The sequence below is a fragment of the Actinoplanes sp. NPDC051851 genome (genome assembly GCF_040681165.1).
Classification (GTDB): domain Bacteria; phylum Actinomycetota; class Actinomycetes; order Mycobacteriales; family Micromonosporaceae; genus Actinoplanes.
On sequence record NZ_JBFAYF010000015.1, the window covers coordinates 111940 to 156873 of the forward strand.

37 protein-coding genes (1 of these 37 only partly in view) are annotated in these 44934 nt (G+C 72.1%); 16 read left to right on the forward strand and 21 right to left on the reverse strand.

The annotated features are described in order from the left end of the window. Positions 1–343 carry the start of a xylose isomerase gene (xylA, locus tag AB0M08_RS17315; protein ID WP_364493652.1) on the reverse strand. 842 nt of this gene lie to the left of the window's left edge, so 343 of the gene's 1185 nt are visible here — the first part of the coding sequence; it begins with the start codon at positions 341–343; its stop codon lies beyond the left edge, outside the window. Positions 344–444: 101 nt separating this feature from the next. On the opposite strand from xylA, the gene AB0M08_RS17320 reads away from it, so the two are divergent. Beyond that, entirely contained in the window at positions 445–1575 is a 1131-nt protein-coding gene (locus tag AB0M08_RS17320) for an ROK family protein (protein ID WP_364493654.1), read from the forward strand. Between the two features lie 121 nt (positions 1576–1696). Here AB0M08_RS17320 and AB0M08_RS17325 read toward each other — a convergent pair whose 3' ends face one another. Both AB0M08_RS17325 and AB0M08_RS17330 read right to left on the reverse strand, forming a co-directional pair. Beyond that, positions 1697–3469, reverse strand: a complete 1773-nt coding sequence (locus AB0M08_RS17325; RefSeq protein ID WP_364493656.1) for a substrate-binding and VWA domain-containing protein — start codon at positions 3467–3469, stop codon at positions 1697–1699. Between the two features lie 179 nt (positions 3470–3648). Continuing rightward, positions 3649–4710 carry a lactonase family protein gene (locus AB0M08_RS17330; RefSeq protein WP_364493658.1) on the reverse strand — a complete coding sequence of 354 codons (1062 nt, stop codon included), beginning with the start codon at positions 4708–4710 and terminating at the stop codon, positions 3649–3651. 186 nt (positions 4711–4896) lie between these two features. Here AB0M08_RS17330 and AB0M08_RS17335 point away from each other — a divergent pair, with 186 nt between their 5' ends. After that, a complete protein-coding gene (locus tag AB0M08_RS17335; protein WP_364493660.1) occupies positions 4897–5949 on the forward strand; it encodes a LacI family DNA-binding transcriptional regulator in 1053 nt (350 codons plus the stop codon). Between the two features lie 77 nt (positions 5950–6026). Here the strand turns inward: AB0M08_RS17335 and AB0M08_RS17340 are convergent, their stop codons facing one another. From AB0M08_RS17340 to AB0M08_RS17355, 4 genes are read right to left on the reverse strand one after another with little or no spacing between them, the layout of a single operon-like run. After that, positions 6027–6620 (reverse strand): ATP/GTP-binding protein, encoded by a 594-nt coding sequence (locus AB0M08_RS17340; RefSeq protein WP_364493662.1) that lies wholly within the window; start codon positions 6618–6620, stop codon positions 6027–6029. Further along, complete coding sequence (locus tag AB0M08_RS17345; protein ID WP_364493664.1) at positions 6601–6984, reverse strand: DUF742 domain-containing protein; 384 nt, start codon at positions 6982–6984, stop codon at positions 6601–6603. Before AB0M08_RS17345 ends, AB0M08_RS17340 begins: the two co-directional genes overlap by 20 nt. Beyond that, positions 6974–7390: a roadblock/LC7 domain-containing protein gene (locus AB0M08_RS17350; protein WP_364493666.1), complete on the reverse strand. Its 417-nt coding sequence runs from the start codon at positions 7388–7390 to the stop codon at positions 6974–6976. Before AB0M08_RS17350 ends, AB0M08_RS17345 begins: the two co-directional genes overlap by 11 nt. Beyond that, on the reverse strand, positions 7391–10270 hold the full coding sequence (locus AB0M08_RS17355) for a nitrate- and nitrite sensing domain-containing protein (RefSeq protein WP_364493668.1): 2880 nt from the start codon (positions 10268–10270) through the stop codon (positions 7391–7393). A gap of 394 nt (positions 10271–10664) precedes the next feature. On the opposite strand from AB0M08_RS17355, the gene AB0M08_RS17360 reads away from it, so the two are divergent. The 3 genes from AB0M08_RS17360 to AB0M08_RS17370 all read left to right on the forward strand — a co-directional run bounded on the left by AB0M08_RS17360 (position 10665) and on the right by AB0M08_RS17370 (position 12892). Next, positions 10665–11387: a hypothetical protein gene (locus AB0M08_RS17360; RefSeq protein WP_364493670.1), complete on the forward strand. Its 723-nt coding sequence runs from the start codon at positions 10665–10667 to the stop codon at positions 11385–11387. A gap of 11 nt (positions 11388–11398) precedes the next feature. Next, a complete protein-coding gene (locus AB0M08_RS17365; protein ID WP_364493672.1) occupies positions 11399–12358 on the forward strand; it encodes a hypothetical protein in 960 nt (319 codons plus the stop codon). A 237-nt stretch (positions 12359–12595) separates the two neighbouring features. Beyond that, a complete protein-coding gene (locus tag AB0M08_RS17370) occupies positions 12596–12892 on the forward strand; it encodes a hypothetical protein (protein ID WP_364493674.1) in 297 nt (98 codons plus the stop codon). A 379-nt stretch (positions 12893–13271) separates the two neighbouring features. Here the strand turns inward: AB0M08_RS17370 and AB0M08_RS17375 are convergent, their stop codons facing one another. After that, positions 13272–15440, reverse strand: a complete 2169-nt coding sequence (locus AB0M08_RS17375) for a M48 family metalloprotease (protein ID WP_364493676.1) — start codon at positions 15438–15440, stop codon at positions 13272–13274. A gap of 167 nt (positions 15441–15607) precedes the next feature. Beyond that, complete coding sequence (locus AB0M08_RS17380) at positions 15608–17026, reverse strand: family 20 glycosylhydrolase (protein WP_364493678.1); 1419 nt, start codon at positions 17024–17026, stop codon at positions 15608–15610. A 25-nt stretch (positions 17027–17051) separates the two neighbouring features. Here AB0M08_RS17380 and AB0M08_RS17385 point away from each other — a divergent pair, with 25 nt between their 5' ends. After that, the gene (locus AB0M08_RS17385; RefSeq protein ID WP_364493680.1) at positions 17052–17588 is read left to right on the forward strand and encodes a GNAT family N-acetyltransferase; all 537 of its coding nucleotides are present in this window, start codon (positions 17052–17054) and stop codon (positions 17586–17588) included. A gap of 49 nt (positions 17589–17637) precedes the next feature. Here the strand turns inward: AB0M08_RS17385 and AB0M08_RS17390 are convergent, their stop codons facing one another. The 3 genes from AB0M08_RS17390 to AB0M08_RS17400 all read right to left on the reverse strand — a co-directional run bounded on the left by AB0M08_RS17390 (position 17638) and on the right by AB0M08_RS17400 (position 20185). Continuing rightward, entirely contained in the window at positions 17638–18183 is a 546-nt protein-coding gene (locus AB0M08_RS17390) for an NADAR family protein (RefSeq protein ID WP_364493746.1), read from the reverse strand. Between the two features lie 72 nt (positions 18184–18255). Further along, positions 18256–19095, reverse strand: coding sequence for an LLM class flavin-dependent oxidoreductase (locus AB0M08_RS17395; RefSeq protein WP_364493682.1), 840 nt, complete (start codon positions 19093–19095; stop codon positions 18256–18258). Positions 19096–19234: 139 nt separating this feature from the next. After that, positions 19235–20185 (reverse strand): YafY family protein, encoded by a 951-nt coding sequence (locus tag AB0M08_RS17400; RefSeq protein ID WP_364493684.1) that lies wholly within the window; start codon positions 20183–20185, stop codon positions 19235–19237. A 163-nt stretch (positions 20186–20348) separates the two neighbouring features. Here AB0M08_RS17400 and AB0M08_RS17405 point away from each other — a divergent pair, with 163 nt between their 5' ends. Next, positions 20349–21533 carry a magnesium and cobalt transport protein CorA gene (locus AB0M08_RS17405; protein ID WP_364493686.1) on the forward strand — a complete coding sequence of 395 codons (1185 nt, stop codon included), beginning with the start codon at positions 20349–20351 and terminating at the stop codon, positions 21531–21533. Between the two features lie 220 nt (positions 21534–21753). After that, a complete protein-coding gene (locus AB0M08_RS17410; RefSeq protein WP_364493688.1) occupies positions 21754–24315 on the forward strand; it encodes a lipopolysaccharide biosynthesis protein in 2562 nt (853 codons plus the stop codon). A gap of 48 nt (positions 24316–24363) precedes the next feature. On the opposite strand, the gene AB0M08_RS17415 is transcribed toward AB0M08_RS17410, so the two are convergent. Then, the gene (locus tag AB0M08_RS17415) at positions 24364–25170 is read right to left on the reverse strand and encodes a hypothetical protein (RefSeq protein WP_364493690.1); all 807 of its coding nucleotides are present in this window, start codon (positions 25168–25170) and stop codon (positions 24364–24366) included. 207 nt (positions 25171–25377) lie between these two features. Between AB0M08_RS17415 and AB0M08_RS17420 the strand changes: the two genes are divergently transcribed. Next, positions 25378–25719 carry a PRC-barrel domain-containing protein gene (locus AB0M08_RS17420; protein ID WP_364493692.1) on the forward strand — a complete coding sequence of 114 codons (342 nt, stop codon included), beginning with the start codon at positions 25378–25380 and terminating at the stop codon, positions 25717–25719. An 8-nt stretch (positions 25720–25727) separates the two neighbouring features. Here AB0M08_RS17420 and AB0M08_RS17425 read toward each other — a convergent pair whose 3' ends face one another. From AB0M08_RS17425 to AB0M08_RS17435, 3 genes are all read right to left on the reverse strand, one after another. Continuing rightward, positions 25728–26606, reverse strand: a complete 879-nt coding sequence (locus AB0M08_RS17425; RefSeq protein ID WP_364493694.1) for an MHYT domain-containing protein — start codon at positions 26604–26606, stop codon at positions 25728–25730. A gap of 300 nt (positions 26607–26906) precedes the next feature. Beyond that, the gene (locus AB0M08_RS17430) at positions 26907–27791 is read right to left on the reverse strand and encodes a response regulator (RefSeq protein ID WP_364493696.1); all 885 of its coding nucleotides are present in this window, start codon (positions 27789–27791) and stop codon (positions 26907–26909) included. Between the two features lie 112 nt (positions 27792–27903). Next, entirely contained in the window at positions 27904–28425 is a 522-nt protein-coding gene (locus tag AB0M08_RS17435) for a PadR family transcriptional regulator (protein WP_364493698.1), read from the reverse strand. 56 nt (positions 28426–28481) lie between these two features. On the opposite strand from AB0M08_RS17435, the gene AB0M08_RS17440 reads away from it, so the two are divergent. Together AB0M08_RS17440 and AB0M08_RS17445 are read left to right on the forward strand one after the other, a co-directional pair. Further along, positions 28482–29708, forward strand: coding sequence for an FAD-binding protein (locus AB0M08_RS17440; protein WP_364493700.1), 1227 nt, complete (start codon positions 28482–28484; stop codon positions 29706–29708). Positions 29709–29755: 47 nt separating this feature from the next. Continuing rightward, complete coding sequence (locus AB0M08_RS17445; RefSeq protein WP_364493702.1) at positions 29756–30448, forward strand: maleylpyruvate isomerase N-terminal domain-containing protein; 693 nt, start codon at positions 29756–29758, stop codon at positions 30446–30448. A gap of 17 nt (positions 30449–30465) precedes the next feature. Here the strand turns inward: AB0M08_RS17445 and AB0M08_RS17450 are convergent, their stop codons facing one another. Beyond that, positions 30466–30888, reverse strand: a complete 423-nt coding sequence (locus AB0M08_RS17450; protein WP_364493704.1) for a rhodanese-like domain-containing protein — start codon at positions 30886–30888, stop codon at positions 30466–30468. A 70-nt stretch (positions 30889–30958) separates the two neighbouring features. On the opposite strand from AB0M08_RS17450, the gene ftrA reads away from it, so the two are divergent. Then, positions 30959–31942 carry a transcriptional regulator FtrA gene (gene ftrA, locus AB0M08_RS17455; protein ID WP_364493706.1) on the forward strand — a complete coding sequence of 328 codons (984 nt, stop codon included), beginning with the start codon at positions 30959–30961 and terminating at the stop codon, positions 31940–31942. Here the strand turns inward: ftrA and AB0M08_RS17460 are convergent. Together AB0M08_RS17460 and AB0M08_RS17465 are read right to left on the reverse strand one after the other, a co-directional pair. Continuing rightward, a complete protein-coding gene (locus tag AB0M08_RS17460) occupies positions 31918–32454 on the reverse strand; it encodes a hypothetical protein (RefSeq protein ID WP_364493709.1) in 537 nt (178 codons plus the stop codon). The genes ftrA and AB0M08_RS17460 overlap by 25 nt on opposite strands. Before the next feature lie 10 nt (positions 32455–32464). Next, on the reverse strand, positions 32465–34453 hold the full coding sequence (locus tag AB0M08_RS17465) for a beta-galactosidase (protein ID WP_364493712.1): 1989 nt from the start codon (positions 34451–34453) through the stop codon (positions 32465–32467). A gap of 46 nt (positions 34454–34499) precedes the next feature. On the opposite strand from AB0M08_RS17465, the gene AB0M08_RS17470 reads away from it, so the two are divergent. Next, the gene (locus tag AB0M08_RS17470; RefSeq protein WP_364493715.1) at positions 34500–36620 is read left to right on the forward strand and encodes a glycoside hydrolase N-terminal domain-containing protein; all 2121 of its coding nucleotides are present in this window, start codon (positions 34500–34502) and stop codon (positions 36618–36620) included. On the opposite strand, the gene AB0M08_RS17475 is transcribed toward AB0M08_RS17470, so the two are convergent. Beyond that, positions 36613–39345, reverse strand: coding sequence for a glycoside hydrolase family 3 C-terminal domain-containing protein (locus AB0M08_RS17475; protein WP_364493749.1), 2733 nt, complete (start codon positions 39343–39345; stop codon positions 36613–36615). The genes AB0M08_RS17470 and AB0M08_RS17475 overlap by 8 nt on opposite strands. A gap of 228 nt (positions 39346–39573) precedes the next feature. Continuing rightward, positions 39574–40764, reverse strand: a complete 1191-nt coding sequence (locus AB0M08_RS17480) for an ROK family protein (RefSeq protein WP_364493718.1) — start codon at positions 40762–40764, stop codon at positions 39574–39576. A 232-nt stretch (positions 40765–40996) separates the two neighbouring features. On the opposite strand from AB0M08_RS17480, the gene AB0M08_RS17485 reads away from it, so the two are divergent. The 3 genes from AB0M08_RS17485 to AB0M08_RS17495 are packed head-to-tail and all read left to right on the forward strand — an operon-like array spanning position 40997 to position 44495. Next, positions 40997–42580 (forward strand): extracellular solute-binding protein, encoded by a 1584-nt coding sequence (locus AB0M08_RS17485; protein WP_364493721.1) that lies wholly within the window; start codon positions 40997–40999, stop codon positions 42578–42580. Beyond that, on the forward strand, positions 42577–43566 hold the full coding sequence (locus tag AB0M08_RS17490; protein ID WP_364493724.1) for an ABC transporter permease subunit: 990 nt from the start codon (positions 42577–42579) through the stop codon (positions 43564–43566). Before AB0M08_RS17485 ends, AB0M08_RS17490 begins: the two co-directional genes overlap by 4 nt. Next, positions 43563–44495, forward strand: a complete 933-nt coding sequence (locus tag AB0M08_RS17495) for a carbohydrate ABC transporter permease (protein ID WP_364493726.1) — start codon at positions 43563–43565, stop codon at positions 44493–44495. Before AB0M08_RS17490 ends, AB0M08_RS17495 begins: the two co-directional genes overlap by 4 nt. The last annotated feature ends 439 nt before the right edge of the window (positions 44496–44934 follow it).

The following is a 44934-nucleotide window of genomic DNA, read 5'->3' on the forward strand; positions in this document are numbered from 1 at the left end:
CGTACCGGCGGACGTCGCGGTCGTTGCTGGTGAAGCCGCCGTCCTTGAAGACCGGGTGGGTGAAGAGGTTGGTGGTCACCATCGGGACGATCAGGCCGGTCTCGTCGAGCGCCTTCTTGAACCCGGCGACGATGCCGTCGCGGGTCTGCGCGTCGGCGCCGAAGGGCACCAGGTCGTCGTCGTGGAACGTGATGCCGTACGCGCCGACCTCGGCGAGCTTGTGCACCGCCTCGATCGGGTCGAGCGCCGGACGGGTGGCGTCGCCGAACGGGTCGCGCGCCTGCCATCCGACGGTCCAGAGACCGAAGGAGAACTTGTCGTCACGGGTGGGCTGGAGCGACACGGGATACCTCCACGATGCGTAGCGAGGACGAAACGAAGCGAAACACCGCTGATTTGTTTATTGGTTGAATTATTTGGAGGGCGTGTGGCATTGTCAAGGGCGTGACGGCCCGGCTGACCTCGAAGTCCACCGCACCCGTCCGGCAGTCGAGTGTGCGGGCCCATAATCTCGCGCTGGTCCTCTCCACCGTGGCGAACAGCGCGGATCGGCCGTCCCGGGCCGCCGTCGCGGCCGCCACCGGGCTGACCCGGGCCACCGTCTCCGCGCTCGTCGACGACCTGGTCGCCGGCGGCCTGCTCACCGAGCTCGACCCGGCGCCCCGGACCGGCGCGGGCCGCCCGGCGATCGGCCTGGCGCTCACCTCGGCGGGCCCGGCAGGTCTAGGACTGGAGATCAACGTCGACTACCGGGCCGCCTGCGTGGTCGACCTGACCGGCGCGGTCCGCCGGCGCCTGGTCGAGCACGCCGACCAGCGCCCGCTCACCGCCGGCGAGGCGCTCGCCGCCCTCGGCCGGCTGGCCGCCCGGGCCCGGCTGGACGCCGAGGCCGACGGGCTGACCGTGGCCGGCGCCGCGCTGGCCGTGCCCGGCCTGGTCACCGACGGCCTGGTCCGGGTCGCGCCGAACCTGGGCTGGCAGGACGTGGACGCGCCGGGGCTGCTGCGGGCGGTGCCCGAGCTGGCCGGCCTGCCGGTCACCGTCGACAACGAGGCGAACCTCGCGGCCCTGGGCGAGCTGCGGGTCACCGGCGGCGATCCCACCTTCCTGTACATCTCCGGCGAGATCGGCATCGGCGCCGGACTGGTCCTCGACGGCGACCTGTACCGCGGGGTCCGCGGGTGGAGCGGCGAGATCGGGCACCTGACGGTCTTCCCGGACGGGCGCCCGTGCCGGTGCGGCGCGCACGGCTGCCTGGAGCAGTACGCCGGCCAGGAGGCTCTCGCCGCCGACGAGCCGCTCGCCGCGAAGGCGCTCGGTATCGCGCTGGCCGCCGTGGTCAACCTGCTGGACGTGCCGGTGATCGTGCTGGGCGGGGCGTTCGCGCCGCACTTCGAGCGACTGCGGGCCGGGATCGAGGCGGAGCTACGGCGCCGGGTGCTGACCGCGGGGCTGGCACCGGTCAGGCTGCGGGCCGCGGCGCTCGGCGCGGACGCGGCGGTCCGTGGGGCGGCGGACGCGGCGATCCGGGAGGTACGCGACGATCCCGCCGCGTGGCTGCGCCGGGCCGGATGACCGATGGCACCGCCCCCGAGCACCTTTTGAGCGGGCACGGGGCGGGGAGCGCGTACTGGAGGAATTAAAAGCGGCGACCACCGACCGTGAGGTCGGCAGCCGCCGCGAGTGGGCAGCGAGGTCAGCTGACCCCGGTGCGGGAGCCGATCGCCTGGAGGAAGATGTCGCCCATCTTCGCGGGGTCCTCGGCGATGAAGACGCCACTGCCGGTGACCGCCTTGGAGATCGCACCGAGCTCGTTCTTGTCGACGTCGTCACCGATGCCGATCAGCACGAGCCGGACGAACTTCTTCGGGTCCTGCTCCTTCTTGAGCGCCGCGAGCAGCTCATCCTGCTTGAGGCCGTCCGGGTTGTCGTTCTGCCCGTCGGTGAAGAGGATGACCGAGTTGACCTTGCCGGCCTTCCAGTTCGCCTTGGCCGAGCGGTACGCGGCGAGCACCGTGTCGTAGAGACCGGTGTTGCCCTCGTCCTTCGGCGTCAGCTCGGCGATCGAGCTCGACACGTAGTCCCGGCCGGTGGAGAGCGGTGTGATCTTGCGAAGCTCCACGTACGGCTTGGAGCCGTCCATGTCCGTGGAGAACTTCCACACACCGACCGCCCACTGGTTGCTGAACATCGCCAGACCCGCCGCGGCGGCCCGCTGGGTCACCACGGCACGCGTCAGGTTGCCGGCGGTCGGCACCTTGGTCTTCATCGATCCGGAGACGTCGAAGACGGCGAGCACCCGGCCCGGCTGGGTGGCGGCGTTCCAGCTGCCCACGACCTGGCTGACCGAGTCGGCGGTCAGCCCGGCGGCCGCGGCGGTGCCACCGGTGTTCTCGGTGGACTCGCTGATCGCCGGCGAGGCCTTGGGCGCACCGAGCGGAGCGGAGAAGCCGGAGCCGTACGTGCCGTCCGGGGAGCGGAGGCCCGCGTTGGCGATCTCGTTCTTGAACGAGGCCGAGGTCAGCTGCGCCAGCAGGCCCTGCGCCGCGGAGAGCTTCTCCCCGTCGACGACCTGCGGGAGCACCGAGTACGGGTAGTCCAGCGGCACCGGGCTCGGGTCCAGATAGAGCGCGCTGAGCTGGACCTGGGGACGCTGAGCGTTGTACTCGATCACGTCCTCCTCGGAGAGCGGCGCGGCGCCGAGCGCCTCGGCGATGTCGCCCTCGTCGGTGGAGCGCGGGAACTTCTGCAGCAGTTCCTCGCGGAGCGCCGAGGAGTTCTCGGCGAGCACGGTCAGCGCCTGCACCCGGGACTTGAGGGCCTCCTCGCCCTCGCCCGCGGCCGATGCGATCGCCATCAGGGCGGTCAGGCCGGAGGCGTCCCGGGCCGGGTTGACGATGCCGAAGTTGGGCGCGTCGGCGCTGCCGAACTGCTTCAGCAGCGTGGTGAGCGCGAGCGCCTTGCCCTCCCAGCCGGCCTGCTTGGCGACAGGCTCGGGCATGGCGATCACCAGGGGGCTCTGCGCCACCGAGGTGATCTTGCTGGGCGTGAAGCCGGAGGCCTCGTTCTGCAGGCGCAGCAGCCACGTGGAGGAGTCCGGGAGCCAGACGTCCGGCACCTGGACCGTCTCCGGCGCGGTACCGAGCCCGGAGAGGCTGACACCGTGCTCACGGGAGATCGCACCGGCGACGTCCGCCGGGTTCTGCTCACTCACCGCGACAGTTACGCAGGTGCCATTGACATTGGCGCCGCTCTTGGACCACGCCTCTGCGGTCTCGGATACGGCGGGCGCTATTTCGGGGGCAGCGGCGACAGACAGCTTGATGGAACCCGTACACCCGGAATCAGCCAGTTGCTGGTAACCGAGCCACGTTCCCGCTATTACCACGACGATCGCCATCGCTCCTCCGACGACGCTCGCCCCCTTTAGGTTGAAGTTTCTACGATGGCGGCCAGACACGCGCTCCATAGTGCGCAAGCCCAGAGCTAAATGCCATATACGTTCGGTCGAAAATTACTCAGATTGGCGTTTCCCGATCTAATCGACACTCAGCGTGATGGCGTCATCTCGTTGCGTAGACGGTTCACGCTCCCACGCGCCGGTTTTCATCAGATTGATCACAACCGTGAACCGGTGACCGATGTCGCCTATGGCCTGATCATCGCGGGGTGCCATCGGAGAAGACAGGTGGGGCTCGGCTCCCCGCTCGGCTCACCTTGCGAAGCGGGAATTCCGGTGTCCGGATCGATACGGAAAACCGTCACGTTGTGTGAACGCTGATTGGCTACGTAGAGGTGATCCCCGAGCAGCGTCATGTGCCGTGGCCAAGATCCATTAGTGGGAACTTCAGCGACGACCGTCGCTGTCTCGCCGTCCCACGCGAACGTCGTGACGGTGTCCGGGCCGCGGTTCGCCAGATAGACGAAACGCCCGTCCCGGCCCATCGTGATCTCCGACGGATAGACCGGCCCGGCGCCGGTGCTCGCGGCCGTCTCGCCGCGCTGCTCCAGCACGGGCCCGCCGGCCGGGCGGTACCAGCTCAGGCTCCCGGTCAGCTCGCCGGCGAGCAGCAGGGCACCGTCCGCCGAGCGGACCAGGTGCCGCGGCCCGGTCCCGGGCTTCGCCTCCACCGCCGGCTCGGTCAGCCCCAGCCGCCCCGTGTTCGGGTCCAGCCGGGCCCGCCAGACCCGGTCCGAGCCGAGGTCGGAGATGAGCACGTCGGGGCCGTTCCGGTCGGGGACCACCATGTGCGCGTGTGGGGACGCCTGCCGCTCCGCGTCCGGCCCGGAGCCGGCCAGGGTGAGCAGGTCACTGCGCTCCCCGGGTACGCCCGCGGCGTCCAGCGGGAAGACCGCGACCGACCCGCTCGCGTAGTTCGCCACCACGAGGTGCCGCCCGTCCGCGGTGACCGCGAGATGACACGGGTCGCCGCCGCCGGTCGGGTGGACCGCGAGCGGGATCAGCGAGCAGTCCGGCGCGACCGAGAACGCGGTGACCGTGCCCTCCGGGTCGATCTCGTTGACCGCGTAGAGCACCGGGAGGGTGGGGTGCTGCGCGAGGAAGGACGGTGACGGGGTCCGCGCGGCGAGGCCGAGCCGGGTGAGATCCCCGGTCGCGGGGTCCCGGCGCAGCAGCGTGATGCCGTCCCCCTCGCCCCCCTTGTCTCCGGTGTAGCAACCGACGAAGACGTACTCAGCGTTCGCACCCATGCCCCGATCCCATCACACCCCGGCCGGAAAACCTGGCACGCGGCCCTTCTTGACCGGTACAGAAGACCGGATCTACTGTACCGGTACAGAGATGGTGTGCTCTCCCTCCGGTAAGAGCGGGTGCGACGCGTCTCCGGCCACCGTCCGGTTGGAGACGCGCCGCCCGTCCGGCATACCGTGGTCGCCATGCCCCGGGTGACGTTGCAGACGATCGCGGACCGGGTCGGTGTCAGCCGGATGACCGTGTCGAACGCGTTCTCCCGCCCCGACCAGCTCTCCCCCACCCTGCGCCGCCGGATCCTGGACGCCGCCCAGGAGCTCGGCTACGCCGGCCCCGACCCGACCGCGCGGGCCCTCGCCAAGGGCACCACCGGCACGATCGGCATCCTGCTCACCGACTCGCTGCGGTACGCCTTCACCGACCTGGTCGCCGGTGACTTCCTCGCCGCCATCGCCGAGGAGCTCGCCCCGACCGGCCTCTCCATCACGCTGCTCACGTCGACCGGTTCCGGTGACCTGATCCCGGCCCGGGACGTGGCGATGGACGGCGCGCTGATCTACTCCTGCGATCCCACCTCGCCCGCGGTCGCCTGGCTCCAGCGCCGCAGGCTCCCCCTGGTCTTCGTCGACCAGGACCCGATCGCCGGCTACCCCAGCGTCAACGTCGCGGACCGGGAGGGCGCCAGGGCCACCGCTCAGCATCTCCTCGATCAAGGTCACGAGCGTTTCGCGTACGCGATAGCGGGCTCCCACGGACCACACGGCCTGGTCACCGACCCCTCGGCACTCCTGGAGGGCTACGCGTCCACCCAGCGCCGCCTCGGCTGGGCGGACGTACTGGCCCCGGCCGGCATCCACCCGCCGACCATCCGCGAGCCGTTCGAGCGGGTCGACGCGATCCGCGCCGACGCCCGGGAGCTGCTCGCCACCCCGGACCGCCCGACCGCCGTCCTGTGCTTCTCCGACGTGACCGCCGTCGGCGTCTACCAGGCCGCCGAGGACCTGGGCCTGCGCATCCCGGACGACCTGTCGGTGACCGGTTTCGACGACGGCCCGGTGGCGAGCCAGCTCCGCCCCTGCCTGACCACGGTCCGCCAGGACGTGGAGGCGAAGGGCCGGGCGGCCGCCACCGCGCTCCGATCGGCCCTCCAGGGCGGCCAGACCACGGCGACGCGCACCCTGCTGCCGACCACCCTGGTGATCCGGGAGAGTACGGGCCCGGCGCCCGGGCCCGTGTAACGGCGGCCGGTTCCGTCCACCGGCGCCCGGGCCCGTCCAGGCCGCGCCTGGCACTCGGCCGGATTCCGAAACGCCGGCTAACGGCGGCCGGCGGAGGCCAGCTGGCGGCGGGCCACGTACTCGACCAGTTCGATCAGGACGTTGCGCGCGGCCTTCTGGTCGCGGGCGTCGAAGAGCACCACCGGGACGCCCGGGTCCAGGTCGAGGGCGCGGGAGACCGCCTCCGGGCCGAACCGGTGGTCGGTGTCGAAGCAGTTCACCGCGACCACGAACGGGGTGCCCCGCTGCTCGAAGTAGTCGATCGACGGGAAGCAGTCGGCCAGCCGGCGGGTGTCGGCCAGCACGACGGCACCCAGCGCCCCCTGGGACAACTCGTCCCAGAGGAACCAGAAACGGTCCTGTCCGGGCGTACCGAAGAGGTAGAGCTGGAGGTCGTCGGTGATGGTGATGCGACCGAAGTCCATGGTCACCGTGGTGGTGGTCTTCGCCTCCACCCCGGACAGATCGTCGGCACCCTCGGCACCGGTGAGGATCTCCTCGGTCTGCAGCGGGCGGATCTCACTCACCGAGCCGACCATCGTGGTCTTGCCCACGCCGAAGCCCCCCGCGATCAGGATCTTGAGCGCGACGGGGATGCGCGATCCGCTGTGTTCAGAGCGCACGGAGCCCATTGACAACCGCCTTGAGAACGTCGACGTCGTGCGGCTGCTCGGCCGCGGGAGGTTCGTAGAGCGAGATGAGACCCGCTGAGCGTAGATCACCGAGCAACACCCGGACCACGCCGATCGATAGGTCGAGCTGAGAAGCCAGCTCGACCACCGAGATCGGCTCCCAGGCCGCCTCGACGATGGCGTGGTGCTCCGGCTGGAGATGGACGCCGGGCGTGAGGTCGGGCACGGTGGCGACCACGAAGGCGACCAGGTCGAAGTCGCCCGAGGCCGCCACCCGGCCCTGAGTCATCGCGTACGGCCGGACGACGGGACCCGCGTCCTGGTCCATCCAGTCGTGGTGCACGCGGCGAGGCTCAGAGGGCATCGGTGCCCGTAAGCCGCTCCGGGGCGCTCATCGTCTGCCCGACGCGGGTGACCAGCATCGCCATCTCGTAGGCGATCAGGCCCAGATCGGCGTCGGCCGAGGCGAGAACGGCCAGGCAGGCCCCGGATCCGGCGGCGGTGACGAAGAGGAAGGCCTCCTCCATCTCCACCACCGTCTGGCGTACCTGGCCGGCCCGGAAGTGCCGGCTCGCGCCCTTGGCCAGGCTCTGGAAACCGGCCGCCATCGCGGAGAGGTGCTCGGCGTCCTCCCGGTTCATCCCGGCGGAGGCTCCCAGCATCAGGCCGTCCGCGGAGAGCACCACGGCCTGCTGAGCGGTCGGCACCCGTTCGACGAGGTCGTCGAGGAGCCAGGTGAGGTTCGCGGTCTGCTGCTTCGTCTGTGCCACTTAAGCGTCCTTCTCCGGCCTGATCACACTGTCCCCCGGGCTGGCGGCGCGGTCCCCCGACGTCCCCACCTCAACCCCTGATGCTGTCCCCTCCCCGGTGCCCGCGAGGTCCGCGAGAACCGGGATGACGACGGTAGCCGCATCGGCGAACAAAACGTCGCTCGCCTCAGCAACGTTCAATCCGGTCGCCGGCTTCTCCGTCTCCGTCGTCGTCACCTGCTGCACAGGTGCGATCCGCTCGATCTGCTGCGTCTCGTCGGCATCCCGCGCCGCCTCGACCCGGCCGGGCTCGACCCGGCCGGCCTTGGCCGCGTCGACACGGCCCCGGGTGGTGCCGCGCTGCAGCGCGTTCATCAGCGTACGAGCCTGGTCGGGCGTACGCCGTGGCGCCGTGGACTCGCGCTCCGCCACCGGACGGCGCAGCTGCGGCGCCAGGTTAGCCTGGCGCACCCGCCGCGGCAGGTTCTCGGTGTCGTCGTCCGCGCCCGAGATGTCCATTGTAGACGAGGTTGTCACGGGCGGAACGCCCGCCGTCGCCGCCGCCGGAATCTGCGGTGCCGCGGGAGCCGGCACGGGCGAGGCGGCCGGCGCGGGCACGGGCGGCGCGGCCGGCGCGGGGACCGGCGGTGCCGAGTTGCGCGGCACCGAACGGGCCCCGAGCGCGCCCAGCGCGTCGGCCAGGTCGGCGGGCGACACGTCGCTGGGCGAGGGCGGCACCTGCGGGACCCGCTGCGGCCGGCGCCGCTGGACCAGGCCCTCGGCGCTGAGCTCGGCGGCGACCGTGCTGTGCGCCGGTCCGAGCAGGTCGGCGGCCGAGTGCGGCACCGCGTCCGGCCGGCCGTCGATGGCCCGCCGGGCGGGTGCCGCGGCGACCTCCTGCAACTGCTCGTCGCCGGACCACTGCAGGGCGGCCAGCGAGCTGCGCCCCGGCTCCTCCGAGCCGGAGCCGACCAGCGGTGCCTCCAGGGAACGGCTGCCCAGACCGGCCTGCCGGCTCTCCGGGAGTGCGGTCACCAGGTCACCGGGGATCAGCACCACCGCGGTCACACCGCCGTACGCCGAGGCCCGCAGCGAGACCCGGATGTGGTGCCGGTGCGCGAGCTGGGCCACCACGAAGAGGCCCAGCCGGGCGCTGTCCGCCGGGTCGAACTCGGGCGGCTCGGCCAGCCGCCGGTTCGCCTGCTGGATACCCTCCGGGGTCATGCCCAGGCCCCGGTCCTCGATCTCGATCGCGTAGCCGTTCGGCAGCGTCTGACCGGAGACCTGGACCCGGGTGTGCGGCGGGGAGAACGAGGCGGCGTTCTCGATCAGCTCGGCGAGCAGGTGGATCACGTCACCGACCGAGCGGCCGAGCAGCGCGGACGAGGCCACCGAGCGGATGTCCACCCGCTTGTAGTCCTCCACCTCACTGATCGCGCCGCGGACCACGTCGATCACCGGCACCGGGTTGCGCCAGCCCCGGCCGGGCGCCGCGCCGGCCAGGATGACCAGGTCCTCGGCGTGCCGCCGCATCCGGGTGGCGAGGTGGTCGACCCGGTACAGGTCCTCCAGCTCCTCGGGCTCGGTCTCCCGGCGCTCCATCCGGTCCAGCAGCGAGAGCTGGCGGTGCAGCAGGGTCTGGCTGCGGCGGGCGATGTTGAGGAAGACCTCGTTGATGCCGCGCCGGACGTTCGCCTCCTCGACCGCGGACTGCACGGCCGTACGCTGCACGTCGTTGAAGGCGTTGGCCAGCTCGCCGATCTCGTCCCGGCCGTACTCCAGCGGGGGCGTCTCGACGTCGACGTCGACCGGTTCGCCGTGCTGCAGCCGGCGGACCACCGTGGGCAGTCTCTCCGCGGCCAGCTCCAGGGCCTCGCGCCGCAGCTTGATCAGGCGGCCGACCATGGAGCGGCCGACCCGGACCGAGACCCAGATCGCGAGCACGAAGGCGACCAGGCCGATCAGCGCGGAGAGGCCCAGCCAGAGCAGCACGTTGACGGCGAGCGGGGTGGCGTCGGAGGCGACCTCGTCGACCGTACGCAGTTCGAACGCGCGCAGCTGGGTGGAGACCTCGTCGTAGAGCGGCTGCCAGTCGGCCCCGCTGATCGGCGGCGGGCCACCGGCGTAGCTCTCGCCGATCAGCAGGTTCTGCTTGATGTCCAGCTCGATGAAGGCCGGGCTGGTGATCAGCCGGGAGTAGTCGCCGCGGGCCTCGATCGGCATGTCCGCGACGCCGGAGGCGATCAGGTACCGCGAGGTGCTGATGTTCTCGATCAGCACGCCCCGGTCGATGGCGTGGATGTTGCCCGAGGCGTTCGCGCCGGCCAGGATCGCGTCCGCCCGGCTCAGGTACTCCTGGCCGCGGTATCCGGTGATCAGGCCGCGGACCTCACGGTCGACCCGCTCGTGGAAGAAGACCGCGGCGGTGGAGGAGACGTCGAACTCGGCGTCGATCGCGTAGTTGTACGGCCGGATCGCGGTGAGCGCGTCCAGGTCGCGGAGGTCCACCCGTTCCCGGATGGCCATCACCTCGTCGAGCTTCTCGGAGAGCGCGGCGGTCCGCTGGGTCAGGTCGTCGCTCATGTCGTCGACCGAGGCGATCGCCGACTCGAACTCGGCGATGGACTGGTCCGTGGCGGCGCGCTGGGCCTTGAGGTCGGTGGCCGGAGTGGACTTGGCGGAGACGTACACGGCGGAGAAGTGCCGCTCCCGCTGGAGCTGGGCGATGAGGCGCAGACCGGGATCACCGAGCGCGTGCACGGCAGCACGCGCGGAGAGCAGGTCCAGCGCGGGACCGAGGGTGGCCGCCGTGGCGAAGACCCAGAGCGCGACGACCGCGGTGAGCGGCACCGCGACCATCGCGATGATCTTCGATCGGATCGACCAGTTGCGGCTTCTCATCAAGCTCCGCCCGAGGGGTCCGGTTGGAAAACGTCGGCGCGCGCCCGGCCCGGGGCCGCCGATCAGAAGTGGACGACCGGCTCCGGGCAGCGCGCGCTTCGGCAGAATACGTAAAGACGTCCGTCACAGCTAGCTCCCGCGGCAACCGAAAGCTTCGCTTCCATGACGTTTGTCCCGTCGAGACGCGCGTCTATCCAGGTCCGAAGATCGTCGGGGTTCCGACAAAAGACTGTCGCGGCACCGCCTCCACGGCCACTCCGGCCCGGGTCACCGGGCGTCTCCTCCGTTCCCCGAAGCCACCAGCGGAAACTTCCGCTTTTCCACATGTTTCGCCGAAAGCGATTGATGGGCGGGTCTGCCTGGGAATACCGATCCAGGAAGAAGGAGGAACCTGATGTCCGCCACCGCCACCATCGTCCTGATCGTCGTCATCCTGGTCGTCCTGGCCGCGATCGCCCTCGGCGCCCGGGCTGCACGGCGCCGCAGGCTGCAACAGACCTTCGGCCCCGAGTACGACCGGGTGGTCGCCGACACCGGCAACCGCACCGAGGCGGAGCGGGAGCTGCTCGAGCGCACCAAGCGGCACGCCCGGCTGGAGCTCAAGCCCCTCTCCGCCGAGTCCCGCAGCCGGTACACCGCCGCCTGGGAAGAGGTCCAGATCCAGTTCGTGGACGACCCGAAGGCCGCGGTCGAGACCGCCGACGAGCTGGTCACCCGGCTGATCACCGAGCGGGGCTACCCGACCGGCGACTACGACGAGCGGCTCGCCGACCTCTCCGTCGAGCACGCGGCCACTCTGGAGCATTACCGGAAGGCCCACGAGATCAGCCGGCGCAGTAAGAATGACGAGACCGGCACGGAGGATCTGCGCCAGGCGCTGGTCCACTACCGCGCGCTCTTCGCCGACCTGCTCGGCGAGGACCCGGTCCCGAACCGGAGCGCCACCGACAGCACCGCCACCGGCACGACCGGCACCGGCACCACCGTCCCGGCCCAGCGACCGGCCACCGAGGACGCCGGCACCACCAGCACGACCGGCACGACCAGCGCCACCAGCACCGATCCCGCCCCGACCCCCGGCGTCGCCCCCGCCCGGCCCGACGCCACCAGCCGCTGAGGAGCTCCACGATGCGCTTCATCTCCAACGAGGCCCCGGACAACGTCGACGACCGGGACGACCGCCCCGGCACCGTACAGTCCGAACCGGTCGCCGTACCGCAGCAGCGGGCCGGCTCGCCCTGGCACGACGGCCCGGCCGACGAGCCCGCACCGTTCGGCGCCACCGCCCCGGCGCCGCGGAACGACGAGGACACCGAGGGCGACACCGAGGAGATCCGGACCTCGGCGGAGAACCGCGACGACCTGGCCTGGACCCCCGCGGCCCGGCGGGACGACGACACGAGCCCGCTCGACGACCCGGACCCGCGCGACGACGCGGACCAGGACGAAACTGCTCAGGACGATACAGAACGGCACGAGGCGGGCCTGTACCACGCGGACGAGGACCGGCGGGACGAGGACGTCGACGTGCCGCTGGAGGACCGGACCGCCGACGACGACAAGGACGACGTGGCCGTGGTGGACGCGAAGACCGAGGACGAGGACGCGGCGGAGCGCGCCGAGGCGGAGCGCGCCGAGGCGGACGCGGAGGCCGACGCGGCAGAGAGCGACGAGGTCGCCGCGGTGGACGAGACCCCGGCCGAGACCGACGAGGACGCCGCGGAGGAGGCCACGGAGGCCGGCGGGCTCGACGCCGCCGCCGAGCCCGCCCCGGCCGAGCCGGTGGTCGCCGCCGTCGCGGTTCCCGCCGCCGGGGCCGCCGCGCCGGCCGGGCCCGCCGCCTTCTTCCCTGTGGAGGACACCCAGCCGCTGCGCGACCGCTGGCGGGAGACCCAGCTGAAGTTCGTGGACGACCCGAAGGCGTCGGCCGCCGAGGCCGCCGCACTGGTCGACGAGACCATCGAGAAGCTGACCACCGCGATCAGGCAGCAGCGTGGCGCGCTGACCAGCGGTGGCGACGACACCGAGGCGCTGCGCCAGGAGCTGCGCGGCTACCGGGACATCCTGGACCGGTTGCTCGGCCTCTGAGCCGAAGCACCGAGCGACCGGAAACAGGGCAACCGGAAACAGGGCAACCGGAAACAGGGCAACCGGAAACTAGAGCAACCGGAAACAGAGCGACCGGAAACTGGAGCGAGGGGAGCCCGGCGGGCTCCCCTCGCTGCTTCGTGGACAAGGCCGCGGGCCGAAACGGCCGGAAGCCGGCAAGGTCAGAAGGCCGAGGGCGAGACGCTGGGGATCTCGCCGCCACCACCCGTGCCGCCCGTGGACGTGCCTCCCGGGCCGGGCTCGCCGGTGGTGCCGGTCGGCTCGGCGGACGGCGAGGTGGCGGTGGCACTGGCCGACGGCGAGCCGGAGGCCGAGGCCGAGGCCGACGCAGTGGCCGAGGGCGAGACCGACCGTGACGGGCTCATCGTGGCCGAGGTGCTGGCCGACGGCGACGTGCTCGCGCTCGACTCCGCGGCCGACGGCTCCGCGTACCAGGTGATCGCCGGGTCCGAGGTGGGCAGTTCCTCGCCGCCGCCGAACCCGCCCGGGTCGGTCTGCGCGGCGGGCAACTGATCACGGACCGTCGCCGGTGGGTGGACGCCCGGGCGAACGCTCTCGCCGAGCTGGACGCCGAGCCACAACGCCGGGCCCAGCCCGATTGTGACGATGGCTCCGAACAGTGCCATCGGCCCCCGGTCCATCAGCGCCTCCCCGCGTCTGAAGCGATCGTCGCCGCTCCGACGGGAGGTCTGCTACCCATTTCCCGTGTCGGTGAAGCCAACGGCCGCTGAGGTTATTGTGACCTGAAGTGACGCTTCGGTCGTCCATCCGTCATGGACGAGACATCAGTCACTGCGGGGTACGTTCCACTCACGGCGCCGGGTTCACGCGATACGTGCCCTTCACCCCTGCGGGTCCGGCGTACCGGTCCCCGCGGGGGTGCCGAAGGGGGTCAGCGGGTGCCGGCCAGGAAGGCGACCGCCTCGTCCCAGGCCGCCCAGCCGCCGGGCAGCTCGTCCGCCTCGAGCGAGGTCCGCACGGTCAGGCTGGCGCCGTCGCGCAGCCCGATCACCCAGCTCTTGCGCCGGCCGGGCAGGCTGGTCACCGTCGCCACGTCGACGAACGGCACGAACCGGTGCCCGCCCGCGGTGGGCTTCGGCTCCGGGTTATCCACAGCCCCTGTGGAAATCGGCGGCTCGACGGACTCCCCGGCGGCGGGAGCCGGCTCCGGGGCCACTGCCGGCACCGGCGCGTCGACCGCGACCCCACCCGCGGCGAGCCTGCTCAGCCGCCGTTTGGCCGCCACGCCCTGGCCCCGGGAGAGGCCCGGCACCAGCACGAACCCGAGGTCGGTGATGAGCAGGTCGGTCCGCTCGCCGTCCGCCGAGAGGTTGACCAGGCCGCCGAGCACCTGGGCCCGGGCGTTGCGCTCGCCGACCGGCGCGGAGAGGTCCACGCCGATCTTGTCGAGGTAGTTCCGGACCGCGTCGACCTCGGTGGGATCGGCCGCGGCCGCCGCCACGTCGGCCAGGTTGAGGTAGGCGCCCTCCAGCGAGACCAGCTCGGCGGTCCCGGTCCAGCTGTGCCGCCACCGGGCCACGCCGCTGCGCAGGGCGGCCAGCGCGAACATCAGCGCGAGCAACTCGACGATCCGCTCGGCGGTCTCCTCCTCGCCGAGGCCGGGGAAGATCGTGGTCGCGGCGGTGTGCAGCCGGCCGTCGGCCGCGAGGTCGAGAACGCGCGCGGCGTCCGGCACGGGGATCTCCACCGCCCGCGACACGGTGGCGAGCGCGGCCTCCGCCTCCTTCTCCATCTCCGCGGTGCGCGCCACGCTGAGGAAGTCGTCCCACCCCACCTGGGTACGCCCCTGGACCGGGAAGGCCACGGCCTGGAGTGCACGGCCCAGACCGGGCAGGTCGGGCACCAGATCGACGACCGGCTCCGGCTCGGCCACCGCCGGATCATCACTCTCGGTCAGAACCGGCTCGTCGGGTTTGTCGGAGTTTTCAGTCAGCGGGACGACCGGCGTCTCGCCACCGGCCTCCGCCGGCACCGCCGCACCGGCACCGACACTCGCCGCGACGGGGACGGCCGGTTCCGGGACGGCCGATTCGGCGCCGGGAGCGCCGGCCTGAACCGGCATCGTGGCCTGAACCGGCACCGTGGCCGGCTCCGTCGCGGGGGCGGTCTTCGGCGGGAGCAGTGCGGCGAGCCGCTCCTCCAGCGGCGGGTGGGTGTCCCACGCGCCGGCCTGCTCGGGTCCGCGCGCCCGCAGGATCGCCACGTCCTCGCCGCGGGCCGCGAGCACCCGGAGGAAGCCGCCGAACACGTCGTCCGGCACATGCCCGGCCTGCCAGCCGGGCCCCAGGTACTCGGCGTGGAACACCCGCTGCATCCCGGCGAGCACCGGCAGGTCGCGCAGCGCGCCCGCGGTGGCCGTGGCGCCCGCGTACTCGGCCGCGATCCGGTCGGCGGCGAGCTCCTGGGCCCGGCTGAACGGCGCGTCGATCCGGCGGTAGACCTTGGCGTACGCCCGGAGCGCCGGACCCGCCGGATTGCTGCGCCGCGCGAGCCGGGGCAGCGCACGGCCCATCGCCACCCGCCCGCGGTACGCCATCGGCGCCCACCGCCCGAGCCGCGCCGACCCGTGCGCCAGTTCGTGCGCCACCACCGCCCGCAGCCGCGCGGTGTCCCACGCCTGCAGCAGGGGAAGCCCGACGTAGAGGTCGCGGCGTCCGCCGATCATGCCGAGCAGGTGGGTCCGCTCGCCGAGCGTCGCGGTGGCGTCGGCGACCACGGTCACGCCGTCCGGCGGGGCGACCCCGGCGGCCTTCGCGGCGCCGTCGACCACCTCCCAGAGCCCGGGGGCGTCGGACCGGGTGACCGCCACTCCGGCCGGCACCCGCCGCCGCAGATGCAGGGCACGCCAGGTCGCCGATCCGAGCGCGCCGACCGTGGCGATGCTCAGCGGCACGCCGGCCCGGAGCGCGAACTCACTCGGCAGCACCTTCAGCACCGCCCAGAGGACGGCCAGCACCACCGCCAGTTGCGCTCCGGCGACGACCAGGAAGCCGGCCAGGGCTGCGGCCGACCTCGCCGCCGCTCGCGCGTCGTTGCTCACGCCGCTCTCCTCACGCGAATCGGCCCAGTGCCTGCTCCGGTGGCCGGAGCAGGCCCTAGGTTACGGGCTGAGACTCATGGAGATATACGGGTGGCATGGCCGACCTCGATCAGACGCGGACCATCACTCCACTGGGTTAGGCCGGAGGGACAGACCGTGCCAATAGATCAACGCCAGTCGATCTCTGGTGACCGGTGGTAGCCGATCCCGGCGGCGTCCCAGCGGGAACCGAGAGCGGCCAGGCGGTCCCGGAACGACGGCCAGTCGCGGGCGCCGCGCGGGGACCAGGCGATCTCGGCGAGGGCCGGCAGGCGCGGCAGGGTCAGGTACTGCACGTCGGCGACGCTGCGCAGGGTCTCCGACCAGAGTGGAGCCTCGACGCCGAGCACGGACTCCTCGGGCAGCACGTCGGCCGGGTCCCAGTCGTAGGACCGCTCGACCGGGATCAGACCGGCCCAGTCCAGGCCGATCGGGGTGCTCGCGTCGTACTTCATGTCGAGGTAGGCGCGGTCGGCCGGGGACATGATCACCTGACGGCCGGCGGCGAGCGTCCGGGCCACGTGGTCCCCCTCGTCCCGGCGGCGCCAGTACTGGACGATCGCGGTCTCCGGCAGGTCGACGGCGGTGATCTCGTTCCAGCCGATGACGCGCTTGCCGTACTTGGCGGGGAGCGGGAGCACCCGGTCCAGGAAGGCGCGGTAGTCCGCCGGGTCGGTGGAGAGACACTCGTCGCCGCCGATGTGCAGGTAGGGACCGGGTGTCAGCTCGGCCACCGCGCCGAGAACGGTCTCCACGAAGGCGTAGGTCTCCTCCTTGCCCACGGTCAGCGAGCTGTACCCGACCTCGCCGTCGGTCCGCGGCGCGACCGGCTGCCCGTCCGGGGTCAGCTCCGGGTACGCGACCAGCGCCGCGTTCACGTGCCCGGGCATGTCGATCTCCGGCACGATCGTGACGAACCGGTCCGCGGCGTACGCGACCAGATCCGCGTACTCGGCCAGGGTGAGGAAGCCGGGCCCCGCCCCGTCGCAGCCGGTGCCCGGCCCGCCGCCGATCTCGGTGAGCCGGGGCCGTCCCGGGATCTCCAGCCGCCAGCCCTGGTCGTCGGTGAGATGCAGGTGCAGGTGATTGATCTTGAACTGGACCAGCAGGTCGATGTGCGCCTTGACCTCGTCCGGGGTGAAGAAGTGCCGGGCCAGGTCGAGCATCGCCCCGCGGTACGCGAACCGGGGCCGGTCCTCGATCACGCCGCCCGGCAGTTCGTCCGCCCCCGCCGCCAGCTGCACGAGGGTCTGCACGCCCCAGAACAAGCCGGCCGCCGACCCGGCCCGCAGCGTCACCGACGCCGCGGTGATCTCCAGCCGGTACGCCTCCGGTTCGCCCGAGTCGTCCAGTTCGAGGCGGATCGCCCCGCCGGCCCGCAGCGGCAGGTCCAGTGTGGAGGCGAGGTGCTCGGCGACGCCGGGGGCGGCGGGGGCCGGGCTCACCGCCGTACCGGAGAGGTGGAGGGGGAAGAAGACGGCCGAGGCCGGCCGCACCGAGGACGGAACCGGGATCACATCGCCGAGGTGGTTCGTCGGAGAGCGCACTCTGAACACTCTAAACTGTTTCACCATGACGATCACTACGCGTCATGCCGCACTCGGCGATGAGCTACCGCTGCACGACCTCGCCGCGCGCACCTTCGGCATGGCCTGCCCACCGGGCACCGCACAGGCCGACATCGACGCCTTCATCGCGGCACACCTGTCGGTCGAGCGCTTCGCCGGATACCTCGCCGACCCGGACCGGACGATCCTGCTGGTGTCCGAGGACGATCAGCCGATGGGGTACGCGATGCTGGTCAGCGGGCCGATCGCCGACCCGGACGTGGCGGCGGTCGTCGACGAGAAGACCGCGATCGAGCTGAGCAAGTTCTACCTCGCGGCCGAGCGGCACGGGTCAGGCGCCGCGTCCGCGCTGATGACGGCGGTGCTGGAGGCGGCGACCGCGACCGGCGCCGAGTCCTGCTGGCTCGGGGTGAACCAGCAGAACCGGCGGGCGGCCCGCTTCTACGCCAAGCACGGCTTCACGATCGCCGGGACCAAGCGCTTCCTGGTCGGCAGCGAGTGGCACGACGACCACATCCGGCAGCGGTCACTTCTCCCGTAACCGGCCCCGGGCCCCCGTCAGCGCTCCCGCACGCGGGCACGGGCCTCCATCAGCGCTCCCGCAAGCGGGCACGGGCCTCCATCAGCGCGAAGCCCAGCAGGTTGAGGCCACGCCAACGGGACGGGTCGGTGGCCCGCTCGTCGGTGGCGACCAGCCCGATGCCCCAGATCCGGTCCAGCGGGCTCGCCTCGACCAGCACCCGCTCGCCGGTGCCGAGCAGATACTCACGCAGATCGGGGTGCTGTCCGAACTTGGCCATGCCGGCGTCGACCACGATCGCGAAGCGCTCGCGCACCCACTCCTCGTCGCGGAAGCCGAGGACGCCGCGGCCGAGCTCCTTGGCCCGCGCCGGGTGCTTGGCCGCGAGGATCCGGGTGGCGCTCTCCTCGTCGCCGAAGAGCCGGGCCTTGCGCCACATCATGTAGTGCTCGGCCGTCCGGAACGTGACACCGTCCACGGTGAACGCGGAGGGCCACCACTGGCTCATGCAGCCGGCGTCGGCCCGCCCGTCGGCACGGGGACGATGCCGCCAGAAGAAGACGTACTTCACCCGCTTCGGTACGGCGATCAGTTCCTCGACGGTACGGGGTGACACGTTGCCGGACGACGGTTCGTTGCTGGACACCCGGGAAGTATCCGCTGCTCAGCGACGGCCCTCCAGCGATTTTCAGCCGACGAGCGGCTGCAACTGCTCGCCGACGAAGCGGACGTGCTCCTCGATGTCGCTGCCGTAGAGCGGCTCGACGACGACCGTGGTGGCGCCCGCGTCGGCGTATTCCCGGATCGCGGCGGCGATCTCGGCCGGCTCGCCGATCACCGCGAGCGCGTCCTCGCCCCACTGCTCCCGGTGCCGCCGCAACCGCTCGGCGGCCGTCGGACCGGTGGCCGCGGCCAGGTAGAGGACGATCTCGTGCTCCCGGGTCGCGGCGATGTGCCGCTTCGCCGCCCGCAGCCCGTCCGGCGTCGTGCCGCCACTGAGGATCGTCCCGTCGGCCAGCTCCCCGGCGAGGGCCAGGGTCTTCGGGCCGGTCGCGCCGATCAGCAGCGACGGCGGCGGATCCAGCGGCCAGTCCAGGCGGACCGCGTCGAGCCGGACGTACCGGCCGTTCGTCGTGACGGTCTCGCCGTGCAGCAGGGCGCGCAACGCCGACGTGTACTCCCGCAGCAGGGTGAGCGGCGAGGCGGCCCGCTCGCCCACCTGCGTCATCCAGTCCTGCACACCGTGCCCGATGCCGGCGATCGCCCGCTCGCCGAACATCCGGCGCAACGTCGCGATCTCCATGGCGCAGAGCGCGACGTTGCGGAACGGCACCGGCAGGATGCCGATCCCGACGCGCAGCCGGGTGGTCACGGCGAGGGCGGCGGCGGCCGCGGCGATCCCGCCGTTCTGGAAGCAGTCCTCCCAGAGCCAGAGCTCGGCGACCCCGGCCTCCTCCGCGGCCCGGGCGGCGCCGAGCAGCCGCTCGGGCGGGTGGTCGGGGGTGAAGGTCGCGCCGAGGATGGTCATGCAGGAGATCTTATATAAGCCACTGCTTAAACGTGACGGAGAATTGTCGCACCCGGCCGCTACCTTCATACCTGCGGACCGGTGCCACGGGGGCACCGGTCCGTCCATAGCGCCCAGACATGACGCGAGGGCATGACGCTCAGACGCTCCGCAGCAGGGCCTCGCCCGTCGCACGTACGCGGTCGATCAGCTCCGGTGGCGACTCGACGGTGAAGGGCACGCCGAGCACGCCCAGCACCATCACCGGCCAGGCCAGGTCGTCGACGCTCATCCGCAGCCGGCAGGTGCCCTCGCCGACCGGCTGCACCGTTCCGCGCGGGCCGAGGAAGTCCTGCACCGCCGCCGCGTCGGCCGTCATCAGCACGGCGACGTCGTACCGGCTGGGGATGGAGCGGATCCGCGAGCGCAGCCAGTCGACCGGGTCGCCGCCGGGGATCTCCCGGGGACGGAACCGCGCGCCGGTCAGCGCCGGGGCGGCGAGCCGGTCCACCCGGAAGCTGCGCCAGTCGCCGCGGTCCAGGTCCCAGGCGAGCAGGTACCACCGGCGGCCGAGCGGGACCAGGCGGTGTGGTTCGACGTACCGGATCAGGGTCTCCCCCGCGGGCGGGGTGTACTCGAAGCGCAGCCGCTCCTCGCCCCGGCAGGCCATCGCGATCGTGGTCAGCGAGATCGCGTCCAGCACCGGGCCGCCACCCCAGACGCCCGGGGTGGTCATCGCCTGGAGGGCGTCGATCCGGCGCCGCAACCGCGGCGGGAGCAGTTGGATCACCTTGGCGAGGGCGCGTACCGAGGTCTCCTCGAAACCGGCCACCGACCCGGCGGCGGCGCTGCGCAGCCCGACCGCGATGGCCACCGCCTCCTCGTCGTCGAGCAGCAGTGGGGGCATCGCGGCGCCGGCCTGCAGTTGATACCCGCCCGCCACGCCCCGGCTGGCGTCCACCGGATAGCCCAGCTCCCGCAGCCGGTCCACGTCCCGGCGCAGGGTGCGCGGGCTGACCTCGAGGCGCCCGGCCAGCTCGGCGCCGGGCCAGTAGCGGTGGGTCTGCAGCAGGGAGAGCAGCCGCAGCATCCGGGCACTCGTGTTCGCCATGCCGCCAGCGTCCCCCGAATTGCGGTCGGGAAGCGACCGCTATCCGCGTCGCACTCGATCACGGTGCGCCACTGGACTAGGTTGGCGAATCACATGACAGGCGGCGTGGGCAGGAAGGCGGCGGGAGCGGATGCTCGGTCGGCATCGGGACCGGCGTGACGACGTGGCCCCTCCTCCCGACGAGGAATCCCCTGGTTGGGAGCGCGAGACCACCGAGGGCACCGCGCGGCTGCGCGAGTTGCTGCGGCGGCGGCGGGAGAAGCGGAACGCACTCATCGGCCGGTTCCTGGACACGCTGGTCCGGCCGGCCCCGCGGATCCCGGCGCCCCGGCGGGGGAACCCGGACGCGGTGGTGGACTGCGCGGTCTACGCGAGCGGGACGCGCCGGCCCGAGCCGGGGCAGCCGCGGCAGTTGCCGTACGCCGAAGCCGCCCGCCTCGCCCGGCGCCGCCGCAACGCCTTCGTCTGGCTCGGCCTGCACGAACCGGACCGGGCCACCATGAGCCTGATCGCCGAGGTCTTCGGCCTGCACGACCTCCTCGCCGAGCAGGCCATCACCGGCGGGCACCGGCCCGGCGTGGAGACCGTCGGCGAGGTGACCCGTCTGGTCCTGCGCACCGCGCGCTACGTCGAGCACGACCAGCTCACCGAGACCTCCGAGGTGGTGGAGACCGGTGACATCACGGTGCTGGTCGGCCCGTGGTTCGCGATCACCGTGCGGCACGGCCCGGTCGGCCCGCTCTGGGCGGTCCGGCAGGAGCTGGAGCAGCGCCCGGAGGTGCTGCGGCACGGCCCGTGGGCGGTCGCGTACGCCGTCGGCAGCCGCCTCGTCGACAACTACCTGGACGTCGCCGGCCTAGTCGAACGTGACCTGGAACGGCTGGAGGAGGAGTCCTTCGCCACCGTGCGCGGGGCCGGTATCGCCCACATCTACCAGCTGAAACGCGAGATGGTGGAGTTCAAGCGGGCGGTGCTGCCGCTGGCCGAGCCGCTCGCGAAGCTGCTGGAGACCCGCGAGCTGCCGGCGGCGCTGCGCCCCTATCTGGTGGACGTGCGGGGGCGGCTCTCCCGGGCGGTGGACCGGGTGGCCCTCTTCGACGACCTGCTCAACTCGATCCTGCAGGCCCGGCTGGCGCAGATCTCCATCGACCAGAACGACGACATGCGGAAGATCGCCGCGTGGGCCGCCATCGCCGCGGTGCCGACCGTGATCGCCGGGATCTACGGGATGAACTTCGAGGTGTTCCCCGGCCTCGCCTCGCCGTACGGCTTCCCGGGCGCGATGGGCGCGATGGTGGTCCTCGGCGGCGGCCTCTACTGGCGCCTCAAGCGCACCGGCTGGCTATAGATATTGCGGTCACCCTTGGTTATATTCATGTACACAAATTGCCCGTGTGGGAACGATCACTTCCGGTAACCAAGCGCGATTCTCCGCCGATAATCCCACGTCAACCGCCGTTCCGGCGCAGTTCCACACCGGACGGTCGATGAAGGCTGGGCACTTCGCCCTACCCCATGAATACGGCGAGTCACTAAGTTTGATCGCGCGATCTTTGGGGGTTTCACACGTGACGGCATCCGGCGCCGCACTCCGGCGCGACCTGCTCACGGTCGTCCGGGGCCACGTCGACCTGTTCCTGAACGCCGGCTCGCTGATGGCCACCACGCTCATCACGTCGGCGTTCGGTTTCGCCTACTGGTGGCTGGCCGCCCATCTGGCCCCGGCCGAGGCGGTCGGCCAGGCCTCCGCCGCGGTGTCGGCGATGACGCTGATCGGCACGATCGGGATGTTCGGCATGGGCACCATGCTCATCGCCGACCTGCCCGGCATCGCCCGCGGACGCTGGGACCTGATCGCCACCTGCCTGCTCGCCGCCGGCACCGCCGCGACCGTGGGCGGCCTGGTCTACGTCGCGCTGGCCCACCTCTGGCTCCCCGGACTGCGCGAGGCGCTCGGCAGCACCCCGGCGACCGTGCTGCTGGTCGCCGGGATCGCGCTGAACGCGATGACGCTGGTCCTCGACGAGGCGATGGTCGGCCTGCTCCAGGGCCCGCTGCAGCTGATGCGCAACGCCTGGTTCTCGATGATCAAGCTGGTCCTGCTCGGCCTGGTCTGGCTGCTCCCGATCACCCTGACCGGCGAGGCGCTGCTGCTCACCTGGGTGGCCGGCATCGTCGGCTCGACCGCGATCCTGTTCCGGGCACTGCGCCGGCGCGGCATGATCGACTCGCTGCGCCCCCGGGCCGCCCTGCTGCGCGGCCGCGGCCGGGCCACCCTCGACCACAACCTGCTGAACCTGGCCGCCTACCTGCCCCGCGCCGCGCTGCCGCTGGTGGTGACCGCGACGCTCTCGGCCGCCGCGAACGCCGCCTTCTACACCGCGTTCATGGTGCTCTCGGTGCTGGCGATGATCCCCGGCAACGTGGCGCTCACGCTCTTCGCGGTGGCCGCCGGCGATCGGGCGGCGCTGCGGGGCAAGGTCCGGATGGGCCTGGCCGTCTGCCTGGGGCTCGGCGTGCCCGCCTCACTCGTGGTGGCGGACCTCGCCCGGCCGATCATGTCGCTCTTCGGTTCCGCGTACGCCGAGACGGCCGGTGACGTTCTCGCCGTCCTGTGCCTGACCTACGTGCCGTTCGTGTTCCACCACTTCTTCCTGGCCGTCTCCCGGGTCCGCGGCCGGCTCCGCGGCGCCGGGATCTTCTCGGCCGCCGCCGGTGCGGCCGAACTGCTCGCGGCCTGGTGGGGCGGCCGCCACGGCGAGCTGAACGACCTGGTCACCGCGGTGGCCGTGGTGATGGCGATCGAGACGGTACTGGTCGCGCCGACCGTGCTGAAGGTCGTCTTCGCCCCGGTCGCCGACGTAGCAGCAGCAGAGGGAGTCACCGTCATGTCCACCACCAGCCTGACCCTGCACGAACGTGCGTGGCTGCCGCTGGAGTACATCCGCACCGTCGGGCCGCTCACCGGCGTCACCGCCGAGCGGCTGCGGCACGCGCTGATCGGACTGCACGCCGCCGACCCCGCGCACCGGGCGGTCTCCCGCCTGGACCGGGCCGGCCGGCAGTGGCAGCACCTGGACGCGGCGAGCTTCGCGGCGTACGCGCGGGAGGCGGTCACCGACCTCGGTCACGGCCCGGTGGACTTCGACGCGATGACCCGCCGTCTGCAGGCCGAGCCCCGGGCACACCATCCGGTACGCATCCTGGCCGGCGGCGGGTACGTGGCGCTGAAGGTGTCCCACGCCTACGGCGACGCGGGCCCGGTGAACACGCTGCTCCGCGAGCTGGTGCTGGCCGCCGCCGAGGGCCGCGCCGCCCGGATCGCCCCGTCCGTACGCCACCGCACCGCCCTGCCCCGGGCCTGGTGGAAGCAGTTCGGCCGGCACCCCGACCGGTGGCGGACGGGTCTCGGCTTCCCGGCGCCGCCGCACCCGGAGCCCACCGAGACCCGGTCCTGGCACGACGCCCTGACCGTCCGGACCGCCCGCTCGGCCTGGGTGCTGGGCCAGATGCGCTCCTGGCGGGACGAGCACGCACCCGGCGTCACCACCTCGGCGATCACCTTCGCGGCCTTCACCGGCGCGCTGATCGAGCTCGGCCTGCGTCCCGACCTGACCGGTGGCACGTTCCTCGCCGACGCCCGGCGGTACCTGGGCGCGGGCGTCAGCGTGGACAGCAACTTCTGCATGGGCCCGTACCTGAGCCCGGCGAGCCTGACCGATCCGGCCGCCGTCCACCGGACGCTCAAGGCCGAGCTGGCCAGCGGCCGGATCCTGACGATGATGCTGCTGCGCGAGGGCAAGCTCCTGCTGACCGGGGCACCGGGGATGCCGGACCCCTACCCCACCGAGGTGGCGGTGGAGCCGCGTCCCCGGCTCACCTTCAGCAACCAGGGCCGCCACGACGTCCTCGGCGACCTGCCCTGGGCGGTCGGCGCGGCGGGCCGGGTGAACCAGAGCGTGCCGACGCTGAACGGCCCCGAGGGGATCACGCTGACCACCAGCGAGATGGGCGGGGTGCTGCACCTGGAGGCGACGTTCCACTCCTCGACGTACGACCCGGACGTGCTGCAGCGCGCCCTCGACCTGGTCTGCACCGACCCGGCCGGCCTGATCATGGCGCACCACTGAGAGGGGGTCCCCGCTCGGCGGGGACCCCCTCTCAGTACCGGGATCGGGTCAGCGGGAGCCGGCGCGCGGGCCGCCACCCTGCCCGGGGCCGCCCTGGTTCGGGCCTCCCGGGTTCGACTGACCCGCACCACCCTGCCCCTGGCCCGGGTTGCCCTGAGGCGCATTGCCCCGGGGCGGATTGCCCTGCGACGGGTTCCCCTGAGGCGGGTTGCCCTGCGACGGGCTCCCCTGGGACGGATTGCCCTGAGGCGCATTGCCCCGGGGCGGATTGCCCTGGGACGGATTGCCCTGCGTCGGATTCCCCTGAGGCGGGTTGCCGTGCGCGGGACCCGAGGGGCCGCCCTGGTCGCGCGGCCCGCCCGGGTGGCCGGTTCCGGGATCGCCCGGACCCTGCTGGCCACCCGGCCAGGTGTTGCGCAGCACCGGCAGCGAGAGCTCCGCGGTGCGCGTCTGCGTGCGGGCGAGCGGCCCGCAGTAGTCGTACGAGATGGTCGCCTGAAGGCTGGCCACGCCACCGCGCGGGTAACCCGTGGTGACCCGGACCCGGGTGAAGTCCGTACGGCGCGGGGAGAGCGAGTCGCCCCGGGAGAACTCCGCCGACCGCCGCGCCCCGGGATACTCGATCCGGACGCCGCGATCGCCGCGTACCCAGACCTCGGCGTCGCAGATCGGCCGGTCGGTGCGCCAGAAGATGTTGACCCAGCTACCGGCCTCGGCCCGGATCGCGGGGAGCCAGTCGCTCACCGGCTGCGGGCCGTTCGGCGCCGCCACGGCCGGTGTCGCCGTGGTCGCCGCCACTCCCATCGCCGCGGTGGCCAGCGCGAACATTGCCGCGATCCGCCGACTCCTGTGCATTTCAATCCTCCAGTGCCATGTCCGTTGCCGCGTGAGCAGCCCGACAAAAAGGACACTAAAGGCAATACCGGCGACGCGCGGTATTTTGCGGGCGAGTTTTCCTACAAAAGACTCTAATTGGACAAATTACCGAGATCGACTCGTCCGAAAAGATGATGTTGGCACTTCCGTGCCTGAAACGCGGTGTACCGGGGTAACCCACCGGGCATGGCCACGGAGAAGGTGCAGGATCTCGGTGAACCCGTCGCGTACCTGGTCCTCCGGGACGGCACGCCGGTCTACGACGAGGGCGGCAGCCCGGTGGGCACGGTCGAACACGTGCTCGCCGACGAACGCGAGGACGTGTTCCACGGATTGCTGGTGGGCACCGCGGCGGGGCACCGGTTCGCCCGGCCCGGGCAGGTCACCGGGATCTTCGAGCACGGGGTGATCATCGGCGTGCCCGCGGGAGAGCTGGCCGAGCCGAGCGCCGACCCGCCCTCCCGTCTGCTGGAGGACCGGGCCGGCGCCCTGAGGCGTGCGTGGGACTGGCTGAGCCGCCCCCGCTGACCGGGGGCCTACTGCCGGCCGCGGTCCCGGAAGGTCCAGTTGCCGTCGCCCAGCGTGCCGCGCGCGGCGGCGCTCTTCGCCTTCTCGGCGGCGGCCTCCTCGGCGGCGAGCCGGGCGTCGATCCGGGCGTTCAGGAAGTCGGCGGCCGCCCGGTCCTCGTCGCTCGGGGCAGCGGCGAGCGCGTACACCATGCCGATGACGCAGAAGATCACCGCGGCGCCGATCGGGACCAGCAGCGTACCGGCGGTGGCGCCGGAGACCGAGCCGAACGAGGTACTCTCGCCGGTCACCGACATCGCCGACATGCCGGTGAAGTGCATGCCGTTGACCGCGATGCCCATCACCAGGGCGGAGCCGAAGATCACCAGCCGGGTACGGACCACCAGGGCCAGCCAGAGCGCGACGGTCGCCGCGACCACCGCGATCACCACCGAGAGGGCGACCCGGGAGCCGGCGTAGTGGATCTCGCCGTGCAGGCGCATCGCGGCCATGCCGGTGTAGTGCATGGCGGCCACGCCGAGACCGGCGATCACGCCGCCGACCAGGATCCGGACCTGCTGGGCACCGGAGCCGAGCAGCGCGATGGCCAGGCCCACGCCGACCGCCACGAACGCGATCAGGATGCTGGCGACGGTGAGGCCGACGTCGTACCGGATCGGGGTGCCGACCACGTCGAAGCCGAGCATCGCGACGAAGTGCATGCTCCAGATGCCGGTCGCGCCGAGCGCGAGCGCGGCGAGCACCAGCCACCAGGTGCGCTCGCCACTGGTCCGGGCCGCGCGCAGGCGCACCGCGCTGGTCAGGCCGAGCAGCGACCCCAGAACGGAGAGCAGGTAGCTGAACGCAGGCGTGACCCACCCATGATCAAAATGATGAATCTCGGCCATGGCCGCTGGTCCTCTCGCTCCGCTTGGTATCGGCGGCATCCTGCCCCACCCCGAGGGAAGGGCGTGACTGATTGTGACGCAGATTTCGTTACAAGCGAAGAAGCAGAAGATCTCAATTTGGATCAAGAGCCGGGATTTTATGCCCCATTTGTCGTCCCTGTGACCCGTTTTCCCCTGTTAGTCGGCGTATGACAAGAGGGTTACTGATCCACTACGAAAGGTCCGATCATTGGGAGCGATTCCACATGATCGTGACTTTCAGTAACGTCTACGCGATGGTACCCGGGGATCCACGCAGCGTCAGCTCATCATCCCGTGCGTGGCCGGCGCGAGCAGGTGCAGAGCCGGCGCGCGCTGCGAGTGCAGGGTCTGCACGGTGTCCTCGGTGCAGGTCCCGGGCCTCTCGTCCATCACGCACAGGGTGCCGACGACGTGCCCCTCGCCGGAGTGGAGCGGGACGCTCGCGTACGACCGGACCCCGCTGACCGAGAAGAGCGGCGTGTCCGGGAAGTCCTCCCCGGTCCGCGTGTCACTGATCAGAACCGGTACGTCCTCGGCCACCACGATGGTGTCCGGTGACCACTCGGCCGGCACGCCGCCCGCCTCCCGAAGCCAGGGCGGCAGCCCGTACGACCCGGCGATGACCACGGTGTCGTTGAGCACCAGCATGATCGCGGCGGTGGTCACGCCGGTGAGCACGGCCAGCCGCTCGGCGAACGCGTCCAGCCCGGCGGCCTGCGCCGGGCGGGTCAGGAAGTCCGAGACGGCGAGCAGCCGGGGCACGTCGGAGAGCGGCGTACCGGACTCCGGCGCCGCACCCCCGCCCGCCTCGGAACGGCTGACGAGCAGGTCGTTCGCCGCGTCGAGCACGTGCTTCGGCCGTACCGGCTTGGAGATCGTCACGTCGCAGAGCTGCCGGGCGGCGGCCGGGGCGGCGGCGGACAGCATGATCACCGGGATGTGCGCGGTCGCCTCGCCGGCACGCAGGTACTGCGCCACCTCCAGGCCGCTCATCCCGGGCATGTGGTGATCGAGGACCACCAGGTCGGGGCGCGCGTCCCCGATCATCCGCAGCGCGGCGGGACCGTTGGTAGCGGTGTGCACCGTGTGGCCGGCCTTGCTCAGCACCGTGGTGAGCAGTTCGGCGATGTCGACGTCGTCCTCCGCGACCACGATGGACGCCATGTCCTGCCCTCCTCGCGTCCTGCCCTTCCCGCTGGGCCCGGCGGTAGCACCGACCTTAACCCCGCGACCCCGGACAGGTTCGCCGTTTGGCCAGCTCACGCTCCCCGCGGGCTCACTGCTTGGCCAGGTCGTGCTCCACCAGCGTCGCCACCCAGGCGATCTCGGCGGAGAGGATCCCGCGCCAGTACGACGCCTCCGGGGCCGGCGGCCGGGAGGTGTCCGACAGCACCGCGTAATCCTCCTCCAGCCGCCGCATCCGGGCACGCAGCAACTCGGCAGCGCGACCGGAATCGATCGCGGCAAGGTGGGTCAGCGCGACCACGAAGTCCACCGAGCCGGCCGGGCTGTCCCGGAGACCGGCCTCCACCTTCTCCCGGTAGCGCACCCGGCCCGCCTCGGTCAGCTCGTACTCGGTCCGGGGTGGGCGGTTGCCGACCTGCTCCGGCTCGTTCGGCGTCACCAGCCCGGCGCGGGCCATCGACTTGAGGAGGGTCGCCACCGTGCTGCGCGTCGGGTCCAGGTGCGGGCAGCGCTCGCGGACCCGGGTGGCCAGGTCGTACGCGTGGACCGGGCTCTCGCCGAGGAGGCCGAGGATCGGGAGGACGAGACTGTTTTGAGAAGCATCCTGCGGCATATCCACTACGCTATAGACGTATACAGCTACAGACAACCGAATATAGGGTGAGTCCGGTGGAACCACTGACGAACTGGGCCGGCAACATCACCTTCAGCGCCCGGGGGCTTCTCCGCCCGCGCTCCATCGATGAACTTCGCAAGATCGTAGCCACCGGCACCGCGCTACGCGTCCTCGGTAGCGGCCACTCCTTCAACCGCCTCGCCGACACCACCGGCGACCTGGTCTCCCTCGCGGATCTGCCGCGGACGGTCGAGATCGCGCCGGATCGGGCCACGGTCCGGGTGGACGGCGGCATCCGCTACGGCGAGCTCGCCGTCCGCCTGCACGAGGCGGGCCTGGCCCTGCACAACATGGCCTCCCTGCCGCACATCTCGGTCGCCGGCGCGGTGGCCACCGCGACACACGGCTCCGGCGTACGCCACGGCAACCTCGCCACCGCGGTCTCCGGGGTGGAGCTGATCCGCGCCGACGGCGAGCAGGTCACCCTGAAGCGCGGCGACGACGACTTCGACGGCGCGGTCGCGAGCCTCGGCGCGCTCGGCGTGGTGACCGCCCTGACGCTCGACGTCGAGCCCGCCTTCGAGCTGCGCCAGTACGTCTACGAGGGACTGCCGGCCACCTCCGTACGGGAGGATCTCGGCGAGATCCTGGCCGACGGCTACAGCGTCAGCCTCTTCACCCGATGGACCGGCCCCGGCGTCGACCAGGTCTGGCTCAAGCGCGCCGAGCCGATGACCGGCGACACCTACTTCGGTGCCCGCCTCGCCGACGGCCCGCGCCACCCGGTCCCCGGCATGCCCGCGGAGAACTGCACCGGCCAGGGCGGCGTGCCCGGCCCCTGGCACGAGCGGCTGCCGCACTTCCGGATGGAGTTCACCCCGAGCAGCGGCGCCGAGCTCCAGTCCGAGTGGCACGTCCCGCGCGCCCGGGCCCGCGAGGCGATCGAGGCGGTATCCACCCTCGGCGAGCGCGTCTCGGCCGTACTCCAGGTCTGCGAGATGCGGACCATCGCCGCCGACGACCTCTGGCTCTCCCCCAACTACCGGCAGGACAGCCTCGCGCTCCACTTCACCTGGATCGCCGACACCGCCGCGGTCCTCCCGGTCGTCGCCGACCTGGAGGCGCTCCTCGTCCCGCTCGGCGCCCGCCCGCACTGGGGCAAGATCTTCACGATGGACGCCCCGGCCGCGTTCCCGCGCTTCGCCGGCTTCGCCGCCCTGGTCGCCCGCTACGACCCCACCGGCAAGTTCCGCAACGACTTCCTCTCTTTCCTTCGCTGACTCTCTTTCCTCCGCTGACTCTCTTTCCCCCGCTGAGGAGCATTTTCATGTACGCCGTCGTGGACGCCTTCACGGCGGAGGCCGACGCCCTCGGGCACGCGGCCTCCCGCTGGCCGGCCGACGCCTGGGACCGCCCCACCCGCTGCTCCCCGTGGAGCGTCCGCGACCTGCTCGGCCACGTCCACGTGGTGATCGCCTGGCTCCCCGCCATGCTGGACACCCCGGCTCCCGATCGGGCGACTGCTTCCGATCGGGCGACCGCTTCCGATCAGGCGACTGCTTCCGGCCAGGCGATCGTGGAAGCGGTCGGGTACTACCGGCCGGACGCCCGCTTCTCCCCCGAGACCGACGCGGCCCGCATCCGCCTCGCCCAGGACCGGGCCGCCTCGTTCGCCACCCCCGGCGAACAGGTCCGCGAGTTCAGGGCACTCGTCCAGCAGGTCACCGCCCGGTGCCGCGCCGAGCCACCGTCCCGGATGGTCCGCACCCGCCACGGCGACCCGATGCTGCTCACGGAGTTCCTGCGTACGCGGGTGTTCGAGCTGGCGGTCCACGGCCTCGACCTGGCCGACGCCCTGGACCGGCCACCCTGGCTCACCCCGCCGGCCGCGAACACGGTGCTGTCCCTGCTCTTCGAGGATCTCCCGCCCGACCTGCCCGCCCCGCCCGACCGCTTGATCCGCCAGGCGACCGGCCGTGCTCCCGCGGGTTCCCTACCGGGACGGTTGACGCTGGGCTGAGTCACCCGCGCTACCGCTCAGCAGCCGCACACGCCCCCGGCCGGAGCCGTCAGCGTGTCGACGGCCCCCTTCCGCTCCCCGCGATCGTCCCGAACCGGGAACCCCTCCCGAACCCAGTACTCGAAACCCCCGATCATCTCCTTCACCGGATACCCGAGCCTGGCGAACTCCAGCGCCCCCTTGGTCGCCCCGTTGCACCCCGGCCCCCAGCAGTAGGTGACCACCGCGCTCCCCGCCGGCACCACCGCGGCGGCCCGCCCCGCGATCTCCCGCGACGGCAGGTGCACGGCGCCCGGGATGTGCCCCTGCTCCCAGGACTCCGCGCTGCGGGTGTCGATCACGATCACCCCCGGGACCGCCGCTTCCAGGTCCGCGTGGACGTCGCTGACGTCGGTCTCGAAGGCGAGCCGCCGGGAGAAGTACTCGATAGCTGTCGTCATGCCCTGATCGTGCCGGGGACGACACCCCGATCCCAGTGGCGCTGATGCCACTGACCGCTAAGATTCCGCCATGCTGCCGAGGTTCCGGGGCCACACCGTGTCGGTGCTCGCCTACCCGGGGATGTCCCTCTTCGAGCTGGGCATCGTCACCGAGGTCTTCGGCCTGCCCCGGCCCGAGTTCGACCGCCCGTGGTATGAGCTCACCATCTGTGCCGAGACCCCCGGCCCGGTCCGCGTCGTCGGTGGCGCCGCGATACACACCGACCATGGGCTGGACATGTTCGCCGCCGCCGAGACGGTCATCGTCCCGGGCGTACCCGAGGTGGCCGAGGAACCGTCGGAAGCGCTGGTCGCGGCCCTGCGAAGGGCCCACCGGAACGGCTCGCGGATCCTGTCGATCTGCTCGGGAGCGTTCGCGCTCGCCGCCGCCGGGCTGCTGGACGGCCGCCCCGCCACCACCCACTGGCGGTACGCCGACGCCCTGCGCGCCCGCCACCCCGGGCTCCAGGTCGACGCCGACGTCCTCTACCTGGACCACGGCTCCGTGCTGACCAGCGCGGGCAGCGCCGCCGGCCTGGACCTCTGCCTGCACGTGGTACGCCTCGACCACGGACCGGCGATCGCCAACGCGGTGGCCCGGCGGCTGGTCGTGCAGCCGCACCGGGACGGCGGGCAGGCCCAGTTCGTCGAGGCGCCGGTCGCCGCGGATCCGGCCGACGACCGGGTGGCCCGGAGCATGGAGTGGGCGCTCGGCCACCTGACCGAGCCGGTCAGCGTGGCCCTGCTGGCCGGGCGCGCGCACATGTCGGGGCGCACCTATCTGCGGCACTTCGCCCGGGCCACCGGCACCACGCCGATCCGCTGGCTGATCGGGCAGCGGGTGCACGCGAGCCTGGCGCTGCTGGAGACGACCGGCGCGCCGATCGAGGAGGTGGCCGCGGCGGTCGGGTTCGACACCGCCGTCACCTTCCGGCATCACTTCGCCCAGATCATGCGTACGTCACCCTCGGCCTATCGCCGGGCGTTCCGTCAGCCCTCCTCCGCCGCCTCCTGATAGGTCAGGCTCGCGAAGAGCGACTCCTCGTCGCCGGCCGGGCCGATGAAGCCGAAGAAGAGGTAGCGGGCGTGCTTCCCGTCCATCTTCATCTGGGTGGTGAAGCTGCCGCCCTCGCCGAGCTTCGTCGTCACCACGCCCTGGCAGTCGGCGGTCACCCCGGCGGCGTCCGCACCGACCCGGGTGGCGGCCCACGGGCCCAGCTTCGCGCACGCGTCCAGGGTCACCGGCGACGCCCAGAACAGGGTGAATCCGGTGTCGGAGCGCAGCACCGGGGTGGCGTCGACGGTCGTCCACGCGGTGTCGCCGCCCACCGACATCGCCACCGGGTTCGGCAGAAGCGAGGGCTGCTCGCCGCTCACCCGCCACCCGACGGGGCCGCCGGCCGCCACGGCCGCGCTCAACGCCTTGTCGACCGCCGTCGGGCCCGGGTCCTGGCGGGTCCAGAACCAGTAGCCGATGCCGGCGGCGATCACCACGGGGACGGCCGCCTTGACGAGGGGGAGGGTCACCACCCGAGTCTCACCGTACGGGGTGGGGGCTGTCCGCCGAACCGAGCCGGACCACCATCGAGCCCCCCGCCGGGACCGTGACCGATTCCGACAACTCGCGACGGGTGACCGCATTCACCGCCGGACCGGACAGCGGCACCACCCCGGGCACCACGCCGTGGTTGAAGAGGAAGAGCAGCGGGCCACGGCGTACCGCCTCCACCCCGGTGGGCAGCCCGGCGTGCGCCGGCGCGACCCCGGCCTCGCCGAGCACCCGGTCCAGCAGGCGGCGCAGGCCGTCGTCGGAGAGTCCCGGGGAGACGTACCACGCGGAGCCGGAGCCGTACCGGTTGCGGGTGATCGCGGGGGCACCGGCCAGCACGTCACCGGCGTACCGGACCACCGTCTCGGACCCGGCGGTCTCCACCCGCTCGCTCCAGCGGACCGCCCGGTCGCCGGAGTCCAGCGCGATCTCGGCGTCCCCGGCGAGCGGCCGCCACTCGACCACGCGTACCCCGAGAACCTCGCGGAAGGCGCCCGGGTAACCGCCGAGCCGGACCCGGCCGTCGGGTTCGGCGATGCCGCTCAGATGGCCGACCACCAGGTGGCCGCCGTTCGCGACGAACTCCCGGAACGCCGCGGCCGTCTCGTCGGAGACCAGGTAGAGGTGCGGGAGCACGACCACCCGGTAGGCGCCGAGGTCCATCGGCAGGCCGGGGAAGACGAAGTCGACGGCGGTGCCCGAGCGGTGCAGCGCCCGGTGCGCCTGCCGGACCGCGGCCAGATAGTCGATCTCCGCGGAGGGGAGTCCGGCGCCCTGCAGCGCCCACCAGGAGGGTGCGTCCCAGGCCACCGCGACCTGGGCCACGGGCGGCGGCGCGTCCGCGACCTGCGCCGCGATGGCTTTCAAGGTACGCCCGAGCCCCACCGCCTCGCGGAAGACCGGACTGTCCGGACCGGCGTGCGGCACCAGCGCGGAGTGGAAGAGCTCGGCGCCGCCCCGGGGTTGCCGCCACTGGAAGTACATCGCGCCGCGGGAGCCCCGGGCCACGTAGGAGAGGCTGTGCCGGGTGAGCCGCCCGGCCTCCTTGGCGTGCATTCGTCCCGGCGTGTAGATCAGGTTCGGCCCGGTCTCCATCAGCAGCCAGGACCCGCCGCCCCAGCCGCGGGCCAGGTCGCCGCCGAACGCGGTCTGCTCCTCGGCGCCGAGTCCCGGCTCGGACGGGTAGTCGTCGACCGCCACCAGGTCCATCTCGGCCGCCCACTTCGCGTGGTCGACGCTGACCCAGCCGCCCTGCACGAAGTTCGTGGTGACCGGGATCGCCGGGTTCGCGGCCCGCAGCAGGTCCCGTTGCTCCTGGTACGCCGCGAGCAACTCGTCGGAGAGGAACCGGCGGAAGTCCAGCACGTGCGCCGGGTTGGGCAGGTACTGGGTGGCCCGGGGCGGCAGGATCTGCGCCCAGTCGGAGTACCGCTGGCTCCAGAACGCGGTGGTCCAGGACTCGTTCAGCGCGTCCAGGTCGCCGTGCTTCTTCTCCAGCCAGGTACGGAACGCCGCGGCGGTCAGGTCGCAGCGGCAGTCGGTGCCGTACTCGTTGTGCACGTGCCAGAGCGCGAGGGCCGGGTGGTGCGCGTACCGGTCGGCCAGCTTCCCGGCGATGGCCGCGGCGGCGGTGCGGTACGCCGGGGCGGAGACGCAGTAGGTGTCCCGGCTACCGTGGGTGAGCCGCACCCCGTCGGCGGTCACCGGCAGCGCCTCGGGGTGGGCGAGCGTGAACCAGGGCGGCGGCGAGGCGGTCGGCGTGGCGAGCGCGACCCGGATGCCGCCCTCGTGCAGCCGGTCGAGGATCCGGTCCAACCAGGTGAACTCGTACTCGCCGGGAGAGGGCTCCAGGTGAGACCATGCGAAGACACCGACCGTGACCATGGAGACGCCGGCCTGCCGCATCAGCGCGACGTCCTCCGCCCACACCTCCTCGGGCCACTGCTCGGGGTTGTAGTCTCCGCCGAAGCACAGCATGGGCACCACCTTGACTTTAGTTTGGCCTCTGAACAAAGTAGGCGGGGTGCACAACCTCGTCAATCCATCCTTCTCACTGTCCGAACCCACCTCGGACTGGGAGCACGCGCTCGTCACCGGCAACGGGCGGCAGGGCGCGCTCTGCTACGGCTCGCCCGCCGGGCTGCGTTTCACCCTCGCCCACGAGCACCTCTTCCAGCCGGTCACCGAGCCGCTTCCGGCACCGGAGACCGCTGCGGCGCTGCCGCGCCTGCGGGAGATGCTCGCTGCCGGGTCCTTCTCGCGGGCCGCCGACGAGGTCTGCGACATCTTCGGGTACGCCGAGACGCGCTGGATAGACCCGCTCATCCCCGCGGCGACCCTGCTCCTGAGCTCGGACCGGGACTCGGACGACGGCTACACCCGCGGCACCGACTTCACCACCGGCGTCGTCGTGCAGCAGTGGCCCGGCACGCGTGTCGAGGCCTTCGTGTCCCGTACCGCGAACGTCCTGGTCGTCCGGGTCTCCGGGGAGACCGGAACCGTCACGCTCGCCCCCACCGAGGGCACCCCGGAGCGGCCGATCGACGTCGCCGTCGAGGAGTTCGGCGACGACCTCGTGCTGACCGGCCGCTTCGACGCGGAGTGGCCCGGCGCGCTGCCCGGCTACACGGTCGCCTGCCGGGTCCGGCGCACCGGCGACGGCCTGCTGATCGTCGCGCGCACCGCCGTCGGCCTGCGCGCACCCGCCGACGCCCTGGCCGAGCTGCCCGAGAGTGGTTTCGGCGAGCTGCTGGCCGAGCACGCCGCCGTCCACGGGGACCTCTTCGGGCGGACGGCCCTGGAGCTGCCCGGCACCCGCACCGAGCAGCTCTTCGACGCCGGCCGGTACGCCATCATCAGCAGCACCGGCGAGCGGCCGCCGACCCTGCAGGGCGTCTGGACCGGCACGTACTCGCCACCGTGGCGCAGCGGCTGGACCATCGACGGCAACCTGCAGGCCGCGCTGCACGCCGTGCACTCCACCGGCACGCCGGAGCTGATGCTCGCGCTCTTCGACCTGCTCGACGCCGAGCGCGACGACTTCCGGGAGAACGCCCGGCTGCTCTACGGCCTACCCGGGATCTACGCCCCCGCGCACCTCGGCACCCACGGGCGGCAGAACCACTTCGGGCCGGTCTGGTGCCTGACTTTCTGGACCACCGGTGCCGCCTGGCTGGGCCGGCTCTACCTGGAGCACTGGCAGCACACCGGTGACCGGGTGTTCCTGGCCGAGCGGGCGCTGCCGTTCCTGCGCGAGGTCGCCGCGTTCCACCTGGGGTTCGCCGAGATCGTGGACGGGCGGGCCCGGTTCAGCCCGTCGTACTCGCCGGAGAACCAGCCGGCCAACACCGACTCGCAGGCCACCGTGGACGCGACGCTGGACGTGCAGGCGGTCGGCGACGTGCTGCGCGGCCTGCTGAGCCTCGCCCCGGACGATCCGGAGGCGCCGCGCTGGCGGGAGCTGCTGGACGCGCTGCCGCCGTACCGGATCGCGCCGACCGGCGAACTGGCCGAGTGGATCGACCCGCGCTTCGACGACAACCACGAGCACCGGCACTGCAGCCACCTCTACCCGTTCCTCTACGCCGGCGACCCGGCGGTCGAGGAGGACCCCGGGCTGCGGGCGGCGGCGGTCAAGGCGGTCCGGGACCGGTTGCGCTGGTGGCTGAGCGAGGCCTCCGACGAGATGGGGTACGGGCTGGGCCTGCTCGGCGTGGCGGCGGCGCGGCTCGGGCTGGCCGAGGAGGCGTACGGCGCGCTGGTCCGGCTGGAGGAGGCGTACTGGCGGCCGAACCGGGTGCCGACCCACAACCGGGACCACATGTTCAACGTGGACCTGGCGGGCGGCTACCCGGCGCTGGTCGCCGCGATGCTCCTGGCCAGCCGGGACGTGGGCCCGGACGGGGTGGCCCGGATCGGCCTGCTCCCCGCCCTCCCCGCGGCCTGGCCGTCCGGGCGGGTGCGCGGGCTGGTCGCCCGCGGCCCGGTCACCGTGGACCTGGCCTGGGAGCCGGACCGGATCGAGGTGACGCTGACCTCGCCGGTCGCCCGCACGGTCCACGTCACCCACCCCGGCGGCACGCTGACCGTGGAGCTGGCCGCCGGCATCCCGGTCACCTCGACGTCCCGGTGGCGCGTCAGCTGAAGGAGAGCGCCGCCACCGTCACGTCCGCGTCCTCGAAGATCACGAAGAGGTCGTGGACGCCGGTGAGCGGCGGCAGGGCGGCCCCGGCGCCGTCCTGCCGCGCGGGCGCGGTGAGCGTCGCGAGCACCGGACCGGCCAGCGGGTCGTCGAGGCGCAGGGTGACCCGGCCCCCGGAGGCCTCCATCGTCACCTCCGTGAGGCCGGCGCCGAAGTCGACCTCGTCGAAGACCGCCCAGGCGCCGGGGTGGCCGCTGCGCAGGGCGTCGTCGGCGACCGGCAGCACGCCCGCGTAGCCGTCGTTGTCGACCAGCCGCAGGCCGGCGCGGGCCGAGCGCGGCGGAATACGTTCCCCGTCGACGCGCAGCGTGGTGCTGAGCGCCACCGACGTGCTCGACGGGCCGACCGCGACGGTGTGCGACGCCTCCTCGACCACCCAGCGCGACCGGGTCACGTCCCAGAACGCCAGGTCGGCCACGGGCAGCGGGATCTCGACCCGGGCACGCTCGCCGGGTGCCAGGGTGACCCGGCGGTAGCCCCGGAGCCGGCGCAGTGGCTGCTTGACCCGGGAGCGCTGCTGGCGGGTGTAGAGCTGGACGACCTCGCTGCCGGGGCGGTCACCGGTGTTGACCACGTCGACCGCGACCGTGACGAGGCCGTCGGCGTCCACCGCGGCGGCGGAGAGCCGCAGGTCCTCGTACCGGAAGCGGGTGTAACCCAGGCCGTGGCCGAACGGGAAGAGGGGCGTGCCGCGGAAGTAGAGGTAGGTGGCGTCGTTCGCGATGATGTCGTAGTCGAGCAGGTCGGGGAGGTCGCCGGCGCTCGTGTACCAGGTCTGCGGCAGGCGGCCGGTGGGCTCGGCGCCGAAGAGCACGTCGGCGAGCGCGTTGCCGTGCTCCTGGCCGCCGTGCGCCGACCAGAGGATCGCCGGGAGATGCTCCTTCGCCCAGCCGATCGCGTACGGATAACTACTGGTCAGGGCCAGGATGGTGCGCGGGTTGACGGCGTGCACGGCACGGAGCAGGGCGTCCTGGGTGCCGGGCAGCGAAAGGTCCGCGCGGTCCTCGGTCTCCCGGCCGCAGACCATCGGGTGGTTGCCGAGCGCGAGGACGACCGTGTCCGCCTCCGCGGCGACCCGGGCGGCCTCCGCGACGCCGTCGACCAGCACGTCGACGGTGAAGACGGTGCCGGCGCCCCCGGTGCGGGCCACACCGTCCGCGCCGACCGTGACGTGGCCGTCGCTGTGCAGGTGGCGCAGCAGGACGCCGTCACCGGCCGGTTCGAAGCGGAACGTCTCGTGCACCTCCCAGCCGTTCGGGCCGGGCTGGTCGTTGATCAGCTCGCCGTCCGGGGTGACCCCGACGAACCGCCGGTCGGTGACGGCCCGCAGCGCGACGATCTCCTGGCCCCAGTCGAGCAGGTCGAACGGGGTGCCCTCCGCGGCGACCCGCAGGACGCCGCCCGGCGCGGCCAGCTCGCCGGCCGCGCAGCGCAGCAGCACCCGGTCGGCGCCCTCGCTGACGACGACGTCCCCGGCGTGCTCCGCGATGCCCGCGCGCAGCGTCGACCGGTACGGCGGGGTGCCGCTGTACCAGTCCTCGAAGACCTCGTCGGCGAGCGGGCCGATCACCGCGACCCGGCCGGGCGACGACGGGAGCGGCAGCAGGCCGTCGTTGCTCAACAGCACGACCGAGGCGCGGGCGGCCTCGCGGGCCAGCGTCCGGTGTTCGCCGCAGTCGATCGTCTCCGGCCCGGCGGCGAAGGGCTGCTCGGCGTTGAACTCGCCGAGGCGTACCCGGACGGAGAGGATCCGGCGGACCGCCGCGTCCACGTCGGACTCCCCGATCAGCCCGCGGTCCAGCGCCTCGGTGAACGACGCGACCGCCAGCTCGGCCGACTCGGTGACACAGTCGATCCCGGCGCGCAACGCCGCCGCGAACCCCTCCGCGTGGTCCTGCGCCCAGCCCTGCGCGGCAGCGAGGTTCCAGACGCCGACCGCGTCGCCGACCACCATCACGTCCTCCTCGGCCCAGCCGCGGAGCACGTCGTCGATCAGCGGGCTGAGGTGCGTCGGCCGCCCGTTGATCAGGTTGTACGACGCCATCACGGCCACCGCCGCGCCGGACGCGATCGCCGGGCGGAAGGCCGGGAGCTCGTACTCGTGCAGCACCCGCGGCGGCAGGTTGCTGGAGGTCAGGCAGCGGTCGGTCTCGTTGTTGTACGCCAGGAAGTGCTTCAGCGTCGGCGCGGTCCGCAGCCACTGCGAGTGGTCCCCGCGCAGCCCGGCCGAGTACGCCGTGCTCAGCACCCCGGTCAGCCACGGGTCCTCGGAGTAGCCCTCCTCGTTGCGCCCCCAGCGGGGATCGCGGAGCGGGTTGACCACCGGTGCCCAGACGTTGAGCCCGACGTTCTCGGGATCGCGCTGGTGCATGGCGCGGACCTCGGTGCCGACCGCCTCGCCGACCCGGCGCAGGAGCTCCGGGTCCCAGCTGCTGGCGAGGCCGACCGCCTGGGGGAACGCGGTGGCCGTGCCGAGCCAGGCGACGCCGTGCAGGGCCTCGGTGCCGGTGCGGAAGCCGGCCATCTCGAGCCGGGGCACGGCCGCCTGGTGCTGGTGGAGCAGGGCGATCTTCTCGGGCAGGGTGAGCCGGCCGAGCAGGTCGTCGACCCGGGCCGGGACCTTCCTGCTCGGGTCGCGGAAGACGGTCTGTGTCGGGGATTCGGTCATCACGACGTTTTCCTTCGGGGCCGGTGCCCGCCGGTCGGAGACTGCGTCGGCTGACTGCGTCGAAGCGCTTCGACTGACGGGCGGAAGACGTCACGCGAGTGGTTTCGCGAATGTTTCGGACGGGGTTTCCTGAGGCTCGCACCCCGCTCACGCCTGGGTCAAGGCACCGCCGTCATCTTTGGTCATCGATTGTTACCAGCGCCTATCGTCTATGCGCCGGCCGCTCGGCTACGCGCTGACCGCGACCCGCGGGATCCGGCCGGTGTCCACATGATCTAGATGGGACACCGCCCCGCCCAGCGCGGCCGCGTGCAGGCCCAGGGACGAGGCCACGATCCGGGCGCCGCCGGCGGCCGGGGCCAGCGTGTGCCGCTCAAGTTCGGCCGCGGCCGGCGGGATCAGCCACGTGGCGAGCGAGGCGAAGTGGTCGCCGAGCACGAACACCTCGGGGTTGACCAGGTTCGCCAGCACCGCGAGGCCCCGGCCGAGGTGACCGCCGGCCTCGCGCAGCACGCCGAGCACGTGCGCGTCGCCGGACCGGGCTAGCGCCGCCACCTGGTCGGCGGCGGGTGCCAGGTCACTCAGCGCCTCGGGATCGAAATCGGGCAGGGCGCGCCGAACCAGCGGCTCGATCCCGGCCCGGTCAGCCCAGGTGGACGCGTCGGCGGCGCCCATCGCGATCCGGCCGGCCTGACCGGTGAAACCCCGGAAGCCGTGCAGCGGGCGGCCCTCGACGATCAGCCCGGCCTCGATGCCGGCGGCACCGGTCAGATACGTCAGGTCGGCGACCCCGGCGTGCCCGCCGTGCCGGAGCTCGGCGACCGCGGCCAGGGCGGCGTGGTTGGCCACCGTCACGGCGAGGTCGTCCTGCCGCAGCGAGCCGGCGACCAGCTCGCGCAGGTCCAGATCGGACCAGCCGAGGGCGGGCGAGAGGCGTACCGCACCCTCCGCGGTGACCAGCCCGGGGACGGCGACGGTCAGGCCGAGCACGTGCCGGCCCTGCTGGCGGACCCGGGTGGCGGCCCGCTGGGCGAGCGCGATGATCGCGCTGACCGCCCGGCCCGCGCCGGCGCGGGCCGGGCTGCCGTCGAACGCCCGGTGCCAGAGCAGCAACTGGTCGCCGGAGTAGTCGACGGCGAGCGCGGTGAGCCGGTCCGTCGCGACCTGGACGCCGATCGCCGCGTACGCCGATCCGTCCAGCGCCAGTACGGTGGCCGGCCGCCCGATCCGGTTGCCGGCCTGCCCGGTCTCGTGGAGCAGCCGGTGTCCGATCAGGTCACCGGTGAGGCTGGAGACGGTCGCCTTGGTCAGCCCGGTCGACGCCGCGATCGCCGCTCGCGAGCTGGGCCCGTGCGTCCGCAGATGGCGCAGCACCACGGCCAGGTTGGTGGTGCGCACGTCGGCGAGGGTGGTGGTCACGTCGAAGCTCCGCTCTCGCCCTTTTGTGGTGATCGACATTGTGCAGCATCGCGGTATGGGTGCGCTCCCAACTGTGTCTTGTCGGGTCGCAGCGCGTCAGTTAGCTTGTCTTCGATGCACTTAGTTTAGAGCCTAGACAAACTACAGCCATATAGGGAAGGCAGGTGCGCCGATGGGCGCGTCGACGAGCAGGCGTCATTTTCTGGGGCTGGCGGCCCTCGGTGCAGCATCTTTGACCTTCGGTTGCAGCAAGAAGCCCGGCTCGAACGAGACGGCCACCACAGCCGAGGAAGCATCCGGTGTGGTGCCGACCTTCAAGGACTCCACGCTCGTCGCCCCGGACATCAAGGGCATCCGCCCGGTCGCCGACGGCTACGCGAAGTACCCCACGACCCTCGCCGACGCGATCAGCGAGAAGGCGATCACCAGCGGGAAGCCGGTCTCGGTGACCACGCCCTGGTGGGGTCCGGCCCCGCCGGCCGACAACAAGCTGGTCGCGGCGGTCAACGCGGACCTGGGCGGCACCGTCAACTTCAGCGTCCAGGACGGCGTGACATACGGCGACAAGCTCAACACCATGCTCGGCGCGCGCGACGTACCGGACCTGCTCTGCATCCCGGGCTGGGAGATCAACAAGCTGGCCCGGTTCAACGACGCGGTCCACGTGCTCTTCGAGGAGCTGACGCCGTACCTGGCCGGAGACAAGGCGAGCGCCTATCCGATGCTCGCCGGCCTGGACACCAAGTCCTGGGCGGACTCGGTCTGGGGCGGCAAGCTGATGGCCATCCCGTTCCCCTCGGACAACCCGTTCCCGACCATGCTCTTCTACCGCAAGGACGTCGCCGACGAGCGGGGCGTCGCGGCGCCGACCACGCTCGACGAGGTCTACCAGTTCGGCAAGAAGATGACGAACGAGGCCAAGGGTGAGTGGGCCTTCGGCGACATCTTCCTGGAGGTCCAGCAGATCTGCGGCGCCGGCGGCTCGCAGAACGGCTGGATCAAGGGCGCCGACGGCAAGGTGATCCACCGGTACGAGACCCCGGAGTTCGCCCGCGCGGTCGAGTTCATGGCCCGGGTCTACAAGGAGAAGCTGATCCACCCCGACCTCGCCAGCAGCAACGGCGCGGACGTGAAGACCCTCTTCAAGGGCGGCAAGATCTTCATGTTCTCCGACGGCGGCGGAGCCTGGAAGGAGGTCTGGCGCCCGGCCGTCGCGTCCGACCCGAAGTTCAACATCCAGGCGGTCAAGGCCTTCGGCGCGGACGCGGGCAAGCCGCCGGTGCGCTGGGGTGGCACCCCGTCGATCCTCTGGACCTTCGTGAAGAAGGGCCTCGGCGCGGACCGGACCGCCGAGCTGCTCCGGGTGCTCAACTACACCGCCGCGCCGTTCGGCACCAAGGAGTGGGAGCTGCAGAACTACGGCGTCGAGGGCACCCACTTCACCCGCGACTCCAGCGGCGCCCCGGTCACCAACGACCTGTACAACAAGGAGTTCGCCAACCAGTTCATCTTCACCGGCGGGCGCCCCGCGGTGGTCGTCGGCGGCCCGGACATCCCGACGTACGCGGCGGACTTCGTCGGCTGGGGCAACGACGCCACGCAGTACCTGGAGAAGAACCCGTGGGAGGGCATCAAGGTCGAGGTGCCGACCGAGCAGGCGGCGATCGAGCAGCCCACCGCGGACAAGGTCACCGACATCCAGCGCGGGCGCCGGCCCGTCTCCGAGCTGACCAAGGTGGTCCAGGACTGGAGGGACGGCGGCGGCGAGAAGGCCCGCGAGTACTACGCCAAGGTCCTGGCAGACAACGGCCGATGAGCACCACGACCGCAGTGGAGGCGGCCACCCCGGCCGCCTCCAAGGCCCCTGCGAAGAGGCTCTCCGTCGCGACGCGTCTGCGCCGCGACTGGCCGCTCCTGCTCATGTGCGTACCGGCGATGGCGTTGCTGCTGGTCTTCCACTACCTTCCGGCGCTCGGCAACATCATCGCCTTCCAGGACTACAACCCGTACGCGGGCGACGGGCCCTGGTCGGCCTTCCTCTACAGCGAGTGGATCGGCTTCGGGAACTTCCAGTACCTCTTCGAGAACCCGGCGTTCTGGGACTCGGTCCGGAACACCCTGGCGATCACCGCGTTCCAGCTGGTCTTCTACTTCCCGATCCCGATCGCGCTGGCCATCCTGCTGAACAGCATCCTCTCGCCGCGGATCCGCTCGCTGGTGCAGAGCGTCGTCTACCTGCCGCACTTCTTCAGCTGGGTGCTGGTGGTCTCGCTCTTCCAGATGATGCTCGGCGGCGCCGGGCTGATCGCGCAGACCGCGCGCTCCGGCGGCTTCAGCGTCCCGGACGTGATGACCGACCCGGACACCTTCATCTTCCTGATCACCTCGGAGGCGGTCTGGAAGGACGCCGGCTGGGGCATGATCGTCTTCCTGGCCGCGCTCGCCGCGATCGACACCAGCCTCTACGAGGCGGCCGCGGCCGACGGCGCCGGACGCTGGCGCCGGCTCTGGCACATCACCCTGCCCGGCCTGCGCCCGGTCATCATCCTGCTGCTCATCCTGCGCCTCGGCGACGCGCTCAACGTCGGCTTCGAACAGTTCGTGCTGCAGCGCGAGGCGGTCGGCCGGGACGCCGCCGAGGTCCTCGACACGTACGTCTACTACCAGGGCATCAAGACCCAGATGTGGGGCGTCGGCGCGGCCGCGGGCCTGTTCAAGGCGGTGGTCGGCCTGCTGCTCATCATCGGCGCCAACAAACTGGCCCACCGCTTCGGCGAGCAAGGGATCTACTCCAAATCATGACTGCCGACACCATCGCCCCGCGGCGCAAGAGCCTCCGGCCGGTCTGGGAGGAACAGCCCAGCCTGATCGGGCAGTTCGGCAAGGGCGCGGTCCTCACCGTGGTCGTGCTCGCCGTGCTGGTCCCGCTCTGGGTCGTCCTGGTCACCAGCCTCTCCTCGGAGCAGACCATCAACGAGGCCGGCGGCTACGTCTTCCTCCCGCACGAGTTCGACCCCTCGGCGTACGTGGTCATCTTCTCCGGCGGCCAGATCACCGACGCGGTCCTGGTCAGCACGTTCGTGGCCGCGCTCGGCACGGCGCTCAGCCTGGTGGTCACGGTGCTGGCGGCGTACGGTCTCTCCCGCACCGGCACGCTCGGTCACCGGCCGATCCTCTTCTACTTCCTGATGACGTTCCTGATCTACCCCGGCATGATCCCGAGCTACCTGGTGGTCACCGGCCTCGGCCTGAAGGACAACCTGCTCGCCCTGATCGTGCCGACCGCGATCAGCGCCTTCAACCTGGTGGTCCTGCGCGCCTTCTTCATGAACATCCCCACCGAGCTGATCGACAGCGCCCGCATCGACGGCGCCGGCGAACTGCGCATCCTGCTGCGAATCGTGCTGCCACTCTCCAGGGCGGTCACCGCGGTGGTCGGCCTCTTCTACGCGGTCGGCTACTGGAACGCCTTCTTCAACGCGATCCTCTACATCGACCGCAACGACCTGCAGCCGGTCCAGCGCGTCCTGCAGAACTTCATCCTGGCCGGGCAGTCCCCGTCCAACTCCGGCACGGCCGTCTACATCCCCGGCCTCGGTTCCTCGATCCCCCCGACCCTGGCCATCAAGATGGCGGTCGTGGTGGTGACGATCGTCCCCGCCCTGATCATCTACCCCTTCGTCCAGCGCCACTTCACCAAGGGCGTCATCATCGGCGCCGTCAAGGGCTGACCCCTCACCCTCCTGGCCGGCCCTCCGGGGTGCCTCAACCCCGCCGAGACACCCCAGAAGACCAGCCACTTCACCGACCGCCGCCGGGTGGTTCCGGATCCCAGCTCCGGTCCCGCCCGGCGGTTCCTTCTTCCCGTACGCCCACCACCGCCCGCCGCCGCCTGCCGTCGCCGCTCGCTCATCGGCGCCCGTCACCCACCGCTCGCCGTCGCCCTCACCCCACGCGCCTCTCCCGCCGTCGGCTGGTGCCCAGGGGTACCTCGGCACCGCCGACACACCCCTCAACGCCAGCCAACAGGTCTTGGCTGGCGTTCAGAGGTCTGTCGGGCGCCTGGACACACCCCTGACCCTGCTGGCTTATTCGGTGCTGGTGTCCGTTCGTGGGACTGGGTGGGTAGGTTGTGTGGTTATGTCGATGCAGCCGAAGCCGTGGCCTGAG

Coding starts and splice junctions, on each gene's coding strand:
- AB0M08_RS17325 (WP_364493656.1), bottom strand. CDS start 3,469: ATGGAGCGCGTGTCTGGCCGCCATCGTAGAAACTTCAACCTAAAGGGG.
- AB0M08_RS17330 (WP_364493658.1), bottom strand. CDS start 4,710: ATGGGTGCGAACGCTGAGTACGTCTTCGTCGGTTGCTACACCGGAGAC.
- AB0M08_RS17335 (WP_364493660.1), top strand. CDS start 4,897: ATGCCCCGGGTGACGTTGCAGACGATCGCGGACCGGGTCGGTGTCAGC.
- AB0M08_RS17340 (WP_364493662.1), bottom strand. CDS start 6,620: ATGGGCTCCGTGCGCTCTGAACACAGCGGATCGCGCATCCCCGTCGCG.
- AB0M08_RS17345 (WP_364493664.1), bottom strand. CDS start 6,984: ATGCCCTCTGAGCCTCGCCGCGTGCACCACGACTGGATGGACCAGGAC.
- AB0M08_RS17355 (WP_364493668.1), bottom strand. CDS start 10,270: ATGAGAAGCCGCAACTGGTCGATCCGATCGAAGATCATCGCGATGGTC.
- AB0M08_RS17360 (WP_364493670.1), top strand. CDS start 10,665: ATGTCCGCCACCGCCACCATCGTCCTGATCGTCGTCATCCTGGTCGTC.
- AB0M08_RS17365 (WP_364493672.1), top strand. CDS start 11,399: ATGCGCTTCATCTCCAACGAGGCCCCGGACAACGTCGACGACCGGGAC.
- AB0M08_RS17385 (WP_364493680.1), top strand. CDS start 17,052: ATGACGATCACTACGCGTCATGCCGCACTCGGCGATGAGCTACCGCTG.
- AB0M08_RS17395 (WP_364493682.1), bottom strand. CDS start 19,095: ATGACCATCCTCGGCGCGACCTTCACCCCCGACCACCCGCCCGAGCGG.
- AB0M08_RS17400 (WP_364493684.1), bottom strand. CDS start 20,185: ATGGCGAACACGAGTGCCCGGATGCTGCGGCTGCTCTCCCTGCTGCAG.
- AB0M08_RS17415 (WP_364493690.1), bottom strand. CDS start 25,170: ATGCACAGGAGTCGGCGGATCGCGGCAATGTTCGCGCTGGCCACCGCG.
- AB0M08_RS17420 (WP_364493692.1), top strand. CDS start 25,378: ATGGCCACGGAGAAGGTGCAGGATCTCGGTGAACCCGTCGCGTACCTG.
- AB0M08_RS17425 (WP_364493694.1), bottom strand. CDS start 26,606: ATGGCCGAGATTCATCATTTTGATCATGGGTGGGTCACGCCTGCGTTC.
- AB0M08_RS17430 (WP_364493696.1), bottom strand. CDS start 27,791: ATGGCGTCCATCGTGGTCGCGGAGGACGACGTCGACATCGCCGAACTG.
- AB0M08_RS17435 (WP_364493698.1), bottom strand. CDS start 28,425: ATGCCGCAGGATGCTTCTCAAAACAGTCTCGTCCTCCCGATCCTCGGC.
- AB0M08_RS17445 (WP_364493702.1), top strand. CDS start 29,756: ATGTACGCCGTCGTGGACGCCTTCACGGCGGAGGCCGACGCCCTCGGG.
- AB0M08_RS17450 (WP_364493704.1), bottom strand. CDS start 30,888: ATGACGACAGCTATCGAGTACTTCTCCCGGCGGCTCGCCTTCGAGACC.
- ftrA (WP_364493706.1), top strand. CDS start 30,959: ATGCTGCCGAGGTTCCGGGGCCACACCGTGTCGGTGCTCGCCTACCCG.
- AB0M08_RS17465 (WP_364493712.1), bottom strand. CDS start 34,453: ATGCTGTGCTTCGGCGGAGACTACAACCCCGAGCAGTGGCCCGAGGAG.
- AB0M08_RS17475 (WP_364493749.1), bottom strand. CDS start 39,345: ATGACCGAATCCCCGACACAGACCGTCTTCCGCGACCCGAGCAGGAAG.
- AB0M08_RS17490 (WP_364493724.1), top strand. CDS start 42,577: ATGAGCACCACGACCGCAGTGGAGGCGGCCACCCCGGCCGCCTCCAAG.
- AB0M08_RS17495 (WP_364493726.1), top strand. CDS start 43,563: ATGACTGCCGACACCATCGCCCCGCGGCGCAAGAGCCTCCGGCCGGTC.